The sequence below is a fragment of the Thalassoglobus sp. genome, assembly GCF_048270125.1.
GTDB lineage: Bacteria > Planctomycetota > Planctomycetia > Planctomycetales > Planctomycetaceae > Thalassoglobus.
On the sequence record NZ_JBLWTN010000004.1, the window covers coordinates 288358 to 346028 of the forward strand.

The 57671-nt window shown below is 49.6% G+C and carries 43 protein-coding genes (1 of these 43 running past the window's edge); 25 read left to right on the forward strand and 18 right to left on the reverse strand.

The features are described 5' to 3' along the window. Positions 1-421: 421 nt before the first annotated feature. Positions 422-1957, forward strand: coding sequence for a SpoVR family protein (locus ACN0YR_RS07315; protein ID WP_417848541.1), 1536 nt, complete (start codon positions 422-424; stop codon positions 1955-1957). Positions 1958-1961: 4 nt separating this feature from the next. Here the strand turns inward: ACN0YR_RS07315 and ACN0YR_RS07320 are convergent, their stop codons facing one another. Both ACN0YR_RS07320 and ACN0YR_RS07325 read right to left on the reverse strand, forming a co-directional pair. Next, positions 1962-2888 (reverse strand): 1-phosphofructokinase family hexose kinase, encoded by a 927-nt coding sequence (locus tag ACN0YR_RS07320; protein ID WP_417848542.1) that lies wholly within the window; start codon positions 2886-2888, stop codon positions 1962-1964. Next, positions 2885-4051 carry an iron-containing alcohol dehydrogenase gene (locus ACN0YR_RS07325; RefSeq protein ID WP_417848543.1) on the reverse strand — a complete coding sequence of 389 codons (1167 nt, stop codon included), beginning with the start codon at positions 4049-4051 and terminating at the stop codon, positions 2885-2887. The genes ACN0YR_RS07320 and ACN0YR_RS07325 overlap by 4 nt, the downstream gene beginning before the upstream one ends. Positions 4052-4307: 256 nt before the next feature. Here ACN0YR_RS07325 and ACN0YR_RS07330 point away from each other — a divergent pair, with 256 nt between their 5' ends. Then, on the forward strand, positions 4308-6317 hold the full coding sequence (locus ACN0YR_RS07330) for a M20/M25/M40 family metallo-hydrolase (RefSeq protein ID WP_417848544.1): 2010 nt from the start codon (positions 4308-4310) through the stop codon (positions 6315-6317). Positions 6318-6468: 151 nt separating this feature from the next. Here ACN0YR_RS07330 and ACN0YR_RS07335 read toward each other — a convergent pair whose 3' ends face one another. The 5 genes from ACN0YR_RS07335 to ACN0YR_RS07355 all read right to left on the reverse strand — a co-directional run bounded on the left by ACN0YR_RS07335 (position 6469) and on the right by ACN0YR_RS07355 (position 14766). Further along, positions 6469-7674, reverse strand: a complete 1206-nt coding sequence (locus ACN0YR_RS07335) for a SpoIIE family protein phosphatase (RefSeq protein WP_417848545.1) — start codon at positions 7672-7674, stop codon at positions 6469-6471. 281 nt (positions 7675-7955) lie between these two features. Further along, positions 7956-9344 carry a sulfatase gene (locus ACN0YR_RS07340; protein ID WP_417848546.1) on the reverse strand — a complete coding sequence of 463 codons (1389 nt, stop codon included), beginning with the start codon at positions 9342-9344 and terminating at the stop codon, positions 7956-7958. A gap of 67 nt (positions 9345-9411) precedes the next feature. Continuing rightward, positions 9412-10785, reverse strand: a complete 1374-nt coding sequence (locus ACN0YR_RS07345; protein WP_417848547.1) for a neutral/alkaline non-lysosomal ceramidase N-terminal domain-containing protein — start codon at positions 10783-10785, stop codon at positions 9412-9414. A 168-nt stretch (positions 10786-10953) separates the two neighbouring features. Continuing rightward, positions 10954-13194, reverse strand: a complete 2241-nt coding sequence (locus tag ACN0YR_RS07350; RefSeq protein ID WP_417848548.1) for a TIGR02281 family clan AA aspartic protease — start codon at positions 13192-13194, stop codon at positions 10954-10956. 168 nt (positions 13195-13362) lie between these two features. Then, positions 13363-14766, reverse strand: a complete 1404-nt coding sequence (locus ACN0YR_RS07355) for a hypothetical protein (protein ID WP_417848549.1) — start codon at positions 14764-14766, stop codon at positions 13363-13365. Positions 14767-14955: 189 nt separating this feature from the next. On the opposite strand from ACN0YR_RS07355, the gene ACN0YR_RS07360 reads away from it, so the two are divergent. Further along, complete coding sequence (locus tag ACN0YR_RS07360; protein WP_417848550.1) at positions 14956-15801, forward strand: hypothetical protein; 846 nt, start codon at positions 14956-14958, stop codon at positions 15799-15801. A 39-nt stretch (positions 15802-15840) separates the two neighbouring features. On the opposite strand, the gene ACN0YR_RS07365 is transcribed toward ACN0YR_RS07360, so the two are convergent. Then, the gene (locus ACN0YR_RS07365; protein ID WP_417848551.1) at positions 15841-17202 is read right to left on the reverse strand and encodes a hypothetical protein; all 1362 of its coding nucleotides are present in this window, start codon (positions 17200-17202) and stop codon (positions 15841-15843) included. Between the two features lie 298 nt (positions 17203-17500). Between ACN0YR_RS07365 and ACN0YR_RS07370 the strand changes: the two genes are divergently transcribed. The 6 genes from ACN0YR_RS07370 (at position 17501) to ACN0YR_RS07395 (ending at position 27108) form a co-directional block, all read left to right on the forward strand. Continuing rightward, a complete protein-coding gene (locus ACN0YR_RS07370) occupies positions 17501-19672 on the forward strand; it encodes a helix-hairpin-helix domain-containing protein (RefSeq protein ID WP_417848552.1) in 2172 nt (723 codons plus the stop codon). Between the two features lie 128 nt (positions 19673-19800). Next, positions 19801-20502, forward strand: a complete 702-nt coding sequence (gene surE, locus ACN0YR_RS07375) for a 5'/3'-nucleotidase SurE (RefSeq protein WP_417848553.1) — start codon at positions 19801-19803, stop codon at positions 20500-20502. A 333-nt stretch (positions 20503-20835) separates the two neighbouring features. Beyond that, complete coding sequence (locus tag ACN0YR_RS07380) at positions 20836-21375, forward strand: DUF2617 family protein (protein ID WP_417848554.1); 540 nt, start codon at positions 20836-20838, stop codon at positions 21373-21375. Between the two features lie 294 nt (positions 21376-21669). Then, positions 21670-23139, forward strand: coding sequence for an FAD-binding oxidoreductase (locus ACN0YR_RS07385; RefSeq protein WP_417848555.1), 1470 nt, complete (start codon positions 21670-21672; stop codon positions 23137-23139). 2161 nt (positions 23140-25300) lie between these two features. After that, positions 25301-26056, forward strand: a complete 756-nt coding sequence (locus tag ACN0YR_RS07390; protein ID WP_417848556.1) for a DUF1028 domain-containing protein — start codon at positions 25301-25303, stop codon at positions 26054-26056. Continuing rightward, positions 26053-27108 (forward strand): prenyltransferase/squalene oxidase repeat-containing protein, encoded by a 1056-nt coding sequence (locus tag ACN0YR_RS07395; RefSeq protein WP_417848557.1) that lies wholly within the window; start codon positions 26053-26055, stop codon positions 27106-27108. Before ACN0YR_RS07390 ends, ACN0YR_RS07395 begins: the two co-directional genes overlap by 4 nt. A 46-nt stretch (positions 27109-27154) precedes the next feature. Here ACN0YR_RS07395 and ACN0YR_RS07400 read toward each other — a convergent pair whose 3' ends face one another. The 3 genes from ACN0YR_RS07400 to ACN0YR_RS07410 all read right to left on the reverse strand — a co-directional run bounded on the left by ACN0YR_RS07400 (position 27155) and on the right by ACN0YR_RS07410 (position 30656). Further along, entirely contained in the window at positions 27155-28534 is a 1380-nt protein-coding gene (locus ACN0YR_RS07400; RefSeq protein WP_417848558.1) for a hypothetical protein, read from the reverse strand. Between the two features lie 89 nt (positions 28535-28623). Next, the gene (locus tag ACN0YR_RS07405; RefSeq protein WP_417848559.1) at positions 28624-30015 is read right to left on the reverse strand and encodes a hypothetical protein; all 1392 of its coding nucleotides are present in this window, start codon (positions 30013-30015) and stop codon (positions 28624-28626) included. Positions 30016-30155: 140 nt separating this feature from the next. Continuing rightward, a complete protein-coding gene (locus ACN0YR_RS07410) occupies positions 30156-30656 on the reverse strand; it encodes a DinB family protein (protein ID WP_417848560.1) in 501 nt (166 codons plus the stop codon). 273 nt (positions 30657-30929) lie between these two features. Between ACN0YR_RS07410 and hisN the strand changes: the two genes are divergently transcribed. The 5 genes from hisN to lnt all read left to right on the forward strand — a co-directional run bounded on the left by hisN (position 30930) and on the right by lnt (position 37179). Then, a complete protein-coding gene (gene hisN / locus ACN0YR_RS07415; protein WP_417848561.1) occupies positions 30930-31748 on the forward strand; it encodes a histidinol-phosphatase in 819 nt (272 codons plus the stop codon). Between the two features lie 131 nt (positions 31749-31879). Further along, a complete protein-coding gene (gene mch / locus ACN0YR_RS07420; protein WP_417848562.1) occupies positions 31880-32863 on the forward strand; it encodes a methenyltetrahydromethanopterin cyclohydrolase in 984 nt (327 codons plus the stop codon). A gap of 138 nt (positions 32864-33001) precedes the next feature. Further along, a complete protein-coding gene (locus ACN0YR_RS07425) occupies positions 33002-33934 on the forward strand; it encodes a hypothetical protein (RefSeq protein WP_417848563.1) in 933 nt (310 codons plus the stop codon). A 26-nt stretch (positions 33935-33960) separates the two neighbouring features. Beyond that, the gene (gene glp, locus ACN0YR_RS07430) at positions 33961-35214 is read left to right on the forward strand and encodes a gephyrin-like molybdotransferase Glp (protein WP_417848564.1); all 1254 of its coding nucleotides are present in this window, start codon (positions 33961-33963) and stop codon (positions 35212-35214) included. A gap of 117 nt (positions 35215-35331) precedes the next feature. Then, positions 35332-37179, forward strand: a complete 1848-nt coding sequence (lnt, locus tag ACN0YR_RS07435; RefSeq protein WP_417848565.1) for an apolipoprotein N-acyltransferase — start codon at positions 35332-35334, stop codon at positions 37177-37179. A gap of 193 nt (positions 37180-37372) precedes the next feature. On the opposite strand, the gene ACN0YR_RS07440 is transcribed toward lnt, so the two are convergent. Then, positions 37373-38950, reverse strand: coding sequence for an ATP-binding protein (locus ACN0YR_RS07440; protein WP_417848566.1), 1578 nt, complete (start codon positions 38948-38950; stop codon positions 37373-37375). A gap of 592 nt (positions 38951-39542) precedes the next feature. Between ACN0YR_RS07440 and ACN0YR_RS07445 the strand changes: the two genes are divergently transcribed. Continuing rightward, positions 39543-40460 (forward strand): bifunctional riboflavin kinase/FAD synthetase, encoded by a 918-nt coding sequence (locus tag ACN0YR_RS07445; protein ID WP_417848567.1) that lies wholly within the window; start codon positions 39543-39545, stop codon positions 40458-40460. 157 nt (positions 40461-40617) lie between these two features. Here ACN0YR_RS07445 and ACN0YR_RS07450 read toward each other — a convergent pair whose 3' ends face one another. Both ACN0YR_RS07450 and ACN0YR_RS07455 read right to left on the reverse strand, forming a co-directional pair. Continuing rightward, on the reverse strand, positions 40618-41586 hold the full coding sequence (locus ACN0YR_RS07450) for an aldo/keto reductase (RefSeq protein WP_417848568.1): 969 nt from the start codon (positions 41584-41586) through the stop codon (positions 40618-40620). Between the two features lies 1 nt (position 41587). Beyond that, on the reverse strand, positions 41588-42472 hold the full coding sequence (locus ACN0YR_RS07455) for a prephenate dehydrogenase (protein ID WP_417848569.1): 885 nt from the start codon (positions 42470-42472) through the stop codon (positions 41588-41590). Positions 42473-42688: 216 nt separating this feature from the next. Here ACN0YR_RS07455 and ACN0YR_RS07460 point away from each other — a divergent pair, with 216 nt between their 5' ends. Both ACN0YR_RS07460 and ACN0YR_RS07465 read left to right on the forward strand, forming a co-directional pair. Next, positions 42689-43630, forward strand: coding sequence for an AAA family ATPase (locus ACN0YR_RS07460; RefSeq protein WP_417848570.1), 942 nt, complete (start codon positions 42689-42691; stop codon positions 43628-43630). 276 nt (positions 43631-43906) lie between these two features. After that, entirely contained in the window at positions 43907-45217 is a 1311-nt protein-coding gene (locus ACN0YR_RS07465) for a PQQ-binding-like beta-propeller repeat protein (protein ID WP_417848571.1), read from the forward strand. 175 nt (positions 45218-45392) lie between these two features. On the opposite strand, the gene ACN0YR_RS07470 is transcribed toward ACN0YR_RS07465, so the two are convergent. Then, positions 45393-46736 carry a dipeptidase gene (locus ACN0YR_RS07470; RefSeq protein WP_417848572.1) on the reverse strand — a complete coding sequence of 448 codons (1344 nt, stop codon included), beginning with the start codon at positions 46734-46736 and terminating at the stop codon, positions 45393-45395. Between the two features lie 383 nt (positions 46737-47119). On the opposite strand from ACN0YR_RS07470, the gene ACN0YR_RS07475 reads away from it, so the two are divergent. The 3 genes from ACN0YR_RS07475 to ACN0YR_RS07485 all read left to right on the forward strand — a co-directional run bounded on the left by ACN0YR_RS07475 (position 47120) and on the right by ACN0YR_RS07485 (position 50147). After that, positions 47120-48445, forward strand: a complete 1326-nt coding sequence (locus ACN0YR_RS07475; RefSeq protein WP_417848573.1) for a Gfo/Idh/MocA family protein — start codon at positions 47120-47122, stop codon at positions 48443-48445. Positions 48446-48570: 125 nt separating this feature from the next. Next, positions 48571-49542 carry a nitrilase family protein gene (locus ACN0YR_RS07480; protein WP_417848574.1) on the forward strand — a complete coding sequence of 324 codons (972 nt, stop codon included), beginning with the start codon at positions 48571-48573 and terminating at the stop codon, positions 49540-49542. Positions 49543-49613: 71 nt separating this feature from the next. Next, positions 49614-50147, forward strand: a complete 534-nt coding sequence (locus ACN0YR_RS07485) for a hypothetical protein (protein WP_417848575.1) — start codon at positions 49614-49616, stop codon at positions 50145-50147. A 100-nt stretch (positions 50148-50247) separates the two neighbouring features. Here the strand turns inward: ACN0YR_RS07485 and ACN0YR_RS07490 are convergent, their stop codons facing one another. The 3 genes from ACN0YR_RS07490 to ACN0YR_RS07500 form a co-directional block, all read right to left on the reverse strand. After that, positions 50248-51015, reverse strand: a complete 768-nt coding sequence (locus ACN0YR_RS07490) for a PrsW family glutamic-type intramembrane protease (protein ID WP_417848576.1) — start codon at positions 51013-51015, stop codon at positions 50248-50250. A 5-nt stretch (positions 51016-51020) separates the two neighbouring features. Continuing rightward, positions 51021-51524: a YbjQ family protein gene (locus tag ACN0YR_RS07495; RefSeq protein ID WP_417848577.1), complete on the reverse strand. Its 504-nt coding sequence runs from the start codon at positions 51522-51524 to the stop codon at positions 51021-51023. Between the two features lie 74 nt (positions 51525-51598). Further along, positions 51599-51928 carry a YbjQ family protein gene (locus ACN0YR_RS07500; RefSeq protein ID WP_417848578.1) on the reverse strand — a complete coding sequence of 110 codons (330 nt, stop codon included), beginning with the start codon at positions 51926-51928 and terminating at the stop codon, positions 51599-51601. A 524-nt stretch (positions 51929-52452) separates the two neighbouring features. Between ACN0YR_RS07500 and ACN0YR_RS07505 the strand changes: the two genes are divergently transcribed. The 5 genes from ACN0YR_RS07505 to ACN0YR_RS07525 all read left to right on the forward strand — a co-directional run. Next, positions 52453-52872, forward strand: a complete 420-nt coding sequence (locus ACN0YR_RS07505; RefSeq protein WP_417848579.1) for a CAP domain-containing protein — start codon at positions 52453-52455, stop codon at positions 52870-52872. 304 nt (positions 52873-53176) lie between these two features. Further along, a complete protein-coding gene (locus ACN0YR_RS07510) occupies positions 53177-54010 on the forward strand; it encodes a hypothetical protein (RefSeq protein ID WP_417848580.1) in 834 nt (277 codons plus the stop codon). A gap of 309 nt (positions 54011-54319) precedes the next feature. Next, positions 54320-55267: a DUF1853 family protein gene (locus tag ACN0YR_RS07515; RefSeq protein ID WP_417848581.1), complete on the forward strand. Its 948-nt coding sequence runs from the start codon at positions 54320-54322 to the stop codon at positions 55265-55267. Positions 55268-55439: 172 nt separating this feature from the next. Further along, complete coding sequence (locus ACN0YR_RS07520) at positions 55440-56093, forward strand: prolyl oligopeptidase family serine peptidase (protein ID WP_417848582.1); 654 nt, start codon at positions 55440-55442, stop codon at positions 56091-56093. A 234-nt stretch (positions 56094-56327) separates the two neighbouring features. Beyond that, positions 56328-57671, forward strand: partial view of a 2-oxo acid dehydrogenase subunit E2 gene (locus ACN0YR_RS07525; RefSeq protein WP_417848583.1) — the 5' portion only. The gene runs 423 nt beyond the window's last position; only the first 1344 of its 1767 coding nucleotides appear in the window; its start codon is at positions 56328-56330; its stop codon lies beyond the right edge, outside the window.

Sequence of the window (57671 nt, forward strand, 5' to 3'; positions counted from 1 at the left end):
AAGAACCAATTTCTCTTGTAAAAATGCTGTTCGCCACGAGGCAGAACCTGCAAACCGATTCGAAAGATGCTCTATCCCCAAATGAATCGGCTGCATATAATTCCGTAACGAGTTTTGTTCTTTGGATCGTGAAGCTGATTCCGTCGATTGCTGCGACGATGATACGATCGAACTTTGTGATGCTGGTAGATCTTGTCTTGGACATCGAACGGAGGCTTGCGACAGGCAGTAGTAGAGAACCAGCCCGAAAACTTGTGGGATGGGCACTTTTCTCATTGTTTAAGAGAGCAATTTAAATTTTCAGGATCAGTTCTAAACAGTACTGTCTCGTGGCATCAGCGTATGGACTTGTGAAATCGTACTTCGCGGACAAGAGAAGCATTGGAAATGTTCTAAACTTCCCTGATTGAAGGATCTCCACATGGCTGTGACAACACATCGTGCACTCCCAGCTGAAATCGCTGAGATTCAGCATCGCATGGAAGAGATTGCCGCGTCGTATGGTCTCGATTTTTTTGAGACCATCTTTGAGATGCTCGACTATGAAGAGTTGAGCATGTTTGCAGCCTACGGTGGGTTTCCCATTCGCTATCCTCACTGGCGTTTCGGTGCGGAATATGATGAGCTTTTGAAAAGTTATTCTTACGGCCTCTCAAAAATCTACGAGATGGTCATTAATACTGATCCCTGCTACGCCTACCTGCTCTCTGCGAATGCCATCGGTGACCAGAAGTTAGTGATTGCACACGTTTACGGTCACTGTGACTTCTTCAAAAATAATGCCTGGTTCGCGCCGACGAATCGAAAGATGCTCGATCAGATGGCGAATCACGCAGCGCGAGTCAACCGCTATATCGATCGCCACGGCTACGAACCGGTCGAACGATTTATTGATGCCTGCTTGTCGATCGACAATTTGATCGATCCCTACTCACCGCACATTCAACGAAAAGCGACTCCGAAACATGAGCGTTCGGACGCGAAGAAATCCAAAGATCCAACAGATGAGGAGAAACGTGGCAAGGGGCGTTTTCGCGCCAAAGAGTATATGGAATCTTTTATCAACCCGCCGGACGTCCTGGAGCGGGAGCAGAGACTTGCAGAAGAGAAAAAAGAATCCATGGCTGCGACGAGTTCGTTTCCAGAAAAACCTCAACGGGATGTCCTCCAGTTTCTTCTGGATCACGCACCGCTTGAACAATGGCAGCACGATGTTCTCGCAATTATCCGGGACGAAGCGTACTACTTTGCTCCTCAAGGGCAAACAAAAATTATGAACGAAGGTTGGGCCAGCTATTGGCATTCGACCATTATGACTCGTCACGGTCTGACTGATGCGGAAATCATTGATTACGCCGACCACCATTCGGGGACGATGGCGATGTCGCCTCAACGACTGAATCCCTACAAAATCGGAATCGAACTCTTTCGTGATATTGAAGAACGCTGGAACAAAGGGCAGTTCGGGGATGAATGGGAGAATTGTGACAACATGGACGAAAAGAAAAATTGGGACAAAGAACTTGGATTAGGTCGCGACAAGATTTTCGAAGTGAGACAAATTCACAACGATCTGACTTTCATTGACACATTTCTCAATGCAGAATTCTGTCGACGCCATAAAATGTTTGCGTTTGCTTACAACGACCGCTCCGGGGATTATGAAATCGCATCTCGCGAATTTGACGAAATCAAAAAGCAGCTCCTCACCAGTTTGACGAATCACGGTCGCCCGTTTATCTACGTCATTGATGGAAACCATCGAAATCGTGGTGAGTTGTATTTGAAACACGAGTATCAGGGAATCGAACTCAAGCAAGATTACGCAAACGCAACGCTCGTGAATCTGCAACAACTTTGGAACCGCCCGGTGCATCTGGAATCGGTCATCGATGACGAACTTTCAACGATTTCCTACGACGGACACACGCATAGCGTTAAGCGAATCGAAAAGTAGATTGCTACGATTCGCCTATCGACTCGATCTGGACCTTCTGTGCGAATTCCTCAGTCACTTCAAGAGTTACACGCGCCGGAAAGAGGCTTTGAGCGTTTTGAGCAGCTGCTCCCATTCCGAGTCGCACAGCGTCGAGAACTTCATCACCGCGGGAAACTCCAACAGCGATCCCTGCGGCCAGGCTGTCACCACATCCGATGGGATTGACGAGGTCAACTTGCGGAGGTTGAAGTCTCCACGTTCCGTCCAAACTTGTCACTAAAGTTGATTCAGGTCCATTGCTGACAACGACCCATTGGGCACCCATTCTGTTCAGTGATTGCATCGCCTGCACGACTGATGCTTCATCAGGAAGTGAGGACTGGACGGTCGCTTCGAGTTCTTCGCGATTCGGCTTAATTAGAAATGGACAAAACGGAAGGGTCTGTAAGAGTCCATCGCCACGGATGTCGAGTAAGAACCGGGAAGGGACATTGCGAATGAGTCTTGCATAGTAATCTTCGGGAGCATTGGCAGGGATCGAGCCGGTGAGGACTGTCACTTCTGCCACTTGCGAATGAATCCGGAATCGATCAACGAATTCATCAAGCACCGCATTTTCAACATCACTCACGTTTTCAACGAGTTCAGTTGTGACACCTGACTGATCAAGAATCGTCGTACAGACTCGCGTCGGCGTCTCGACATGGAGCCAGTCAGTCAAGATCTCTTGAGCCGCCAGTTCGGCTGCAATCGCCTCTCCGTTGAGACCTCCAATCATTGAAAGGAGTGATGTTTTCTCACCCAGACCTTTTGCAGCGATTGCGACGTTGAGCACCTTTCCCGAAGCGCACCAATGTGCGGAACGCGCGCGATTGACTTCACCGACTTGTAGTGAGTCAAACTCCAGAATTTGCTGCCAAACAGGTGAAAGCCCAGCTGAAAAAATCACCAGTTCTCCTTGAGTATCGAGTAGAGTTCGTCAGTCGAGAGTTCTCGTGGATTGCCATTCATACTGTTGCCACGAGAGCCGTTTGCAATGTCTTCGAGTTGGTTTTCTTTGACACCCAGGTCTCGCAATTTTCGCGGGATTCTCAATTGATCACACAATTCTTCGATGGCTGTGATTGAAGCTTCAATCGCAGCCGCTTTTGAAAGATGTGGATCCTTTGCGAAGAGTTTCCCCAGTACAGCCTGTTGTTTTCTTGACGCAGTCTGATTTGTTTTCAATGCAATCGGTAAGAGTGTTGCACATGCCAGACCGTGCGAGATGTCACATTGTGCCCCAAGCGCCGCTGCCACTCCGTGCGCCATCCCTAATCCGGAATTTGCAAGTGCGACTCCAGAGAGGAACGCCGCATACGACATGGCGGATCGTGCTTCCTGATTCATCCCGTCTTCAAAGGCTCTGGGAAGATTTGGAATTGCCAGCTTCAAGCCTTCCAGACAAAGAGCCTGAGTCAGTGATGTCGCACGATTGCTGAGATAACTTTCGATGAGCTGCGTGATTGCATCCATTCCCGATGCCGCCGTGATTTCTGGAGGGTTGGAACTGGTCAGCTCTGGATCGATTAAAATGATATCGGGAACCATTTTCTCAGATCGTAAGCTTTTTTTGCAGGGCGGAGCATCAACGGAGACGACCGCGTTCTTGGTCGCCTCACTCCCCGTTCCTGCGGTTGTTGGGACGGCAATCATTGGTAATGGCGGATTTTCGATTTGTAAACCGGTTCCGACACCTTCAAGGAAATCTCGCACGCTCGATCCATGCTGATTCGTCGCCATGGCTGCGATTGCCTTCGCAAGGTCAAGCGCTGCACCACCGCCAATTCCAATGACAAGGTCTGGCTTTTTTTGACAGGCGAGAATTTCTTGCGTGGCGGAATCGACATCTGCAATCGTCGGCTCGCGTCGAGCTTCGAACTCGCAGGCAACGTCGATTTTGGCATGAGCAAGTGAATTGATCAGCTCTTCCCAGAGAACGCTTCGTCGCAACGTTCGAGAACCGCTGACAATTACCGCTCGTTGGCCCAAGCCAGTTGCCAACGTGCCAAGTTGCGTTCGCTTTCCCCATCCGAAGGTGACGTGATTGGGCAAAAGGAGTTCAAATTGCATTCTAAAACAGAGGGTTAGGAGCAATGTGGGAATTCGTCAGGTCAGAAGATCAACTCAACATACCCTTTCGGATTCAACGCGTATAGAATCGACAACAACATTTGGACTGAAAAATACGATCCAACTTTGGAATACCAGGGCAGTTTGCTCTAACGTGTGCCCGTGAAGAACACGCTTGATCAATAAAAGTGCTGTTCCTCACGAGGCAGATCCTGTACACCAATTCGAAAGATGCTCTAATCACATGAACTCAATGATGTCGAATTTTCTCCAGCGAATTCTCTTGGTTCCGTTCTTTTCGCTGGTAATTTTCTCCGGCCATTTTGCCATCAATAGTCTTTACGCAGAAGATGCAAGCAAGCTCGCTGCAAAAGAGACAAGCGAGGCTGAACGTCGGCTTCTTGATGATGTTAAGAAACTTGCTTCTGATGAATGGGAAGGCCGCGGGGTAGGAACCGAGGGACTTAAGAAAGCTGCGAAGTTTATTGCGGAATCGTTCCGGGATGCCGGATTGGATGTCTCAGCTGCTGGGGGTGACCCGTTCCAGGAATTCGAAATCGTTGATGGCGCTGAACTTGGGACTCCAAACTCATTGACGTTGACTGGTCCGGGTGGAAAAACATTCACCCTGGAGATGGGGAAAAACTTTGAAGTCTGCTCGTTTGGAGGCTCTGGTAAGATTGAAGGAGAACTCGTCTTCGCTGGGTACGGAATCGTTGCTACAGATCTCGAATACGACGAGTACGACTCAATTGATGTCAAAGACAAAATTGTGATCGTCATGCGAAGAAACCCGAAGCAGAGCGATCCTCACGGTCCGTTTGCAGTCGGGCACGGAATTTCTCGACATGCAGGTCTCACGACTAAGCTGAGTAGAGCGTTCAGCAATGGGGCCAAAGGTGTCATCTTCGTCAACGATCCTTATACCGTGAACACAGAGAAGGAGCAGCTAGAAGAGCAAGTCGAAAAGGCCGCTGCGCAGGTGTCAAAATTAGAAAAAGAAAACGGGGACAAATCTGAACTCGAAACTGCACGAACACACCTCAGCCAGGTCAAGGAAATTCTCGCAAAGCATGTCGCTGACAAACTGATGGAGTTTGGCTATGGTGGGACTCGCTCTGGAAAATCACCAGCAACATTTCATATTTCACAAGATGTTTGCAACGAAATTCTGAAACCTGCATTAGGGAAAACTCTCAGCGAAATTGAAGCTCAGATCGATGAGACTGGCAAACCTTTCAGCCGTCCTCTTGAGGGTTGGCAAGCTTCGGGGCAAGCGACGCTTAAGATTATTCGTGTCCCAGTCAAAAATGTGATCGGAGTCCTTGAAGGTCAGGGACCGCACAGTGATGAAACGATTGTCATTGGGGCACATTTCGACCATCTCGGTCGCGGTGGAGCCGGATCTCTTGCAGCTAATTCCACAGAGATTCATAACGGAGCCGATGATAATGCTTCTGGAACGGCGGGCTTAATGGAAATCGCGCGACGACTCGGTGCACGCAAAGATCCTCTTCCGCGACGTGTCGTGTTTATCGCTTTCAACGGTGAAGAACGGGGGCTACTGGGAGCAAATGAGTACGTAGACAATCCGATCTTTCCGTTGGAGAAAACTGTCGCCATGTTCAATATGGATATGATCGGACGATTGGATGAGAACAAGTTGACAATCTTCGGGACCGGGACCTCAAAGGTTTGGGACGCTCTGCTCGACCAGGCCACCGACGGTACTGGCATTGAGCTGATCAAAAAGACCGAAGGGTTCGGGCCGAGTGATCACGCAGCCTTTTATGGGAAGAAGATTCCGGTGCTTCATTTCTTCACTGGAATTCATGAAGATTATCACCGTCCGGGGGATGACTGGGAAAAACTGAACGTTCAGGGGATGGCGAAAATTATTGAAATTCTGGAGAAAGTCGTACTCGAAACGGCAGAAGCTGAAGTCCGTCCCGACTATATCAGTATTCCTGGAACCGCTTCTCTTGCAAGGTCAGGAGCCCGTCCATACTTTGGAAGCATTCCCGACTTCGGTGAAAATACCAACGGATATGCGATTTCGGGTGTCTCTCCCGGAAGCCCTGCGGACAAAGGGAAACTCAAGGGAGGAGATGTCATCGTCGAGTTGGATGGTCGTAAAATCGGTGGGCTGGATGACTTTGATCTCGCTCTTCGAGACTTTCGCCCCGGTCAGCAAATCAGCGTCACTGTTCAGAGAGACGCGAAGAAGGTTGAACTCAAGGTCACGTTGGGAACTCCGAAAAACTAAGGGGCTTTCGATCCTTCAGTGTCCGTGGAGAGCAGGCGACGAAGTCGCGAAGTTAGTCTTCACGGGCACGACATGGGGGGAAATTCTCGAATTCCTGCGAACGAAATCGGCGATCGAGATATTCGGAACGTTGTTTGAGATTGTGATTGACTCAAACTCTTTCGTGGTCCAGCGAGATGACTTTGATCACAACGAGTGTGCAGTCGTCGACCGGTTTGTTATCCAGTGAGAAATTCATCGCTTCGTTGAGGACGGACTGTACAATTTCATCAGCTGATAAATCCCGTAATGTCTGAACGAGTTCAATCATCCTGGGGACTCCGAAGCGATGACTGTCCTCACCAATCATTTCGAAGATTCCATCTGTCGGTAGCAGGATGATATCTCCCTCATCAATTTTTGAGGTACTCAGGGTCATTTGCTCTTTCGAGATTCTGATCCCCAGCGGCAAGTACTGACTTTTCAGCTTCACAACTTTGCCATTTGATTTCAGGATCCAACCTGGATGTCCCGCCGAAATGTATGAGAATGCGCGTTGAGTGACCGAAAAGTGGTAAGAGAGCATTGTGATGAACTGGTGCGGTTCCGTCGCTTGGTCAGTTCTGTAGTTCGCCGCTGCCATGAGCCGGGGAAGACTCATTTTCTGTTCTACCAATCCATGTAAAAGACCGTGTAATTCGGTCATCAAAATGGCGGCCGGTAACCCGTGGCCACTGACGTCTGCGATCACTCCGGTACAGGAACTTTCGTCGGATGTCAGAAAATCGAACAGGTCTCCCCCTACTTTTTCTGCTGGTAAACATGCGCCAGAGATTTCAATCCCACGAATTTGTGGAAATGATTGAGGAAGAAGTCGCTGCTGAATGGTCTCTGCGGCCAGAATTTCAATGTGGGCCTGTTGCCATTTACGTTCGGCTCGCAAGCGTTGGCTGCGCTCGATTGAGTAGCGGACTGAGCGTGGGAGGGTTTCCTCTGAGATTGCGGACTTTCTCAAGTAGTCATCCGCTCCTGAACGCAAGGCTTCGAAGCCTAATTCCTTATCTTCATTTCCAGTCAAGATGATAATTGGGACATGAAGATTGAGTGCGGTGACTTTGTGGAGAATCTCAATTCCGACTCCTTCGGGGAGTCCCAGGTCGAGAAGGATGGCATCGTAAGAATTTTTGGCTAAGAGTTCTATAGCTTCTCTTAAGCAACCGGCGACCGAGAGTTCAATCGAACCATTGATCGGGCTTGTTTCATCTTTTTGAAAGCTCCGCCTTACGACGGCCACGTCCATGTCGTTGTCTTCAACGAGTAAGACATGGTATTTCAGTATCTCGGCGTCCAGTTCCTGAGGACTCTCGACTTCCATCATTTCCGTGTCGCCCTTATTTCTATGAATGCGACATGTACTCAAGTGTACAGTTTCAACGCATCCGTCACTCTGACCACGGAGACTCTTCCCTCTTTATCTTACGAATAAGTGGCGTTAAAGAAAGTCTCAATTTTCAAGAAGTTCGAATTGCTGATTCGAAAATGGGCATGCCCTGCCCTCAGGGGCTTGCGAGATTGCGGTACCGACCGCTTCAAAGAGAGGGTATTGAGGCAGATGAGTTCTCGGCAATGAGGTAGCTGCCGGTTGTGAATCGTCCAAAATTATTTTGACTTCTGGTTGCGTTTCTTTCTCTCCTGGAGATGTTCATTTGCCGCCATTTCGGTTGCGATTCCTTCGTCGCCTTGAGATTTCATCCAGGTGATGAGTTTCATTTTAAGTTCAGCGATTTCTTCTTTGTGAGCCTCGTCACTGGCCAGATTGTTCATTTCGAGTGGATCTTGAACGACATCATAAAATTCAGTTTCTGGCCGATGTTGGTACCGGGCCACCATCAGCTTAGCATGATCATTTCCATTCTCGGCAGCTTGGACCATTGATTGGAACTCGGCTGAACTCGTGCAGGCATTTTGAAACTCTGCTTCGTGATTGAGGTTCAGGATGAGTTTGAATTTTCGCGAGCGGATCGAGCGGATGGGATAGAAGTCGGTCCCGTTATTGATCCCTTTGGTTGTCATCACTCCGTAGACCAAATCTTTGTGATGATTGGTCTCGCCAGTCAGGACCGGTAAAATGCTCTTCCCATCGAGTTCATTTGCGGGCTTTCCATTTGCTGCTTCAACGAAGGTCGGAGTGATGTCGCTATAGTCAACCATTGCCGAAGTCGTGGAATTTGGTTTCACTTTCCCCGGCCAGCGAACAATCATTGCAGACTGCAATCCATTGTCGTAGCAGGTCCACTTCGCAAACGGCAATGAGTTTCCTTGTTCAGAAACAACCATGACCAGCGTGTTCTCGGAAAGTCGGTGTTGCTCCAGAAGATCTAAAATCTGTCCGACCTGGCTGTCGAAATAACTGATTTCAGCAAGGTACCGACTAAACCCGTCCCGCATGATTTCAGTGTCTGGCAGGTATGGAGGAAGCTTCACTTTACTCGGAGGGTAAACCGAAGCGTCTCCTTTGTTCCAAGGTGTGTGGGGTTCATTCGAGCAGGCAAACAAGCAAAATGGCGTTTCTGTTTTGGAACATTCGGAGAAGAGTTCTTCAACGGCCCTCATGTCCGGATTGTTTTTGACTTTGCTGTATTCAAATTTGAAATTCTCTCGAGGGCCGATATGTGTTTTTCCAGACAGCGCAACACGATACCCCAGCGGAGGAAGATAATCGGTGATGTTTTTAATGTGTCGATATGTTTGCGTGTGATTTGGATGGGCTCCGGTTTTTACGGGGTATTGCCCGGTGTAGATGTTGTGTCGCGTAGGGGAGCACATTGGTGCAGTTTGAAAGCAATGGGTGAACCGCATTCCCTCAGTCGCTAACCGGTCGATGTTTGGCGTTTTGGCTTGTCCTCCGTAACAGCCAATATCACGAAAGGTACAATCGTCCGCGATGATGAACACGAAGTTCGGCTTCTCAGTTGCGGAGAGGCGAGAGAGCTGCCCGAGTGCGAGCAGAAATAGTAGTCCGCATACAGATTTGGAAGTCAGCGACATACAGATGCTCTATGCATTCAAGAAAAACATCCCGGATCTAAAATTGATCCGGGATGAAGGGGTGGTGTTACTGATTTAATTTTTCGACAGATTTGATGATCGTTTCTTCAACTTCCGGAGCCCAGATCGTAGGCAGTCCATAGTAAATCATCGAACCGCCTCCTTCGTATCCCCCTTCGAGCAGGACACGCCGAGACGGAATGTATGCCATCACATCGTTGGAGTATCCAGCGACCCAAACATTGGTATTGTCCAGCTTTTGGTTTCCATGTTCATCTTTGATTCGAATTGCATAGTCAACAACGACTTCGCCTCCCTGGAAAACCCAGGTTACATCATTCCCAACTGACCAGACTTGAACGGGGTACGGATAAGTTTGGCTCATCTTTTGTCCGTTCGCGAGACGGTCCAGATGCATCTTCGCACGTGATGCGATGTACTTGTTCGCTGACTTGGACTGGTCGACCAATTCCTCTTTGGTTGGCAACATCGCCAGAGCAAGATCGACTTCTTCGTACTTTGTTTTCAGTCCTCCCCGGATCTCGTGCATCGGACTGTTGACCACTTTGGTGACTGCGTCGGCGAGTCGTCGACCGTATGAGTTCATCAATTCGACCGTTCGCCGTGGCAATGGGTTTTGATCCCCACCACAACCTGCCCAGAATAAGGCAACAGCTCCTGGAAATTCTTTTTCGAGATTGATTTGCGCGATTCCGCCGTAATCTCCAGACCATTCTAAAGAGCTGATCGTAGTTGAGTGACAGGCGTATCCAAAAACGATCCCGCGAATTTCGTCTTTCTTCTTCATGACCAGAACCGGAACATCGTGGTCGCTTGGCCCTTTCAGTTCACCCGCTTTTCGTAAGTTGGGAACATCGGGTTCTTTGTTGTTCCGACGATTGACTGCAAATGTGGCTTCTCCACTCCCCCATGAAAAACTTGCTTCTGAACGATCTGCAAATGCCTGATCAACAGTTTTTAGAATTTGGGCTGTCAGAAATTTCGCGTAGTCGTCAACCAGTTGTTGATTCTCTTTGTCGAACAGCAAATAGTGCATCGGGCTTAACGTCGATCCCACTACTGGTCCGGTATGAGTGTGCGACGTCGCGAGCGAAATCTGATCACGTTTCAGTTTGTGCTTCGCACCGATCTCTTTGCAAATTTTCTGGGAGAGTTCCCGATCAATCCCGACGAGATCAAGCGTGATGAGGACAGCCTGATGTCCCGATTCATCTTCGATCAGCATGGCTTTGGCCCAGAGATCAGTCAGTTTACTCTCCGCATGTTTTGTTCCACGCGAAGCGTATCCCGACATTGGCATCGGCTGCTGCGGAGTGATATTGGACTTTGCGACACCACCTTTCCAACTCGCAGTGGCTGGGGAGACGCTCAACATGAACGCAAAGCAGATCAGGGAGAGAGAGCGAAAACTGAACGACATGAGTACCCTTGTTGGTTTAAGCCTCTCAACAGGACAGTGAGCAGGCAAATGAATGGGGGAAATTGGAGGGAAAACGGGAACCTTCTGACTGATCCACTCTAACAAACTTAAACGAAGCTTCGAAATCACAACGAAGCAAAATGTTTCACGAAGCCGTGTTCGATGTTCTTAGAGTTCCCGAAGTGTAATTGAATCGAGTTTGATTGTTCGACCACCGTAACGTGCAGGAGCCGTACCGATGAAAATGCTGCCAGGAGTGTAGTTCTCCAGAATAAATTTCTGAGTGAAGAACTTGCCGTTCATTTCAAGTGAAAGGACTTTATTGAGCACCCGGATTGTGATTTCATTCTTGCTGCCCAGCCGGTGACTACCGATTCCGGTTCTCGTAAGTGTTTTGCCATCTTTCATTTCAAGCACGCGCCACGCATCATTTTTGACTAGCTGATCCTGATCAATTCGATACCCGGCTGAGGTTTCCTGATTCCAACCGACTAGACAGTAGAAAATTCCCTTTTCAGCAAAGTTACCACTGAGAGTCAGTTCAAAATTTTCTGCGTGATTCACGATCTCAAAAGCGTTGACTTGCTTGGGAGTCGATTTCATTTGAGTCCCATCAATCTCCAATGCATGCGTTGCAATGACTGGTTCCCCTTTGCTCGTCGTGCCTATAGTTGGAAAGACCTTTGGTGCTGTCACAGGTTTTCCGGGAAAGAGCGTTTGTCGTTTCGCTTGATCGTAAGACGTCGCTTCGGGGCCTGGTGTCGACTCGTCCGTTGTTCGCTCGGCCGGAGTCTCTTGAATTGTGATTTTTGAGAGCCGAAGGACTTTCCCTGCATAACGGTTTGGTCTTGTTCCAAAAATGATGTTACCCGGTCGGTATCTGTCGAGTTGGTGATCTTTCACGATGGGAGAGTCGTTGAAGTTCACTGAGAGCAATCCATTTTGGACGGCAATTTGCAAGTGGCCTTTTTCAATTCGCCTGTCTGCGAGCAATTTGTGAGCTGATAATACTTCTCCGTTTTCGTACTCCTGCAGCCACCAGTGCCCAAAGTTCACAAGTCGATCATAAGCTAAATATATTCCCGATTGAGTGTCTGGGTCCCAGCCGATCATGAAGTACATCGTCCCTTTGACTGCAAATCCACCGTCCATCTGCAGGTCAAAATCAGAAACAACATCACTCAGCTGAATCGCTGTCGATTCATTGTCTTTCGTGAGCAAGTCATCGCCATCTTCAATAAATTCGCCATTGACTTTGAGTGACCTGAACTTCATGTCTATCAGTTGTGTCAATTCCTCACCTGGAAAGATCTGTCGTTCGCGGCTTTTTGGAACCGTTGGCGTTGTTGAGCGAGTTCGGGGATTCGAAGATGCATTGAAGTCGGTCATCGCCAGAGTCGATTTTCCGGCGTCGAGTTCGAATTTGAAGTTGCCCAGGAAACTCATTCCTAGCAATGGCTCAGCGTTGACTGCTTCGGGACCGAGGACGGCACACTCAACATCCTTTGCGATGAACTGACCGATCCGCACCGTTTTTATGTTCACCTTGCGACCGGTAATCGTTCGACCATCGGCAACAACCAGACGAATTTCAGGATCGCTCTTTTTCGGTTCCAACCCCAAAGCAAGAGCATCTTTGTGTGGCAACGCGATAAGGCTGGCTCCCGAATCGACAACCATTTCAATGGCTTTGTCTTCGTTGATCGTTACGGAAGCCCAAAAAGTGTTACGATCTCGTCTAAGTGGAACCTCGGCGGTCAGCACATCATCTTCGAGGCTCGCCAGCTTTCTCAAATTTGACTGAAAGCCGGACGTCGGAGCCAGCTCAACATTCGTTCCTTCTGCTTCATTGTATTTACGAACGAGACTCGCCACGACCCGGTCAACGTTCCTGTACTGAGCATCAAGAGAGTCCGCTAACTTCCGCATCTCCATGATGTGATTTACAAAACCATCACGAGCTTTGCTGACTTCAGCATGAACTTCGACTTCGAGTTTTTCCAAGCGTTCCTTCTGCTGGTAAGCCAAACGTAGTCGGCCTTCCAGTGCGTTAATCGCTCCGACCAGTCGATTGTTGGTGACCACATCGCTGACGTTTGCGAGTTGCGTGTTCAGCTGAGTAAGTTGCCGGTTGTAGTTTGTAATCTGAGTATCCAACCGGCCGAAAGATTTCTTGAAATCCTCCCGCTTTCTTTCAGCGGTGACCACATTTCGGCGGATCTTAGAAACATCGCGAATCTGACGGTTGAAATCGATTTCCGCAGCGAGGATTGCGGCCGATGAACTGATGCGAACCCCCTTCTCTTTCAGTTGGGCTTCAACGTCGCTTGCTGCTAATGCAGAATTGCTGAGAGCTGAGATCAGCAGCGATGAAAAGAGAAGCGTGAGTGTGAATCGATGCATCGACATACTTGTCTCCGGGAAGCTGCCCAAGCGAAAGGCCCTTGACATCAAGGTTGGCTGATGTTGCCACTCCAAAAATAAAGCATGACTTCCCCCGAAGCAAGCAAGAGAGCGGGGTTTCAGCGCAAACTTCGCCGGACATCTTAGGTGTCCGGCGAGAACTCAGCGACGAAATTATTCATCACTTTGCGAAGACGTCGCATCTGCGAGTTGTTCAAGAAGATCTCTAATTTCTCGATGAGCTCCTTGTGATTGAGTGACGACCAACAGCCCCGGAAGGACTTCGATATCGGCGGTCGGGGGATCGGCATAGTGGAGCATTTCAGTTCCCGAGATCATGGTGTGAATGGCAGCGACTGTTCCACTGGAGAGGAGTTGCCCCATCGTTTTCAGGCCAGCGAGGTCAACTTCTGTTGATGGCTCTTTCGATTTTCCATCGGCGCTTTCGCCTGTTTTCACTCCTGCAAGATCAATGCTGATGTTTGGGATCTCGATACTTTCGGGCCAATCAGCTGAGACTTGATCGACAAGGTTGTTGATCTTGCTGCGCCAACTCCAGGGGCGGACCGAGTTTGTGATCACATCGCGTAATGCTTCGGCATCAATCCCGTCCAGCTTCGCGACAGGATAGACTTTCGTCGTCTTTCGAAGATTGGCAACCAACACTGTTGTGATGAGCACATGGTCTTTTTCGTGCAGCAATGTCAGATCGTAGGCGTGTGTTGGAGCAACTGGGAGACCCATCTCTTCTTTGACGTTCGCGACATCAAAAATCGTCGTGACATGATCGAGTGCATGTAACAAGACTGACTCCAGCGAAGCATTCGTTTGATTCAAGCCAACCGTGGAGATTTCTGTCTCCAGAAACATCTCGATGACTCGGCTGTTGAGCTGCAGTTGTTTCTTGATCGCTTGCACTTCAGTAACTGCTGCTTCTGCTTGATCTGTTTCCACCGCAGGTTCTGCAACAGGTTTATTTGCCTGATATTGCGGAGCTTGAGGAGTACCATTTTCCGGGACGAGGTATTGCGCATCACCGGCATAGGTCGGAACGCCTGACACCGGTTGAGGTGGATTGGCTTCTTGATATACGTTCGGGCTGACAGCCTGTGGAGCTTGAGGATATGAAGTCACAGGCGTGTATCCTCCTTCACTCTGCGTCAGTGTGACAGCTGTAGAGGTTGGGGCTAACTGAACTGCAAATGGGATCTTCATTCCGGCCTGCGAACCAGCATTCGCATGAGACTTGCCCGGAATTTCTCCTTCGGCAACAAGCATCGATTCACGTCCCACCGCCATGAGACTGGCAAGATTTTTGTCGACACGGACTTGAAGACCATGCGTTTTTGCGATTTGATCGATGAATGCGCCAAGAGTCACTCGTTGTTCTTTGAATTCGAGTTTGCATGGCTGTGCGAGTGCCGCTTCGACGTCCTTTGTGACGTTCTGAGATTTCAGGCGGCCCCGCTTTCGTGCAGCCTTCTCTTCTGCTTTCAGAAATGATCCGGTATTGAATAGCGTGGCTGACAGGATCGCAAAGCAGATCAGACTCCGAGTACTCTTAAGAAAACAATTCATTCGCCCCTCCGTGATGATTGTTAAGAGAGATTGGTGTTCGCTCCCTCGATTTGAAATCTGACTCTACCCGGATTTGAGTCAGATTCAACCCCGAAATATTTTGTGACTCACGTATTTCAATTGACACGGCCATCATTTGGACTGACAATCTCTTCTTGTCTCAGGAATCTCAAAAACCAGGAGGGCGACATGTTTCAAGTATTCTTACGAGCGACCACACTTTGCTTTTCAATCGTCGTGGTCTTCTCGCAAAGCGGGCTGGCACAAGAGCCTTCTACGAAACCTGCCACCTCTGCGGCTTCCGAGTTCCCGGCAGAGAAAGTAAGCCAGAAAGAAAGCGAGAAGGAAGCACCAAAGGAGGTCGACGCAAAAGAGAAATGGCAACCTGCCATGCGGCTATTTCTTAACGAAGCTTCCGGAGGGCAAGCGAGTCTTGTTTCGCAAACCGCTCACGTCGCACAAACAAGAATGGTGACCGAAGAAGTCAGGCAAGGGAATAAGACAGTGAAAGTCCCTCGGCAAGTGACTGCTTTCGCTCCAAAATCGATCGAGGTGGTGACACCAGGCGCAACATTGATCGATTGCGATGATGTTGATGTGCGAGTTTCGCTCACTGAGGACGGCACGAAAAAGTTCGAGTTCGACATCAATGCTCAACTCATCCTGCGATACGGAGACACGATTATCGAAGCGAGTTCTGCACAATGCATCGATGGGAAACTGACACTCACCAATGCAACGGTCGAATCAAACGGAGTGAAAATGACCAGTAGCGAACTGGTCATGGAACTTGCAGTCGAAAATTTGCGAATTGGAAGCGTCGAGGCAGTACGCGCGGCTCCGGTTCCGCAAGCTCCCACTCCATTTCTAGGTGAACCTAACGGTCAGCCTTTTTTCAACGAAAGTGCTCCGAACTTTCCATCAGCTTCAATCCCAGTTCCCGCCTACAGCGAACCGGGATTGAAACCAGCGAAGCGAAATTCACTTCCACCAAAGTCGGTCCCGGGATCGGTACCGGTGTTCAACACAAATTGAACCACAAGTCTGAACGTGAAGCTGACTCACGAAGACTGATTATCGCACCAGGTCCAGTTGAAATACCACTTCAGCGTCGAATTGGCGATCTGGAGCATCTCGAAGAGGAATCACACCGGCAACACGGGCGTTGATGTGGTCGGTGACAACGACATGCACACCGGTCGTCAGGTTCATGATATCCCTGCGGCTGTCGAAGCCACCTACGATCACATTGCTTGTTGAGTTTTGACCCACTGATTGAAAAGCAATGTTCTCGAAGTCTTGTCTTTGACCAGTGTAGTGGTACTCGACGATTCCAGCTAAGCCTTTGAATAGATGGTTGTCCGGGTAGCGAGCTAACCACCAACCGGCACCAACATCCAGGTTGACGACGTCCGGGATGTCGGCTTTCCCGACTCCACCGGCATTGCGATCTTCAACGGCGATTTTGTCTGTTGAATAATCGAACTCCACGAACCCTTGAATGAACCAGCCAGCTGGACTTTCAATGAGCATGGTCATGTATGGAGAGAAGTGAAGTCCAGCATCATCGACCAGAAATGTCGCATCGCCAAGATTGACTGATGCTCCTTCAGACGTTGGGAACGTGAGAGCAAAACCACTACTGATCACACCAGAAGAACGTGGTCCGTACCAATCGAATAGGACCTTCTTCAAAATCATCGAAAGGTTTCCGGTCGGATCGTTTGTCCCGAACGAGAACGCAGTTGAAGTTGGATCAGTAAACCCGGGAACTTCGTAATCAACCTGAGTCACCAATGGCAGTCTGAATTCAACGGACATGTCTCCGTAGAGGAATGTTTTTTCAAGACCGAGGGTGAAGCGATTCTGGTGAAACTGATCTGATCGGACAACGGGATCAAGCGGCATCATATTCATATCAACGTCATTTGGATTGACCGTCGAATTCGCAGAATAAGCGTTGTGGAAATGATTGTAAGTAAAGTAGAAACGATCTCGCGGGATCGCGCTGTTGTTTTCTGCGACTTTCGGAACACGTCCCGATCCAGGGATATCAAACAGGCCTTGCGATGTTTCCAACGACCCCATTGTTGTCGTCGTAAAACTGACGCTTCCGGTCCGTCCCAGGAAGTCCCCGATCATGTTTGGAGTATCAAGAGACTGCGGCTTCTTCGCCATCCCAAAACCCGGCGCACAGTTTTGTGTTACCCAGGGGGTGAAGATCGCCTCTGGAGAATTCGGGTCGAGCTGGTTAACGATGAGTGGAGCGTTCTGAGTTGTTTCAGGCTCAGCAAACTGATGATCCACCACTCGAATTCGGCCCTCAGATTGCTCAAAATCCTGAGCATTCGCAAAGGGCGAAAGCATCAGGCAGGCAGCTGTCGGGCCAGCAAGACGGAATAATTTTTTACACAATAAACCCCAATGCTCACGCATCGTCGGTTCCCCCCAGACGAAAATCGATTGCGAATCTCTGAAAGCACAATTTGCGCACTCTCTGTATGATCGTTATAATCGTCTCCTTCTGTCCGGTAGCATCACTGAAAACTGATAGAATCACTACAATCTGCCCGTGTCAGCTGACTTATCGAACGCTAGAGCATCTTTCGAATTGGTTTGCAGGTTCTGCCTCGTGGCGAACAGCATTTTTACTGGAGAAATACGTTCTTCACGGGCACACGGTAGAGCAAACTGCTCTAAAGACCCTATTTTAATCTCAAAGATTTTTCTTCGAATGACCGCACAAATTAAACTTTCTAGACAAATCGCCCAGATTCTGAACGTTGACGAACGTCAGGTTCAAAACGTGATTACCCTGCTTGATGAGGGAAATACCGTTCCGTTTATTACGCGATACCGGAAGCATCAAACTGATGGTTTAGATGAAGTGCAGATTCGCGAAATCGAATCCAAGCTGAAAGATCTTCGTGAAATTGAAGCGATGCTCGAGCGCATGCTGAAGTCGATCGACGAGCAAGGAAAGCTGACGCCCGAACTTCGTCAGCTTTTCGAACAGGCCGATTCGAAGAAACGGCTGGAAGAACTTTTCGCACCCTTCAAGAGCCGTCGAAAAACGCGTGCTGATGAAGCACTCGAACGTGGACTGGGGCCACTGGCGGAAGCTGTCTGGACCGGGCGTGTCGGAGATGTGGACATCAAGCGGGTCGCTGACAATTGCGTTGGCAAGCATCCCGATCTGGTTGATGTGGACACGGTCCTCAAGGGGACAGCCGACATTCTCGCAGCTCGAATTGCTGAGTCGGTTACACTGCGTGATTCTGTTCGTGAGATTGCGAAGAAAACGGGCCGGGCGAAAACGAAACTCGTCAAAGGGGCGGATGACGAGCAAGTCTTCGCCGACTATGCAAACTTTGATGGCGCACTGGATCGCTTGCCACCTCATCGTGTGTTGGCGATCGACCGGGGAGAAGCCAAGAAGGCACTTCGAGTCAGCATCAGCTGGGACAATGATCGTGCTTTAGTACAAGCGAACTCGTTGCTGCGACTCGGAACACACAAGGCGCGAAGCTTTCTTTCATCTTGCAATGAAGATGCTTTGAAACGTTTAATCAATCCTGCGATTGAGCGGGAAATTCGACGAGACTTGACCGAGAAATCGCAGACACATGCCATCGAAGTCTTCAGTAAGAATTTACGAAGCTTGCTCATGCAACCACCACTGGAAAGGCAAACTGTGCTTGCCATCGATCCAGGTTTTCGTTCCGGCTGCAAAGTGATTGTTCTCGATGAGGATGGGAATGTTCTGACCAACGATTTGATTTATGTGATCGGTAAAAATGAGAAAGAGCAACAAGAAAAACTTGCGAAGCTGGCAGAGACTCATGCCGTCGATGTGATCGCCATTGGAAACGGAACTGCTTCTCGCGAGACTGAAGAACTCGTTGCGAAGACGATCAAAGAACATTCGCTCAGTTGCAAGTATGTCATCGTGAATGAAGCGGGAGCAAGTATTTATTCCGCCAGCGATGTGGGGCGGGAAGAATTTCCGGACTACGACGCAACTGTACGCGGCACCATTTCTATCGGTCGCAGATTGCAAGACCCGCTCAGCGAACTGGTAAAAATTGAACCGCAACACATCGGCGTCGGGATGTATCAACATGATGTTGCCGAGAAGCAATTGCAAACATCTCTCGATTCTGTAGTCGAATCCTGCGTGAACAATGTCGGTGTCGACTTAAATCGCTCAAGTGTGGAACTTCTCAAGTATGTCTCGGGACTGAATCGCACGAGCGCGAAGAATATCGTTAAGTGGCGAACTGAAAATGGACCGTTTCGGTCTCGTAGCCAACTCAAGAAAGTTGCTGGAATTGGCGAGGTCACTTTCACGCAAGCTGCGGGGTTTCTCAGGATTCCGGACAGCAAAGAACCGTTTGATGCAACCTGGATTCATCCGGAAACTTATTCGCTTGCTGAAGCTTTCCTGACGCGATTTGGACTTTCGAAAGAGATGGTTTCAAACGGGAAAATTCCGGGTGACGTTCGCCAAAGTCTCACAACGGCGAAGCCTGAGGAACTTGCGAGCGAAATCTCATCGGACTCTTACACAATCGAACATCTGATTGACTCATTGTTGCGACCCGGCCGCGATCCACGTGAAGATCTTTCCGGTCCGCTCTTTCGGTCGGGAGTCCTGAAATTGGAAGATCTTCACCAAGGATTAAAGCTTCAAGGTGTCGTCACGAATGTTGTCGACTTTGGAGCCTTTGTGGACATCGGTTTAAAAAATGATGGTCTGGTTCACATCAGTAAGATGTCGGACACATTTGTCTCGTCACCATTTGATCATGTGAATGTGGGCGACGTCGTGACGGCGTGGGTTGATCAAATCGATCTCGATCGGAAACGTGTCGGCCTGAGCTTGTTGCCTGTGACGAAGGATTGAGAATAACCTCTACGAATCGGGAATTCTCCTATTCTTCATGGTGACGTGATTGAACATTCATAAATTTGTGAGAGAGTGCTTGTTCCAAGGCGAAGCTCTCACAAAACTTTAATAGATGCTGATGCGACATGAAATTTCTTTTAACGAACGACGATGGATATCTGGCCGACGGAATCGCAGCTCTTAAGGCAGCTGTCGGATCTCGCGGAGAATGTACGGTTGTCGCCCCGAATCAAGCTTACTCGGGGTGCGGACATCAAGTGACTGATAAAAGCTTGATTCGCGTTGAGAGTGGCGGCCCTGGGATACACATCATTCATGGGACACCTGCAGATTGCAGCCGTCTTGGACTGCTCCAATTCGCCCCCGATGTCGATTGGGTTCTCTCGGGCATCAACGAAGGTGCAAACCTTGCTGGCGATATTTTTATGTCAGGAACAGCCGCTGCAGCACGTGAGGCAACCCTCTCAGGGAAAAAGGCGATTGCATTTTCGCAATACCTGCGGAAGCCCGAATACATGCAGGACTGGGAACGGACCACACGCTGGACACAGAAAGTATTGGATGTGTTGTTCGACTTACCTCTTGAGGCAGGACAATTTTGGAATGTCAACTTCCCGGCGTTGCATGAGAACGAACCTGATCCTGAGATCGAGTTCTGCCCGCACGACACAAGTCAGGTCGATCTGCAGTTTGAATGGAATGACGAAGGAGCGATCTATCGCGGCCAGTTCCGCAACCGAGGTCAACGTCCAAAATGTGATGTCGAGGTTTGTTTTTCTGGAAAAATTTCAGTCACAAAACTTGCTCTGGATTGCAGCGTGAATTGAAACCGAGCAGGAGAAACTTCGGCAATCATTTTCCCGATCTGTTGGATGGCGAGCTGTTTGTGAAGTCATGAAAATGATTTCCAAGGGGCCAGAATAAATCGAAGATTTACTGGCAGGTTCTCTGGAAGTGCTGAAAAGTTCCTAAACAGTTTCTCGACGTCATGACTTCACGACGTATACTTATCGTGAACTAGAGCATCTTTCGAATTGGTTTGCAGGATCTGCCTCGTGGCGAATAGCATTTTTAATAAAGAAATGCGTTCTTCACGGGTACACGGTAGAGCAAACTGCTCTAGTCATGGTCAAAGATGAGAGGCGGGGGAACCGATGACGATGGAATCAATACGTCCCAGCATCGCGGAAACATCATACAGAATGTTTGATCGGCCTCTGCACCCGGAGCTTTTTGATCCGGTGATTGTCGGTCGGATTCGCTCTGAGCAATACGACATGACTATCGGTCTCTGTGAGGGAGGATACTACTTACAGTTTACTTCTGGCGGTCATTCTATTGTTGAAGTGACCGCGCCGGACCGGCAACAGCTTTCTACGTTTGGCTTACAGCGAACCTACTTTTACAACGAGCAGGAAGAGATTCTTCACAAGTCGAATGTTCCGTTCTTGTATCATTTCGCTGGCGAAGTAGACGTTGTGGAATATAGCGTCTTCACGCGAGTTCAAATGGAACTCGAATCAGAAACATCGAACGTCTTTCTGTCTCATCAATTCCCCGCACCGAATCGCTTATTGCCCGGAGCTTTGAGTCTGGTTCGCGTCGAAGGAAGTGCCCGAATGCTGTCGGTGCATACCTTTCACACATATCCAGTCGATCTCGCAGTTCTGCGGACACAAACTCTCATCGAGCTGGATTAATATTTTCTTCAAATGTCGCTTTTTGATTGGGAAAGTAATTTTTGGTTGGGAAAGTAAACGTGAGATTTCGCCTTCTGCCTTGCGATTGGCAGTGTAAAAAGTGTTGAATCTGACCAGTACGGGGACGACACGTACCAAATTGCTCTAAGTCTCTCTCCGAGCGACATCCTTCACGGAATTCTCAAGGGTTGTCTTCTGTGCTGGGACGTTCGATACTACGACTTCAGAACTGGTTGAAGACCGTTTTCAACTCTGAATTCAAGACCGACTCGCGGACGAACCAAGCCGATAATAATGCCGATCACATCGCCGACTACAACGCCGACCACAACATCTGAATTCCTCCAACGTCTGGGGCAAATCTATACGCCCGAAAATCTTCTTTGCTCCGAAGATGAATTAATTGTGTACGAGTGTGACGGCTACATCGTTGAAAAACGTGTTCCCGATGTGGTGGTTTTCCCAACGACGACTGATCAAATCATTGAAACAGTCAAGCTGTGTTGCGAGTTCGACCTACCATTCGTCCCCAGAGGGGCTGGGACGAGTCTCGCGGGGGGGACGCTGCCGGTCGGTGGTGGAGTAATGATTTGCCTGACGCGAATGAGGCAGATTCTCGAGATCAATGAACGTGACGGATACGCCATTGTTGAACCGGGATTGGTAAACGTTCATCTCACACAGCGACTCAAAGGGTCCGGGCTTCATTACGCACCTGATCCCTCTTCACAAGGCGCCTGCACGATAGGTGGAAATGTCGCGACAAATTCTGGAGGGCCACATACTCTGAAATATGGAGTGACAGTCAATCATGTGATCGGTCTGGAAGTGGTTCTTCCAAATGGTGAATTAGTCCAACTGGGGGGACCATGTGAAGATTTGCCTGGGCTTGATCTCACTGGCCTGTTTGTCGGAAGTGAAGGAACATTCGGGATTGCCACCAAAGTCTGGGTGAAGTTGACTCGAAATCCCGACTCGTTTCGGACAATGCTGGGAGTTTTCGAAACGGTCACTGCAGCGACCGAAGCGATTACATCAATCATCGGAGAGGGGATCATCCCTGCTGCTCTGGAAATGATGGATCAGGGAATCGTCGGCGCACTTGAAGAAGCATTTCACTTCGGTTTCCCACTTGATGCAGGAGCCGTCCTGTTGATCGAAGTTGATGGGCTGGAAGTTGCGGTGGATGAAGAGAAGCAAAAGATCATCGACATTTGTAATGCACATGGTGCCCGCGAAGTTCGTTCCGCCAATACCGAAGAGGAGCGACAGCTATTGTGGAAATGTCGCAAGCAGGCTTTCGGTGCTATCGGGCGTTTGGCTCCCAGTTACTGCACACAGGATGGAGTTGTTCCACGAACAAAGCTTCCGGAGATTCTGGAATTCATTACTGAAGCAGGTCAACGACACGACATCCGCATCGTCAACGTCTTCCACGCTGGCGATGGAAATATTCACCCGGTTCTACTCTTTGACGAGCGTGACAGCGATCAGATCAAAAGAGTGATCGCTGCGGGAGATGAAATTCTGACCAAGTGTATTGAACTTGGAGGAAGTGTGACTGGGGAGCACGGGATCGGTGTCGAGAAAATTAGTTTCATGGATCAACTGTTTACGAAAACAGACCTCGATGTGATGACGGAAATCCGCTCAGTCTTCAATCCTACTGGACGGTGCAGTCCCAGCAAAATTCTCCCCACCGCCGGAGCTTGCGGAATGGAACACATCGAAAGAGACAAACCGGGTCGGCAAGCCTCAATGTGATTCTTTGAGCTATATTGTCCATCCAAACGGCAAGACATCAGCGACAGTAAGATCGCGACGCATTTTTTGCTTGGGAACATCTGTAGAACGGGACCATTGTCCCGTTCCGAGAGCAAACGACTCGACCGTGTCCCCATGAAGAACGCATTTCTTTAGAGCAGTTTGCTCTACCGTGTGCCCGTGAAGAACGCATTTCTTTAATAAAAATACTGTTCGCCACGAGACAGAACCGGACACCAATTCGAAAAGATGCTTCACACTGGACTGACGGGACAATGGTCCCGTCCTACAGTCAACCCTACTTAGAACTGATCCTGAAACCTGAACTTGTGCTCTCAAACACTGAGAAAAGCCACCATTCCACAAGTTATCGGACTGGTTCTAAAGTTGTCTCGTATGAGAGCAAATTCAGGATTGGTCGGAAGGCATATCGCTGCATCTCAGATAGTCGTTTAGCTCGCTTGACTCTCCGGGGGCTATATCGACACTGAAGACCAGTTCGAACGATGCTCTAAACCGTGAGAACTGCGAGAGAGCGATGACCGCAGTAGACGCATGGAAAATAAGAGAGCTCAATCACGGCTGTTCGCTGAGAGAAATGGTCTCATGAAATGCGAAAGAGGGGCGGCCTCAACTTGAAGCCGCCCCTCTCGTATACTCGAGGTCAGTGATCTCGAGGTCCTGAATTGCAATCAAAACAATTACGATTCAGGGAAGATCAAATAGTGATCGGAGCCATTCCCGATCTTTGATCTTCTTTGGTGGCTGCCAGCGACAGCCCGCCGACTGCCTAGGCAGTACCACCTCGTTGTTGGCTACTAAAATCAGAATCCACTTGACCACCTCCTTTCTGAATGAAACATCCCACCTCACCCGGCTCGCCAGATCCGGTTTGTTAGCAGGCGGATACCCTTCGGGCTGCGTATCGCCCGAAACGTCGTAACAGCATTGTTACCTTTTCTCCATTTTGGACAAGACCAATTTTGTTCGGTTCGCGAAAATTTCAGATTCACGGCATTTTTTTCATTTTGCTTCAGCTGCAAAAATACGACTCACAAAAGATAGCGAACAAGCCGCTTTCCAATCTCGATTCAATCTTGAATTGCACGTTGATGATCAATTCGTCGTCGGTCAGTTTGGTCTCTCACGTACCTTTGTCGGATGCGTTTCACCATTGAAATTGCTGTTCGTCGCAAAGGCGAATCGGTAGACGCGTTCGAAATTACGATGTCCCGGAATCAATCTTCCAGTTGAGCGGACTGAGGCAACGGTCTTTATTGAGATCACTCAGCTGGCTTCAGTTTCACGAATCAGTGAGGTGGCTCGCTGTTCACTGGGGTGAACTTGAATATGCTGATTTCACCTGGACTTGTAACTGGGAATTCGATTTAGAGTTCCTTGTTGTTTTTTTACCGTTGTTCTGCAAGTTGTTTGTGTTCCATGTATTATGGCAATCAAGCTGGCTGTGAGTGTCGACGAGGGGGCTGAGTATCCTCTCTAAATTTGGGCAATTATAATTTGACTGCATGAGAATTGACCCGGAAGATGGGATTTGAGTCGGATCAGTCTTACAATGTAGGAGAAGACTTCCTGTCTGCATCGTATGAAACTGCCAGCGAGTTGGTTCAACAGAAAGTGATGGACTCCAAATGTCTGTCGTATATTGAAGAACTTATTGAGCCCGAAACTTTCATCGATGAATGATGTCTCGATTACGGGGCGGAGTTCGGTGAAATGTGCGTCCTGTTGGAATTAACAGGGGTAGAGATGTACTGGAAGAAAGAGACTGGAACTCGTTGCTCTTCGAGTGAAGTGCAATCGCTGCTCCAGGATTTGTTCGAGCGCGTTAGGAACGCTCATTAGATTTTTGAAATCCTAAATTAAACGAATATGGTCTTTGCGTTCTGCCTCGTGGCAGAGAGTCTCTGAAGTGTTCTTCACAGGCATGACGAGCATTGAAATTGAAAATGCTCTATCCAATCTCTTTTGAATGACCATCCAATCGATGGCGACCTTTCAAACTATGATGAAATCAAATCACTCACGACTTGCTATCTTTTCTCTTTTGAAGAGAACGATCTCGAAGGAAACAGTCGCACTGTTTCTTTTTCTCTTCGGAACAGGACCGCTCTCTGCTGATGAACCAGCACCAGTGTCAAAAATGAATGAGCAAGAAAACAAGCAGGAAGTTGTCAGTACGTTTTCCATTGTGGCCTACGACCCCGCGACTAAAGAATGGGGAATCGGTGTCGCTTCAAAATTTCTTGCAGTTGGTCATGTTGTACCATGGGCAAAAGCAGAACAGGGAGCGATTGCAACACAAAGTTTTGCAAACACGACTTACGGTCCCGAAGGGTTAAAGCTTCTCAGTGATGGAGCATCGGCCAGCGAAGTTCTCAAGCAGCTTACCGATTCCGATCCGATGCGAGCGAACAGGCAAGTTGGATTAGTCGACAAATTTGGGAACGCTGCTACTTTCACCGGTGAGAAATGCCTTCCTTGGGCAGGTGGGAAGACTGGCGAAAATTTTGCTTGTCAGGGAAACATTCTGGCCGGTCCAGAAGTGATCGAGAAGATGGCGAAAGCATTCGAAGATTCGGAAGGTTCGCTGACTTGGAGGATTATGGACGCTTTAGAGGCTGCCGATGAAGCTGGAGGAGACATTCGCGGTCGACAGTCCGCTGCCATTCTGGTTGTAAAAGAAGGTGCCGGATATGCAGGGTTCAACGACCGCATGATTGATTTTCGAGTTGATGATCACGAGACACCAATTCAGGAACTGGGGCGTATCCTTTCGTTGAAGCTGGAACGTCCTGGCTCTAAAGAGAAAGACGCTGACGACGAATCTGTTACAAAAAACTCTGGTACAGAGAAGTCTGACACTAACAAATCTGACGCTGATAAGGATTCAGAATGAGTGAGAGTCGAGCCACAGGCGCGACAGCTTGGTCGGTTTTATTTGTGGTGATCGGGCTGGCATTTCCACAGAGGCTGCTCGCTCAGGATCCCGTTGACGATGCCGTCGAGAAATCAATCGCGAGGGCACTGGAATTCATCGCCAGTCAACAAACTGATCACGGTTCCTGGAGAACCGAATCCTGGGGCGATTCATCAGCGATCACTTCTCTGGCGGTCATGTCGTATCTTGCTGCCGGTCATGTTCCTGGTGAAGGAATCTATGGGGAGCGGATCAATCGTGGTGTTCGCTGGGTTGTCGGTCAACAACAACCGGACGGGATGTTGATCTCAAAGAAATCCAGCCACGGCCCGATGTACAATCATGGAATCTGCGCATTAATGCTTGGTGAAGTTGCTGGCATGATGGATGGTGCAGATGCGATGGTTGTTCGACGTTCGCTGGAAGATGCCATTCGCCTGATTTTAGAATCACAGGCACTTTCCAAAAACAACCGTCATCAAGGAGGATGGAGATACCAGACAAACAGCCGCGACAGTGATTTAAGTGTGACCGGCTGGCAGGTGATGGCGTTACGCGCTGCGAAGGATATTGGTTGTGATGTTCCTGCAGAAGCCATCGATGCAGCGGTTCAATATGTGAAAAACTGCTCTGCCAGAAAGAATGAGGGTTTCTCTTATCAGCCTGGGAATGCTCCGACATCAACATTGACCGGGATCGGAATTACCTGTCTGGAAGTTTGCGGGGCTCATCAAACTCCTGAAGCAATCGGGGGGGCGAAGTGGTTGATCGAGCATCCTCTTCACGAACGGTCCAGCTACTTTTACTACGGCGTTTACTACACTGGCGTTGGGATGTTCAAAATGGGCGGGAACATCGCTAAGGAAAATCATAAGCACCTGGCGGGGCTTCTACTTCCGCTTCAGGATGACGATGGGGGATGGACACCGATCCATGGGAGCGAGCGTCAGGCGGGACGAATTTACGCCACTGCTGCAGCGGTTTTGGCGCTCACCGTGGAGTACCGGTATCTGCCGATTTATCAGCGATAAATCGATCTGTTTTCGACTTCGATTCTCCCGGTCTCGACCACTCCGTTTACAATTGAATTGTTGTGACCCCTTTAGGAAGGTCGAAACAGAGAGTTGCCACTTCGGGTGTCTGGAAAATGTGACCGGCTTTCAGTTGGGTTTTCGACCGGACTTGTTTCATCGGAATCACTTCTCCTCGTGAGGTGATTTTGAGTGGTTTCGCCTCATTGGTTTTGAACTTCAATGTGAAGTCGGGGCAAGCGAATGGAGCGTCCAGTTGGATCGATGAATCATCGACACGAATCGTCGTTAACTCTTTGGCGGCCCAGTATCGGGCGATTTCGCTTAGTTTCATCCAGTGAAGTTGTTCTGGAAACTTTTCGTGGACAGAATTCACGACTCGCTGAAACGCATGGAACCCTGCTTTCGTTCCGTTGCTGTACATGCCCGGCCAGTGACAGAGGAAAAATCCTGGCTCACCCCGTTCGATTAATTCGACGAGCCGTCCGGAACTCGCATCGGCTGTCGAATACCGATCTGGTTCAGGGGTGACATCCCCTTCCCAACCGCCGAACCAATCACCTGTCCCTGCAGGAATGTTGACGGTGAGGTTGATTTGGTTGGTTCCCAGCCCGGAGACATGTTCGACTTTTGGCTGGGTGCTTTCTTGGTCTCCGACCACGTACTTGAAGTAATGTGGAATCTCGGTTTGATAAACATCACGCACAGCTTGTTGAGCTGCGAGCGAGAGCTCTGTTTTCACCATGTTGCCGAATCCTCCGGGCGTGGTGACCCCTTCACACGGCAACCCACAGTTCTTCAGAATTTGCAATGCGTAGGCAAGGTACGCTGCGAGTTCGTCGACGCTTTTCTTTTCTTGCGGGTAGGAGTTCTCCATCGTTGCCGGGCTGATCTCGTCAAACGGTCTCCCTGTTTTGAGATTAATCACGCGCGTATGTGTGATCATTTCTGGGTGAATATCCCAGTTAGGGACCATCAACTCGCGGACAAGATTTAAACTCTGTTGCAATGCCTTTCTCGGCCAGCCTGGAAGTTCTCGATCGACCCAGCCGACACAAGAAGGATAGGGAACGATACTGTATTTACCTTTCACGCCATTCTCGGAACACCACTCTCCAAACTCTTGCACAAAGCTGTCCGGGATTTCACGTGGAAAAGTTTGCCAGGGTTTCTGGTAGACAGCTCGGTCGGGATAACAACTATGAAATTGAGGAATGCAGAAGTGCCCCATGTTGACCAGACAGGTCGAGTCATCGATGATGAATGTCATCGGGATGCGATCACGAGGAAACAGAGTTTCGACCGCTGCGTCCTGTTGAGGTCGCTGTCCCAACGGAGATTGCGCGAAAAGTTGGGAGCCGAGCAAACTGCTTGATGCAATCGCTGAGGATGTTTTCAAAAACTGACGTCGATCACCATGCCACATTACGTCCCTCCCTTTTGATTCAGTTCTTGTGTTTCGATGTTTCACACTTTATGAGAGCGAAGGAAAATAAACACCTGCCAAGGAAATTTTTATCGTTTCAAAAGTTCGGACAATGTTTGTTGAACTTCTTTTTCGCATGGACCGGTAAAAGACCAGGTTTGTTCATAACCACCTCGATCGGAGTAGATGTGATCCGGTCCGAAGTACCAGACTCCACATTCTCCGTATCCGGCGACGCAAACAAATGACGTCTTGGGAGCGGTCCGCTGTGCAAAGAGTTGAAACTCGACAAATGGTTCCCCCGGCAAATTGATGAGATCAATCTCTCCAATTCGCATGCGAGATGCCTGCACCTTTTGGTCTGTCTGCAAGCGGTCTCGGAATGCCGTATACATCGCCGCTTTCAAGCGAGTTGAAAATCGCTGACCAACTGCGAATTGTTGCTCGATCGCGACTGGGTGAAAGGGGCCGTCTTCTCGGGGAGTGAATTTGACCGGCGTTGACTGCCAGCTGATTTGTTTAGTTGATAGTGATGGGACATTCACTGCCACATCGATCTGATTCTCGTTGATTTTTTGTGTGCTGCGAAGCATCGCATCATGGAGATTCTCGGACAAACGCTTCCTGGCTGCACGAGTTCCATCGTTGTATTTGCCAACAGTGACATTGCCGCCGCATCCATTGAAGTAGACTTGAAAGACCCCTGTTTCCTTTTCGAATCGCTCACGTGCGATCCCGACCGTATCCCAACTGATGCGGGCGTCACCGTAGAAAGTTTGCGGGTGAGTTGCGTAGTAGTGAAGCTGCGCGATGGGAGTCTTCTTATTGAAGAAGGTGACCGTACGTAGCCAGGGATCGATTAAACCTTCTGGAGCATTTCGAATTGCAGGGTCACTGGTGAAACTTGACCGCGCTCGGAGGCTCCCGTCGTCTTGAGGGACGCGTCGGTTTGAAGCGAACTGACGGACTTCTGCACGCGTCCCAATAATTCTGCTGACCGATTGAAGCTCTCCTTTTGCCCTGATGATTTCTTTTGATGCTTTGGACGCAATCTCATCTGTGAATTGCTGATGTCGTCTCAATTCAGGACTTTCGTCACCGAATAACACTCGCATTCCATCGGCGTCTAAAACGGGAGCGGTGTGCTGATGAAGTGACTGCAAGGCGACTTGGCGTAACGAAGTTCCCGCCGCTTGAGCCATTTTCGAACGAATTGTTTCGTCGCTTGAACCGCATATCCCGCAATAATCAATCGCAGCGACGACAAATGTCTCTTCGCCGCTGCGAATCAGAACGCCTCGCATCTCGAGCGGATGCTCGATGCTTTCGATTCTCTGCATGAACCCCACGCAAGGACCGTCACCAATCGGAGGAGTGACATCGACACGAAACGTCGCCACTTGCAGGTCCGCAGCGAATGCAAAAGAGCATTGCAGGCTGAAGACGAAGGAGATCGAGAGTATGCGACTGAGTAAATTCATAGCGAGGTTCCGACGAGGGATGGCTCTGCGTGGTCCGCCTCTCAGTCTGTCAGCTGAGGTAATAGTTGCTGAGTAGGAGACTGCAACAACTTCGCGGCATTAGCAACTTGCAGCGATTCAGCCAAAGCTGGCCTGAAATCTTATTCATCTCCAGAGGGCCCATACATCCCGGGAACAGGTATGTCATTCAGGCGGAGGTAAACACATAGATGGGCACGGTGGTGGATCGTATGATTCAATACCCACGTCCGGATGACGCCTGCCTTAGGCATGGTCACGAGAGCTTGTCCACCAGAGAGCAAGGACCACGACTTCGCGAATTCCTCATCCGGAGTCGCTTTGATTCGTTCGATCGCTGCTGCAACATTGGCGTCAAAATGTTCGAGGATCTCCTGCCGACTTGTGTACGTTGGAGAAGTGTACGGTTCGCCATCGACAGGATTGATGTCCCATGTATCCTGAGTCAGCGTCCCTTCGACCCATCCTGGAATTTCCACGAGGTGCGAAGCGACCCAGCCTATCGTGTTCGACTTTGGATGTGCCTTCCAATCCAGTTTGTCCTCTGGAATTCGTTCAAGGACTTTACGAGTCCCTGCCATTTCCTGTTCGAACTCAGGCAAAATTGATTCAGCGATACTCATCAGTGCTTCCTGGAAATAAGGTTAGGAGAGAGTCTGTTCGGTCAACACTTATTAGATCAATTTCGTGCTTTCAGTGCCTGTGAAGAGATCGCTCTCCACGAAAAAATTCTGAATCCCGCGAGGAGGAACGGTCACACCAGTTCAAACACTTCTCTTTTGTGCTGGCATTACGAAGGCAACTTGAAGAGTCAGGCTAATGGAATCAGTCCCCTGCTCCTTGATTCAAAATGCCATTCAAAATACTCTCCCTCATTCTTCAACCCAGAGAGACACATGGATACCAACGCGAATCAACAACGATCGATTCAAGAGCGATCGATTCAAGAGCGGCTGAACTTCGGTCTCGACGTTTCTGCTCAGGCAGAGGCGATCGTTATGAAATACTTCTTGAATGACAATTTGAAAGTGATGCTGAAGGGAGATCAATCTCCCGTAACGGTTGCAGATCGCGGAGCCGAAGAGTTCTTGCGAGGGAAAATTGCTCAGGAGTTTCCCGATGATGCGATTATGGGGGAAGAGTTCGGAGCGAAAGACGGAACCAGCGGATTCCGTTGGATCTTAGATCCAATTGATGGGACGAAATCGTTCATTCATGGTGTGCCATTATTCGGGATGCTGGTTGGATTGCAGTTCGAAGGAGAGTGCGTCGCTGGGATCTGTCGAATTCCTGCGACGAATGAGGTCGTCTATGCTCATCGTGGAGGAGGAGCCTGGTGGCAGCGAGGAGAGAGTGAGCCTGTTCCAGCCAAAGTGAGTGACACATCAGAACTGAGTGAATCACTCTTTTTGTTCACAGCTGTCGAAGGCTGGCAGGAGATCGATCAATTCGAATTGCTGGGTGAGTTCTCAGCGAAGTGCCGGCTCTCGCGAAGTTGGGGCGATTGCTACGGGCATATTCTGGTCGCCACTGGACGTGCTGATCTCATGGTTGATCCGCTGCTTGCTGAATGGGATGCGGCAGCTCTGATCCCCATTGTTGAAGAAGCAGGTGGTGTCTTTATGGATTGGAAAGGCGAATCGACCGCTCTTGGTGGAAATGGGATTTCAGTCAATCCTCATCTGAAAGAAGCTGTTCTTGCGATGATTCAGTAGTGCAATTTCATCGAACTGATGTCTTCTTGACGCAAAACTGTTAAAAACCGTTTGAGAGACATTGCCCCGAACAGACGCCTAAACGCCTGCACACTTCACCCGTGCTCTGAAATAGCGATCAAGAACCTTTCATGAATGACGATGATAGCGACCTTTTAGAATCCGATCCGATTTTGAATGATTCCACCTGGGATCTGGTTCACCAAATTCTCGGTAGCCTCGATGAACTTCGGGTTGAGCCGGTGGACTATGACGGTCTAGGGTTGATTCTCGACTTTGGCGTCGATGCGCCGGGAAGTCTGGCTGCTGGTTTAGCTTTGGCAGAAGTCTGCACTGCTGGGCTTGCGGACATTTCAATTGTTCCAGGCGAAATGGGCGGCATAGGGTGGCCGCAACTCTTTGTTCAATCAGACGATCCCGTCGAAGCCTGTCTGTTCAGCCAATATGCAGGGTGGCAAATCGCTGTCGGGGAATACTTCGCGATGGGAAGCGGTCCGATGCGGGCAGCGGCCAACAAGGAAGAACTCTTCGAGAAACTTGGCTACAACGAAGAGGCGTTCGGAGTGGTCGGCGTGCTGGAAAGTGGTCAGCTTCCAACTGCTGAGGCTGTCGAAGAGATCGCAAGTTCTTGTAATGTCGATCCAGACCAGGTTGCGCTGCTGGTTGCACCGACAGCCAGCATCGCGGGGAACATGCAAGTGATTGCCCGAAGTGTCGAGACATCATTACATAAGTTGTTCGAGTTGGGATTCGATGTCGGAAGAGTCGAATCTGCGTGTGGCTCTGCTCCCATTTCACCGGTCGCAAAAGACGATCTCACCGGGATCGGGCTGACGAATGATGCGATTCTGTATGGGGGGCGTGTGACGTTATGGGTCAATGGAGATGATGACTCGATTCGCGAGATTGGTCCTCAGGTTCCTTCATCCGCCTCACCTGTTTACGGGAAGCCGTTTCTGGAGATTTTCGAAGCGGCAGATCGTGATTTTTACAAGATCGACCCGAATCTCTTCAGCCCGGCAGAAATCTTGATTCACAATGTCCAGACTGGTTCGACATTTCATTTTGGCGGAATTGATCATAGCGTGTTGAAGAAGTCGTTCGGTTTGGGGTAATGTTAAGCATCTTGATGCAAAATTATCACGCGAGATTCGGGGCACTCGGGGCAATGTTTAGACTCGGGATCATTTTCCCGTGACACTGAGTTCCCGTGATGCGGATTCACCTTGTCGAATTATTGAGCAGGAAAGACTTTGGCAGAGACAGCATCTATTCCAGAAGATAAGCGAGATTTTTCAAAAGCCTGGGCGGTTTTTGGATTGGTCTTTGCCTGTTGGTTGCTGTATCAAGCGATTTTTGTCGGAGCCGGATCGGCGTACGTCACAGAATTGGACGGTCAGTATTTTAATGCGACGCACAACGATTACGTCACCGGTTCGGCAGTGTATAGCCCAGTTCGCTCTTTAGGCATTTGGGTCTCTGCTTTTCTGACCTTATGTGTGTTTTCATTTCTGTACCGAGACAATCCATTCTACAAATTTTCTGAATCGATCTTTGTGGGCATTTCAGCCGGTTACTGGATGGTGATCGGATTCTGGACAGTCGTGATTCCTAATCTGTTCGGCAAGATTTGGCCGAAATGGATTCAATCCTGGGCGATGCCGGGAGCTCCTACGGTCCGTGATGAAAACTGGTGGATGTATTTGATTCCGCTCATTCTCGGTGGCATGCTGCTTTGGCGACTCTCTCCACGTGGAGCATGGATCGCTCGCTGGCCGCTTGCTTTTATTATTGGTTCGACGGCGGGAATCCGGCTGGTTGGTTTTATTCAAGCCGACTTTCTCAGTCAGATTCGAAGCACAATTAAGCCGGTGATTGTCGTGCCTGAAGTCACCGACGCCGTTGGCACAGTCGCTTCAGTCTCTCCATTTTGGCAGAGTGTGCAAAACCTCTTGCTTGTCCTTTCCGTACTGTCAGCGGTCGTGTACTTCTTCTTTTCGATTGAACATACCGGGTTCGTCGGACACGTTTCCAGAGTGGGCATCTGGGTGTTGATGGTCACCTTCGGAGCTGCATTCGGATATACAGTGATGGGCAGAATCGCTTTGCTCGCGATTCGATTTGAGTTTCTGTTTGATGACTGGCTGTGGCTCATCGACCCGACAAATAACCGCCTTGGCGTATGACGTCTGAGGTCAGAGAAGTGCTACCGATGTTGAATGTCGACCAAGCTCTGGGTTTAATCAGAGAAACTGTTTCCACGGCTCCCAGGCAAACAAGTCCATTGTTAGATGCTTTGGGGAGTCGACTCGCTGAGAAGATCGTCTGTCCGGAAGATTCTCCTCCGTTTGACAAGTCGATGATGGACGGATTCGCAGTTCGCAGTTCCGACTTGAGAATTGGTGAGATTGAATTTTTGAAAGTCGGCGAACTGGCAGCTGGTCACGAATCAGCGCTCTCAATTGGTCCGGGACAAACCATTCAAATTATGACGGGCGCACCGATTCCTAAAGGAGCGGATGTGGTCATACCTGTTGAGCAATCGAGAGAGCTTGACGGCTCAAGAGTTCGCCTGACCTTGGAAAGTGAAGTGGCATCTGGACGCAACATCCTTCGCCGAGGGACAAACATGCGAGTGGATGAGGATGTCATCGCAGCGGGACAACTGATTCGCCCCCAGGAGATCGCATTGCTGGCGGAAATGGGGCAGGCCCATGTTTCCGTGTATCCCAAACCTTCGGTTGCAATTCTGGCGACGGGAGACGAACTGGTCCCCGTCGATGCAACCCCGGGGCCGGGACAAATTCGCAACTCCAACGCCTTGATGCTTGCTCAACAGGTAAACGCTGCCGGGGCTGCGGCTGAGATTCTCGATATTGCCAGAGACAACCGCGAAGATCTGCGAGCCAAAATCCAGCAAGGTTTGCAGGCGGACTTTCTCTGTCTTTCGGGGGGAGTCTCAGCAGGGAAACTGGATTTGGTTCCATCAGAACTTGAAAGAGCAGGCGTCAGAAAAGTCTTTCATAAAGTCGCCATGAAACCGGGAAAACCGATTTGGTTCGGAAAACGTGAAGCCGAACTGGCCTCTGAGTGCTATGTCTTCGGACTGCCCGGAAACCCTGTCAGCAGCATGGTTTGCTTCGAACTCTTCGTGCGTACTGCCCTTCAGAAATTCTCAGGAAGCCCAAATGCTTCGCCACAATTGCTGGAAGCAGAATTAACGAAAGAGTTCGAACAGCACGGAGATCGGGATGTCTGGTTTCCGTCGATTGTGGAAACTGACTCGGCCAAACTCTGTGTGACGCCGACGAACTGGAAAGGCTCTTCGGATTTGCGAACGACAGTGCTTGCCAATTGTAGTGCCTGTTTTCCAGCTGGAATTCGCACTTTTCAGAGGGGAGAGACTGTTCAGGTACTGCTCTGGTCTGGGAGCCGTATTGAGCCTAAACTGACGCGCAATTCATAAGCGTTTTCCTTGAAGTCGATTCAGGAAGACGAACGCAAACGGTAGCAAAATATTGCTATCGGTTTATGAACAGAAATCAAATTGACGTACCTGTAATCATCAGCAGAAAATCATGCCATGGACGACATGACCGCTTCGGAAGAGACAGCCAAAGCTCCAGCCGGAGCTGCACAGGGCGAACGCATCGAGAAAATCATCTCTGCCGGTCGCCATACGCGTCCTGGTGGGTGGGGAACGGTCGTTCTCATCTCAATCTCTGCCTGTTTAACATGGGCGTCGTTTACCCCCGTCGATATCGGACCGCTGGCATGGGTCTGTCTCGTTCCACTCCTGCTGCTCGCACGGATTGAACATCGTACGAGCCGGATGTACCGAAGCCTGTACATTGTTGGTTTTGTGATGTGGCTCATCACTTTGCAATGGATGCGGCTCGGCGATCCTTTGATGTATATCGCATTGCTGGCTCTCTCGGCGTACATGGCTTTTTTCTGGCCGATCTTTATCGCCCTCACTCGCAGTGCTGTGTGGAGGTATCGCACACCCTTGTACATTGCGGCGCCTGTCTTCTGGGTGGGGCTTGAATATTTACGAGCCTATTTAATTTCAGGATTTTCGTGGTATTACATCGGTCATACCCAACACAACTGGGTGGAAATCATCCAGATTAGTGACATCTTTGGAGCGTACGGAGTAAGCTTTCTTGTTGTGATGGCAAATGCAGCCATCGCTCAAGCAATGCCTCTTTCGTGGATTAGCAAGTTCCGTCTTTCAAGTGCTGAAAGTCTGGCTGCGGATGACGCAACGCCTCCACGTCGTCGATTTCAGGGAGTTGTCGTTTCTGTCGTCTTGGTCGGTGTGGCGCTTGGCTATGGAGTGATGAGACGCAATCAGTCTGAGTTCACGCCCGGGCCACGAGTCTCTCTGATTCAGGGAAATTTTCCTGCCTCACTCAAATCGGACCGGGAACAATGGGGCGAGATCTATCAGACTCACAATACCCTCACAGGACTCACGGTTCCGTATCAGCCTGATGTCATCATCTGGCCGGAAGCAATGTTCCGTTTTCCGATGATGGAATACGACAAAACGATGTCTGATGATGAACTGGACGTCGTTCACCCCATGCTGCGTACAGAAGACTGGAAAAACCGCAACTCACAAGATTCGCTCGTCGGACTCTCTGAAAAAACGGATGCGGCACTTGTCATCGGAATTATCGTCGCAGATGCGACGCGGGAAGGGATTCGAAACTACAACTCTGCGGTGTTTGTCGAACCGGAAGGAGGGCTGCAAAGCCGTTACGATAAAATTCATCGCGTTCCATTTGGGGAGTATATTCCGTTTCAGAGTCAGCTCAAAAACGTGCCGATCATTGGGAGCCTTGCCCCCATGCGTGGCGAATACGGGATCGATGCCGGAAGCACTGTTGAAGTCTTCGAGCACAAGGACTGGCGAATCCTTCCCACGATCTGCTTTGAAGATACCGTTCCGCATCTAGTGCGAGGGATGGTGAACTCCGCTTCTGATTCAGAGAAGAACCAAGTTGATTTGCTCGTCAATCTGACAAACGACGGCTGGTTTCATGGTTCCAGCGAATTGGATCAACACTTGATCACGAGTTCGTTTCGGGCCGTTGAAACACGGACGCCAATCGTGCGGGCTGTGAACACTGGGATTTCAGCGATCATTGACGGCGACGGCGTGATTCGCGATCCGGAATACTTCATCGATCTGGATGCGAAGCTGGAAGATGTTGCTCCACGTGAGTCGATGCGTGATCCGAAAACGGGCAAGTTCTATCGTCAGCTCAACTGTGCACTCGTCGCGGACGTTCCGATTGATGATCGCACAAGCCTCTACGTTCGATTCGGAGACTGGTTCGCTGCCTTGTGTCTTGTCGCAACAATTGCAGTGGCGATTCAACTTTTGCCACTGCTGCGTAAGCGTTCACGAGGTACAAGTTAGAGTCGTTTTTGCATTGATGTTCGGGTTTAGAGCAGTTTGCTCTACCGTGTGCCCGTGAGGAACGCGTTTCATCAATAGAATTGCTGTTCGCCACGAGGCAGAACCTGCAAACCAATTCGAAAGATACTCTAGGACGGACACACAGCGGAGCAAATTGCTCTCACGCCTCGGAACTCCGACGATTTCAAGCGGTTTACGCTGCTCGTGCTTGCTTTTTGTTTTTGGGTAATCGCAAAGTGAACGTCGAGCCAGTTCCCGGTCCGTTACTGTTGACTTCGAGACGACCATTATGGTCAACGACGATTCGATGGGTGATGGAAAGCCCGAGCCCAGTCCCTTTTCCGACTTCCTTCGTTGTAAAGAACGGCTCAAAGATCTTCGTCTGTTGTTCAGCTGTCATTCCCGCTCCGTGATCGGTCACGGCGATTTCGACTTGATCAGGAAGTTCTTTCACGGAGACTTCCACGGAGTTGCCATCTTCAGAAGCATCCAGAGCATTCGCCACTAGATTGAGAACAACCTGTTTGATTTCAGGGCCATTCACCCAGGCGTGCAACGGGTCCGTTCTATCAACTGTGACCTGCTTCTGTTGGTACTTGCTCAGGTGTCCAACCATTGAGGCGACTTCCTGACAGACTGCGACAATATCGTACAAGTTCCGCTCGTCAGCTTTTCCATAAGAGAAATCAAGTAGTTTTTTGGTGATCGTCTCACAGCGTTCCGCCTCTGAAAGAACAAGGTCCAGGTAGTCCAGTATTCGCTTTCGATCCTTGTCTGGAAGTTGAGCCAGTACGTCATCTGTTAACCGTCGCTGCACACCGTTGATCGCATTCATGATGACTGAAAGTGGATTGTTAATTTCGTGTGCCACACCTGAGGCGAGAAAACCGACTCCAGCCAGTCGCTCCGATTGGACAAGTTGCTTGCTGCGGTTTTTGATTTCCTCTTCTTTGTCCAACTGGTCCTGCTCGATTTTGGCTGCCATCTCATTGAATGTATTCGCCATTTGCGAGAGTTCGCACTGGGTTTTAACGTCTAAACGGTAGTTGTAGTTACCAGCTGATAGTTTCTCGACTCCTTCGGTGAGCCCAAGGATCGGTTTGAAAATCCACCGCCAGGAGCAATAAATCAACAATCCTAAAAGCACCAGCGAAAGCAGACCGGTCGCAGCGACGACTCGTAAGTGAATCTGCTTGTCATCACGAGCCTCTTTAAGACGCTCGCCCAATCGATTCGATGGGTCAGGGAGGCTTTCAGCGATTTCAGTGAGTTCAGCGACGGTCCGCGTCACTCCTCTAATAAAGCCGTCCCGTAAATCTGGGTCAAAGAGCAGGTCTCTTTCAGACTTCAGAGTTTCGAGTCTTTGATGGATCGTCCGAAACATGGAGAAGTAGGAACTCTCTTCAGCGTACCCCGGACGAAGATTGTCCGGAAGTTTTTGAAAGGCTTGCTCGAACTGGTCAATTCGGACGGTGACGTTTGCAAGTTCTTGCTCGAATTGGTCGTGCTGCATTGTCGCCCGTTCGACTCGCAACGCATGCGGCTTACTTTCGTCTGGCAAGTCGACCTTGAACGGCTTGAGCAAATTCGCCAATGAAGCGATCAGCCGGTCCCGGCTCGGCATATTTGTGATGCTGAGCTCAAGATCGTTGACCATTCGGCTGTAAGAGTTGATCCCGGCAAAACTGCTAAATGCAAAGAGAAAGAGCATGAAAACGACCAACCCCAAGTTGGTCATCAGCTTGCGCCACATCGTGTTCGAGAGCAACATCGTTGAATCCCTTCATCCTGAGGTGACCTGCCGTCGTTCAAAAAGCAAACCCGACGCTGCAACCTCTGAGACATCCATTTGAGACATCCATTGTCAATGAGGGACCAGTTTAGCATTCTAAACTGGCGAAAGACACCCCATCTTCTGCAAGACATCTCAAAACTGCCTCCCCGAAGCAGTGCTCGAAACCCTTGGCAGGGAATGAGTTGCGAGAATAGTGAGAATGTCGACAGCTTCCTCGACGTGCTCACTTAAAACTTTACAATACAAGCCGTTCACGCCCGAACTGAATCGTTGAGTTTCACAGAGTTTGCTGATCGATTTCGCAGACTGTTTCCTGGTACCTGTTCGCGACACCGTTGAATCAGCCAGTTTTGATTTATTCCGGCCTTTCAAATCGATCCGAATACCTGAAGCTGGTCTCTCTAGTACTCAGGGAATCCTTCATGACATCAGTACTGGAGAGGTTCTTCGTACTGTTCAGTAAGCATCAATTTCAGTGAGCATCGATAAACACCTTCGATGGGGGATTCAGGGTGCCCTGCCCCAGATTTGGGACTCGCCGTTGCCGTTACCGATTTATGATTGATTCATGTCAACCCACTTAGGACTTCACGATTCGCCTCCCTATCGAGATGGTTATCTTTCGATCGGAAACTTTGATGGTGTCCACCTTGGGCATCGCGCGATTCTGTCCAAATTAGTCGACAAGGCAAGAGCTGCGCAAACCTCATCCACCGTTCTGACTTTCGATCCTCACCCGATCCAGTTGCTTCGCCCTGAATATCTGCCGCCCAAGCTGACGACTTTAGAAGAGAAGGCTGAACTTATTCATCGTTGCGGAGTTGATCATGTCGTTGTTTATCCGACAGATCATTCGCTTCTGGAGTTGGAACCCGAAAGTTTTTTCAAGCAAATCGTTCTGAACCACTTTCAAGCACGCGGAATGGTGGAAGGGCCGAACTTCTATTTTGGAAAGAACCGGGCAGGCACGACAGAAACTTTGCAGCAGCTCTGCTTTGAGCATCAGATGTCGCTGGAAATTGTTTCGCCAACGTTGCTCGGTGAAGTGATGGTCTCTTCGAGCGAGATTCGCAGTAATCTGAAACAGGGACATGTTGCCCTCGCAGCCAGTCAACTCGGTCGACCGTATGCAATTTCCGGAGTTGTGATCCGAGGAGACGAACGGGGCCGGATGTTGGGGTTTCCCACAGCAAACCTCGGAGAAGTCGAGACTCAGATTCCCAAGCCCGGAGTTTACGCAGCGATTGCAAGGATTGGAGGCGATTCCTGGAAAGCTGCGATCAACATCGGTCCGAATCCGACTTTTGGAATCGTCGTGCAGAAGATTGAAGCACACTTGCTTGATTTTGAAGGAGATCTTTATGGGCAGAAAATTCGCCTTGATCTCATCGAGCGTGTCCGTGACGTCAAATCGTTCGAAACGGTTGAGGAGTTGAAACAACAAGTCCGCAAAGACATTGAGCAAGTGCAGAAAATGGCAAACTGAAAACAAGATCTTAATATCGTTTTCAATGTATTTTGTGCCCGTGCCCGTGCCCGTGAGTGCTACTTTTCTGACTTCGTAGACTTTTCGCCACGAGGCAGAACGCGAATATCACATTTGAAATCTGCCATTGCGATGTCGGGGTTCTGCCCTCTGCGTACTAAGTCGCTGGGTGGCGATTGACTTCACCACGATTCTGGATTGCTTGTGCGATTTTGGCGAGCTGAGATTGCGTGAGAGTATGATTCATTGCTTGAGCTGTTTCTTGAATCTGCTCTGGCCTTTTTGCTCCACATAACGCTGCTCCAATGCCCGGTTGTGCGATGACCCACGCGATAGCCAACTGGGCGACTGTCATCTCAGCTTCGGCAGCGATCGGGCGAATTTCGTCAAGAAATGCGTGTGTTTTCTCCCATTCTTCACCAACAAAGACGGGAAATCTTTGTCGTCCATCATTGGGGGCCCACACATGATCACGTTTGATTTTGCCTGCCAGAAAACCTTTCATGAGAGGCCAGTATGGATTCACTGACACGTTGTTTTTCAGACACCAGGGAAGTTGTTCTCTTTCGATTTCTCGTTGCAACATGTTGTAGAACGGTTGATCGGCTGAGATTGTGCAAACCGCATGGAACTCCTCGTACTGAGAAATTTCAGTGAAGTTCGAGACTCCCGCAGCGAGGATCTTCCCTTCACTGAGAAGTTCACCAATGGCCCCCGCTGATTCAGCGATGGGGACATTCGGATCGGGAGCGTGAAGGTAATACAGGTCGATTCGATCCGTGTTGAGACGCTGGAGGCTTTCCTCACACTCTTTTTTGATCGTCTCTGGTCGAGCATCGCGAGCCTGTTTTTGATCGCTGCCCCAATGAAGTCCGCATTTTGAGGCGATCACAATCTTGTCACGGACATCTCCCAGTGCGCGGGCGATCAGGCGTTCACTTTCCCCTTCATATCCATAGATGTAAGCGGTGTCGAAAAAGTTGATGCCAGAGTCGAAGGCTGCTCGCAGTGTCGCCAGACTATGTTCTTCGGTGACATTGGTACTTGTAATCCCTGTGATGGGCCAACAGCCCATGGCAACGGGGGAAACGTACAAGTTTGATTTACCGATTTGTCGATGATTCATCTCATTCTCCCTGAAGTGAGCTGCTTCGCTGGCGGTCTTCGAAAAGCTTCCGTTTCTCCTGTGCCTGTTTTAGAAGCTCGGAAATTGTCTGGCCGTCATTCTCCAGGAGTGCATTTCGGTATCGAGTCAGTTTAGCAATCAGCTGGTCCGTCACATTGACGAGCTGAGGGGCATTCTCAGAGAAGATGGCTGTCCAGAGTCCCGGATCGCCTGCTGCAATTCTTGTTGTATCACGAAAACCTGTTGCTGCGAAGTCGACGGTGTGATCATCGATTTGATCCGCAACAGCTGCTGCCACGAGATGGGGCAAATGACTCGTCATCGCCAGTACATGATCATGCTCGCGAGGAGACATGAATCGAACATCCATTCCAAGTTGGGTCCAGAACGAACTTATTGTCTGAACGACCTTTTCAGGGGAATGTTCAGAGGGAGTGACAACACACTTGCGGTTTTCATACAGGCTCGCGTTGGCATTTTCAAAGCCTGACTGATGAGAACCGGCCAAAGGGTGCGAGCCAACAAACCGTGCAGCGATCTCCGGATATTGGTCCAATTCTGCACAAAGACTTGCTTTGACACTTCCAGCGTCAGTAATCAATGTCGATGCAGGTGTGGCTTTCGCGACCGCAATGACATCCTCAGCGATTCGGCTCACAGGTGTACAGACCACAGCGATATCGACAGCTTGCAGCTGAGTCACATCTGTCAGCGCGACATCTATTAAATCGTGTTCTTTAGCGAGTTTCAAACGCTCTTCATTGCGTCCGATACCGATCACATTTCGGGTGAGACCATGTTTTTTGGCTGCCAGGGCGATTGATCCACCGATCAAACCGACGCCCACAATGGCGAGATTTTCAAATTGTCGAAGAGGGCGGGACATGCGGAGGATTGTACTCAGAGAGGTCCGAATTGGCTTCTGTCTGGCACGCAGAATCATAAGAAATTATGAGTTTCAGAAACTACGTTCGGTCGAAAATTTTGTGAAAACTTCAGTGACAAACGTCTGACACACTGATCATCCTTAGGTTGATCCTTATACTATGGCTTAATATTGTCATACATTGGAACCGTTTGATTTCCTCCGGTGGAGTGGTTTGTGTCTACAGATGTTGCCTCGTTGATTGGCTCTTTAGAAGAGAATATCGCCAAAGTCCTCTTGGGAAAAGATGAGGTGATTCGCCTTTGTGTTGTGGCATTGCTCGCGGAAGGCCACCTGCTGATTGAGGATTCACCTGGAGTAGGGAAGACCTCGCTGGCGAAGGCGATTGCTCAAAGCCTCAATTGTCAATTTTCACGGCTGCAATGTACTCCTGACATGCTTCCTAGCGATATTTTAGGATCAAGCATTTTTCTTCCCAATCAGGGGACCTTCGAGTTCCGCAAAGGGCCAATTTTCACAAACGTTCTACTTTCAGACGAAATTAACAGAACCACTCCACGAACTCAAAGTGCGTTGCTCGAAGCGATGATGGAGCAGCAAATTTCTGTCGATGGCCAAACCTACCAACTCGACAAACCGTTTCTTGTGATTGCCACGCAAAATCCATTTGAGTTTGAAGGAACCTATCCACTTCCGGAAAACCAACTCGACCGCTTCATGTTGTGTACAACGGTCGGGTATCCCGATCGAAACGCGGAGCGCCAAGTCTTTAACTCTCACCGGACTGGCGAACCTGTTGATGAATTACAGGCGGTGATGACAGACCAGCAAGTGATCGGCCTGCAACAAAAAGTTCGGGAAGTGACGGTCGAGGAGTCGGTTGCCGATTACATTCTCGACTTGGTTCATGCGACCCGCGAAAACAAAGAGCTCTCGCTTGGAGTCAGTACACGCGGAGCGCTGACGATGTATCGAGCTGCTCAAAGCCTGGCGCTCGTTGAAGGTCGCAATTACGTCATTCCTGATGATGTGAAACGTCTTGCGAGTCCGGTCTTGGCTCATCGTGTCGTCTGTCGCGGAGTCATCCGCGAAGGCCAGCGAAATCGAGCAAGACAGATCCTGCAACAAATTGTAGACACGACCCCAGTTCCCAGCTAACAGCCCTCCAGGGAACGACCTGTTCTGACCGTTTCAAAATCAAATGTTTTCGCGAGCAAATCCAATATTGGTCTTTACGTTCTGCCTCGTGGCGAACAGTCTATGAGGTCATGAAAGTGGCCTTCACGGGCACGACAGGCATTGAAAATGCTCTAGAATCAGTCCGGAAATCTCTGGAATCGTCGCATCTCTCAATGTTTGAGAAAGCAAACTCAGGTTTCAGAATCAGTTGTCGTAAGTTTCTCAATTCAACTTTTTTCGCTGAAAAGGACGCCAATGTCTCGCTTGGCTTTTGTGTTTTGTTTGATGTTCACAGTCAGTTTGGCGACTGCATCAGAGACCTCCACCACTCAAAAATCACCGGCGTGGCCGGAACGTGGAGGCCCGTTGATGAATGGGATTGTTCCAGCTGGTTCAGCGAAGAATCTGCCCGTGAAATGGGATGAGGAGTCCGGCCTGAACGTCGCCTGGAAAATCGCATTAGAAGATGATGGATATGCTTCCCCAGTTATCGGGAACGGAAAAGTCTGGTTCACCTCGGCAACAACCGATGGAAAGAAACAGTTCATTTATGTCATCGATGAAGGTACCGGAAAGGTGCTTCATCACAAGGTGATCTTTGAAAACGAAGACCCTGAACCTTTAGGGAACAATGTCAACACGTACGCATCACCGACATGCGTGTTGGAAAGTGATGCGGTCTACGTTCACTTTGGGACTTACGGGACTGCAAGACTCGATCCAGAAACAGCTGAGATTGTCTGGGAACGGAGAGATATCCGTGGGAAACATTTTCGAGGGCCTGGTTCGTCGCCGATCATCTTTGAAGATTCGCTCATTCTGACTTACGACTGCATCGACGCACAGTTTTTGATGTCGTTGAATAAGAAAACAGGCGAAACGAACTGGCGGATTGATCGCTCGACAGATTACGACGATCTGGATGAGAACGGGAAGCCGAAGCGGAATGGCGATTTACGAAAGGCATTCGGAACGCCCGCGCTGGTTAAAGTCGAAGGGAAAACTCAGCTCATTTCCGTCGGTTCCCGAGCAGCGTTTGGGTACGATGCCAAGACCGGTAATGAACTCTGGACGATCACTCATGACGGCTACAACGCCGCCGCCCGCCCTGCTCTGCATGAAGGCATTGTGGTGATTAACAGCGGTGGTCGAGGCGCGAGCATGATCGCAGTTCGTCTCGACAAAACAACAAGCGGCAATGTGGATGAAACACATGTCCTCTGGAATCGACCGCGCGGAAATTCACGATTGGCGACTCCTCTTCTCTACGAGGGACTCGTGTACATGGTGACTGATAACGGGGTGGCAATTTGCCTCGACGCTGTAACCGGCGAAGAAGTCTGGACCAATCGAATTGGCGGAACCTTTGTCGCCTCGCCCGTTCTCGCGAATGGTTTGCTCTATCTATGTAATGAAGAAGGCGAAACTTCGGTTGTGAAAGCTGGCAGAGAATTTGAACTCGTTTCCAAAAATCATCTCGAAGAAGGAATGCGGGCTTCTCCAGGAGTTGCCAACGGAGCATTATTTCTCAGAACCTTCCACCATCTCTACAAAATTTCAAAATGAGTGGAGGCAAAAAATAAGTTTGCGGCAACCGATGAGGCGATTGCTGAAGGCGGATGGAAGATCGTGGCGATGCTGCGATTCTCCTCTGCTCTCCCGTGTGCCCTTGAAGAGTACGGTTTAAGTGGAAAGTCGCACATCTCCACGGGCACAAGAAACACGGTAGCAGCAAACTGCTCTATCCGTTCAGGCTTTGAAGTTCTTCTGGCAGGACTTCCTTGCAGACTCGCATGACGTTTCCGCCAATGATCTTTTGAATCTCTTCATCGGAGTATCCACGTTGGACAAGTCCAACAGTGATCAGAGGCCAGTTGGTCCAGGCGAGAGTCGCTCTGCCGGGCCAGTTTCCACCGAGTGAACCGCTCGGCCAAAGTGCTGCGAAGCGGCTGCGACTTCTGGGGCGTTTAGGAACTTTTTTATTCTCTTCGGCCGCATGCTGCGACGTGTGTGCAACGTCGGTGCCGATCGCGACGTGATCAATTCCGAATTTCTTCACGACGTAATCAATGTGGTCGAGAAGCCTTGAGATATCTCCACTGCCGCCAAGGAAATTGGGAATCAGACAGATTCCAACTAAGCCGCCAGTGTCGCAAATGGCTTTAATCACATCATCCGGTTTGGCTCGGATATGTTCGTTGATTGCGTTGCAGGCTGTGTGGCTGGCAACCATCGGTTTCGTTGAGGCTTCAGCGGCTTCACGACTGCTGCGCCAGCCGGTGTGGGCTACATCTACAATCACACCGACACGGTTCATTTCCGCGATGGCAGCTCGTCCGAAATCGCTGAGCCCGCCGTTGGCAGTCTCGGCACATCCGTCAGCGAGCATATTGCGACGATTGTACGTTAAGTGCATCATGCGAATGCCGAGTTGGAAGAAATACTGAACGTAAGCAAGCTCTTCCTGAACGGTGATCCAGGTTTGCGGCAAAGGAGTGCCGTTTCCGGTTAAGTACAAGCAATGCTTGCCTGCCTTTTTTGCGTTTTCGATATCGACTGGAAGAGAAGCGCGGACGAGCACGTCTCGCTGCATGTCAGTCAGAAACGTAAACCGAGCCAATCGTTGTAACAGCCGAGGGACTGCTTGCCCTTCTTCGCCTGCGTTTTGGAAAATACAGGTAACCCCGGCACATCGAAACGCTTCTTGAAATTCTTCTCGTTCCTTTGGTTCCGTAGCTGGTCGAATCATCGACATGTTGATGCGGGCTTCTCCAAATTCAACATCAGAAGCGTGAGCCGCGTCGAGCTTCGCAAGTGCATCGCCGTCGACAGATGCCCGAGGAGCAAATCCATAAGAATCAAAGACGATACTCTCTGCATGAAGATTCAGCCCATGTTCCAAGTCTTTTGCATTCGGCTTCAAGACTCCCATGGCAGCGTCTCGACCTCGAATGATGATCGGATTCTGCGTCGCAAGTAATGGATGCCGAGCTGTTCCGTTTTCGTTTTGGGCGAGCAGGTTTGAACTCAAGTATGACAACCCAATCCCTACGGGAGCGGCTTGAAGAAATGTTCGACGATTCATTGCTTAACCTTCTGGTATAGACTTCTCTCAAAGAAACTCTTTGAGAATGCTGTACGGAAATTTGAATTTCACTTGTCAGTAACTCTTTAGCATTTTCAATGCTTATCATGAGCGTGAAAGTCACTTTCATGACTTCGAACACTGCTTGCAAGTATGTTGAGCGAGAAGTCCAAAACAAATTTTTCGATCAGTTCTCGTAATACTTTTCTAATCGCTCTCTCAAGCGATTAGAAAAGTGATCATTCCACAAGTTTCCGGACTGGCTCTAAATTATCTTGAGCGAAATTTCACTATCAGTTGCCATTGATAAGTGAATTCCTCATCATCTGAAAGTGTTCCTACAAAATTTGTCCTGCCCCTTTCCTTTCAATGGAGACCTCTTCATGCCAACTCGCCGAACTTTTCTTCAAACCACTGCAGCAACCACATTCGTTGCGGCAGCTCCTGCATTTGTTCGGGGACAAAACCTGAATTCAAAACTTCAACTTGCTGGAATCGGGTGCGACGGCAAAGGCTGGTCGGACATCAACGAAATGGCTGGCCACGATAAAACGCATCACGTGGCGTTTTGTGATATTGATCTTGCTCGTACAGAGAAGGTCCATAAGCTTCAGCCCGACGCGCCGATTTTTCAAGATTACCGCGAGATGCTGGAGAAGCTCGGCGATAAGATCGATGGCTCGACTGTCTCCACTCCGGATCACATGCACGCTCGCATTACCACTGACCTGATGAACATGGGGAAGCATGTTTACTGTCAGAAACCTTTGACTCATAACGTCAGCGAAGCACGTCAGCTGCGAAAACTGGCGAAAGATTCGGGAGTCATCACGCGACTCGGTAACCAGATCCATTCGCATTCCTATTACCGGACAGCTGCGAAGACGATTCAGGATGGTGCAATCGGGAAGGTCAAAGAAGTTCGTTCATGGTGTGCTGCGACCGGTCATGGTAAGTCTGGGTATGTCAATCGTCCCACATCTCCAATTGCACCGCCGGAAACTGCAAATTGGGATCTCTGGGTCGGTGTTGCTCCAATGCGTCCTTACGGCGACGTGAAGTGCTATCACCCTTGGGGATGGCGTGACTGGCAAGATTTTGGCAACGGTGCGTTAGGTGACTTTGGTTGCCACATCTTTGATCCAGTGTTCACTGCTTTGAATATCAACAACGGACCACTCTCCTTTTCTGCTGGACACACCGGCATGAATGATGAGACCTGGCCTGCTCAAACGCACGTCAAATACACATTCCCGGGAACGGAATATACAACGGGCCGGTCGATTCCGGTCAGCTGGGATGATGGCGGTTCACTTCCAAGCACAAGTGGTTCACACATCCCGGGAGATGTCCGCTTGCCTGCGAGCGGATCGATTCTGATCGGGGAAACCGGAACCATGGTGATTCCACACGTCGGAGCAATGAGGCTTTACACCGGAAAAGGTCTCTCTGATAAAGAATACCCAGTCCTGGAAAGTTTGAATCACTATCACGGTTGGGTTGATGGTTGCATCTCAGGAAAGCAGCCGAGTGATGGTTTCGAATACGGTGGAAATTTGACTGAAGCCGTTCTTCTTGGAAACATTGCGGTTCGTTACAAAGGCGAAAAGCTGAACTGGAACGAAAAAGAAATGAAAATCACGAACAACGAAGAAGCTAACAAGTGGCTTTCTCGTGAATATCGTGATGGCTGGAAATTAGATTCCTAAAGAGATCTACATTTCTGTACTTCAGAATGATTGCAGAATTTACTGCTTCCTGTTGACAAGTTCTCGGAGCCTGAGTGGTTCCGGGGACTTGTTATTTTAGAACCAATCCGAAAAGTTATCCTAAGATGAAACCAATTCGTGCAGCTGCTGTTCAGTTCAATCATGTTCCGGGTGACAAAGCTGCGAACATGGAGATCATTTCCGGCTTTGTGGAGCAGGCTGCTGCCGACAACGTCGACTTGCTCATCTTTCCGGAAATGTGCATCACCGGATATTGGCATCTACGTGACTTTCCGCGTGAACAAATTGAAGAACTCGCTGAGTCGGTTCCCGCTGGGCCAGCCTCACAAAAGTTGCTGGAACATTCGAAACGTACAGGCATGACAATCGGCGCCGGTCTGATTGAAGCGGGTGACGACGGCAAGCTGTACAACTCATTTGTTGTCGCGATGCCCGATGGACGCATTGAAACGCATCGTAAATTGCACTGCTTTATCAACGAGCACATGAGCTCCGGGAACGAATTTACTGTGTTCGATATCCCGCAAGGAGCGCGGGTTGGAGTGTTGATTTGTTACGACAACAACATCGGCGAGAACGTTCGGATGAATGCTCTCATGGGGGCCGAAATCTTGCTCGCCCCGCATCAGACAGGCGGGTGCAATTCGCCAAGCCCTAAGTGCATGGGTGTGGTCGATACGAAGTTGTGGGATCAGCGAAAAGAGAATCCCTCGGCGATTGAGGCGGAATTCCGAGGTTCGAAAGGTCGCCAATGGCTGATGAAATGGCTTCCCGCACGCGCACACGACAACGGACTCTTCTTGTTGTTCGCCAATGGAGTCGGAACGGACGACGATGAAGTCCGAACCGGGAATTCAATGATCCTCGATCCCTATGGGGATGTGTTAACTGAGACCTGGAGAGCCCAAGACGAGATGGTCGTCGCTGACCTTGATCCATCTCTCAGGGTGATGTGTACCGGCCAACGCTGGCTGACTACTCGCCGTCCTGAGTTGTTCGGACTGCTTACCGAGAAAACGGGGATTGAAGAAGAGACTCGCACCGTGCGATTTCGACGACAGGCACAGGACAAGTAAGAGAACGTTCCCCGGCGAGGCTCACTGAACGGCCTTGAGTTCACCTCAAAAATGCACGCAGGTTAACGTCAATGATGTTTCCATTGAATCGTATCGAAATTTGGAATGTCGTTGGCGTTCTGGTGGTGGTGCTGGCACTCCTTCCGGTGCTGTATTTCGTGGTCTTCATTTTTCGATTTCTTTTTGCTGCCTTCATGGATCGAAGAGGTCGGGAGATCTATCTCTCTGATCCGCTTTTTGGGAATCTAAAATCATGGGAAAAGTGGGAGCACTGGGAAGGTGATGCCGAGTTCGGTGCTGGTGAAATCGAGAGAGTGATGATTTTTATAGATGCGAATGCCAACGGACCAACTGAATCTCAGAGAGCCCTGTTTCATGAAATTCGTAGTCAATATTCATCTGTTCTCCCCGAAATCGAAGCTGCACTTCGTAAGTACGTAGGAGAGGACTGGGAGTTTGAATTGACCTCGATTTCCATTCCAACTGCTGCTCAAGCGTGGGACTGGTCCGCTGGTTACTTTGCAGAGACAGACGAGGATGGAGACATGGGCTATGACGTTCACATCAAGGACTGGAGTGTGAGTGATGTCATCGGGAGCGATTAAGAAGCAGCTTTCGAATTGGTTTACAGGTTCTGCCTCATGGCGAACAGCATTTTTACTAGAGTGATGCGTTCTTCACGGGCATGCGGCAGAGCAAGCTGCTCTAAAACGGTTCGTAGACTGTTTCAAAAAGTATCGCGAACGCGTTGTATGCGCCATGAAGGGTGATTGCAGTCACGAAGTAAGGAACGCCGAGTTGAATATTGGGGAACGATCTGGTCTGCATGCAGCGATGCCAGACTCTTGAAAGTCCCAAGGCAGAAATGAGACAGCAAAAAGTATGCAAGGCAACGCAGACTGTCCATCGCCAGCGAGTCAACGGGTTCTCCCAGTTGAAAAGATCGAAGTTGAGATACATCACGTTTTCGACGGCTGCGAAGACAACTCCGCCAGCGAGAGCACACAGGAAAATTTGCAGTCGATTCTTGAACAGGTAAGGTCGACGTTCGATCACCCAGAGTGGGATCGCGATCTTCATTAACTCCTCAGCGACCGGCCCAATGAGAATTGCCTGGACGAGGTAGATGCCCGACATCGTCCCAATGGTTCCCAGCAGGACTCCAACGACTGCCAGCGGACCCGCGATAAGCACCCAGCATAAGACGAGTGCCCAACTGTCGAGAGATCCGGTTTGAGAAATTCGCCAGTTGAGCCAATTTTCATAAGTCAGCGCATCTTCTGGAGGAGGGCCGCTGATTTCTGATGATCGGCTTGGTTCACTCCAGATCGATTGGTCAATCGCATCATCTATGTTTTCGTGATGCTGCTCATACTCAATTCTTTCGGCAGCCTTCGCTTCGGAGGGATCGCGTTCCCATCCACCATTTCGCAGATGTGGTTCATTTTCAATCGAAGGGTCATGATTGGGCAAAAGGCTTACTCCGCAGTCGAGGCATGGTAAGCTGTCGCCGATGCGAGAATGGCTGCCATCGGGTTGGCCTGCTTACCGCGTGTCATTGCTCCGCCGCCGACATCGGCTGTTTCGAGCCGGACATTGCATATCGCGTTGTAGCCTTGCTGACGTGCTGAGTCGATCAATCTTAGCAGAGATTCTCGACGTGCGCGATCTTGCATCTTTTGAAAGCTGCGAACTTCTCCGCCGAAAATTCCGCGGATCGCAGCAAGGAACGTTTTCAGGTAATCGCTGGCAATCACCGTTTCAGCGTAAATGAGTGTGGGTGGTTGCTGTCCAGGGATGGCTGCTGGAAACGATTTGATTTGAGTGACGATCAGATCGTGAGCTTCTGCTTCACGACGTTCAAGACTCTTGAAATGTCGATATTCATTCACTCGCCCACCAACGATTCCGATGAGCGGAACGCCAATAAATAGAAAGGCCCAAAAGCACATCATGAGCATCGCAACAAGTGAGTCGTCCATGAGATGGCTCCTAAGGTAAATTTTAAAATGACGACCTGAGAAATTAAGAAAGCGAAGAGAGTTTGCTTACTGAATTATCTCATGGTTGCTGGCTCGACGATGACTGCGGTGCCATATGCGTAAAGCTCGGCAGCCCCTTGTGTCACGGCACTGGTGGTGAACCGGACATTTACAACGGCATTGGCGCCCAGCTCATCCGCCTGTGCCATCATTCGCTCGGTGGCTTGTCGTCGGGACTCGGTCAACAGTTCGGTGTAGCCTTTGAGTTCTCCCCCCACAACGTTTTTTAAGCCAGCCATGATGTCTCGACCGAGGTGTTTGGCACGAACAGTGTTGCCTTGAACAATGCCGCGAATCTCTGTGATTTCATAGCCAGCAACTGTTTCCGTGTTTGTTACGATCATCTTTGTTTCGTCCTAAAGATGTGATGATGAAGAATATGGAACAATAACAATACGTCTGAATTTGATGTCGTTCACGAGACTTGCTGTCAATTCAACACTTTCGTGATGTGTGAGTCTGAGAAGGGAGTTTTTATGCGGTGATTCACTCATTTCCATGAGGCAGGATGTCTATCTTTTCCGGAAGTTCGACTTCAAATTTGGTGTGTGAGGAGTGTTTTCAGCTCTGAATTCGTCTGTAAATACGAGCTCGTTGGGGGACAAATTTGCCGTAAATTGATCTAAATGCACGAATTCCCAAAAAAAGAACATTTTAACTGCACAGCCTCGTAGTGACTGATGTGTTTTCATCTCATTGCTGTGAATCGGTTTGCGCAAAATCCCAACATTGAGATTGAATCAATCTTCGGTTTCTAACGCAACCCCCATTGAAAATGGTTGAATTCCTCATCTGTTAAATTAAGAATCCTGCGCAAAGCTTACGGGTTTTACCAATTTTCCGGGCAGTTCCAGAAACGGAGTGCAGAATGACGAGGATGAAGCTAAGAGGAATGGTTTTGAGTTTGTTCGGGTGTGCGGTTCTTTTTATGGGAGCCGAATCCGGAACTGAGTCAAAGCCACTCACTGAGTACAAACTCATCCAGCAGATGTATGCGTCGGCGACTAATCATCGAGCCCGCTCAGGGATGTTCGCTCAACAATTGGACGAAGATCTTTGTCGCCAAGCCCAAGCATGGGCAAACAATATGGCCAACCGAAACATGATGTATCATGGTGGCGGTGAGCAGGTTGTTGGTCGTGGATATGGAAGTCCGGAAGCATGCGTTCAGGGATGGATTAACTCACCAGGACACCGAATGTGGGTTCTAGGTGGGAACGCTCGCTGTGGTTTTGGTGTTCAGCGATCCTGGAGTGGTCAATGGTATTACGCTGGCGTCTTTCGTTAAGCGATCCTGACGACTCGATCTGATCCTACGCTGCACAGAGAACTATCTCTGTGCAGCGTTTTTTATTTGCACTCTCCTCATTAAACGGATCGATGCAACCTGGCTGGTTGGTTGAAATTTTCGCTGTGCTCCTGAGTTGCCTCTGAAATGTAACTGTGTCGAGATTTAAAAAACATTTTCGGAACTCTTGCGAGTGAGATGGGTTTAATAAGCTGAAGTTCTGCGTGAAAACGACGCGGGACCAGGTCGGCTCCCTTTGGTCGACTGGATGATTTTGTCTCGACCCTTACTGCGGAGCAAACTGATGCAGCGTTCTCTATTAACGATGATGATTCTTGGTGGGCTCGTTGCCTTTTCGCCGATTGTTGAAGCGCAGCGTCCCGAAGGGGGAGGCGGACGAGGACGTGGTCCCGGTGGATTCCGAGGTGGCCCGCCCGGGGGTGGACAGTCCAGCATGATGATGCTGATCGGCAATGAGCAGGTTCAGAAAGAGATCGGTCTTGAAGGAGAGAGTTTAGAAGCTGTGAAGAAGGTGGTTTCGAACTTGAGAGAACAAGGCCGTGAACAGTTTTCGAGTCTTGGAAACCTTCGTGAGATGAGCGAAGAAGATCGCAACAAGGCGATGGCTGAAATGCGAAAACAACGCGATGAAATCAATGCCAAAGCGACTCAGGAAATCGAAAAACATCTTTCGAAAGAACAGAAGACACGGCTTGAGCAAATCGCCCTGCAACAACAGGGAGTACGTGCACTGGACGATGACAAAGTTGTCGTCAAGCTTGAACTTTCTGAAGAGCAGCAACTGAAGATCGCAGAGTTGCTGGAGAATCAGATGGCTGCTCAGCAAAAACTGATGGAAAGCATTCGAGAAGGAGGCCGAGAAGGATTTGCACAGGCTCGCGAGAAATCCGAGGCACTTCGAAAAGAGACTGACGAAAAGCTGATGGGAGTTTTGACTGACGCCCAGAAAACAAAGTTCGCAGAAATGAAAGGAAAACCTTTCGAACTTCAACGAACCAGAATGCAGCGAGGAGATCGTCCTCAAGGCGATCGTGGTGGTGACCGCGGAGCCAATCGTGGCGAAGGACGTGGAGACGGACGCGGCGATCGGCCTCGGCAACGGCCACAATCTGAGTAGTCGTTCTGAGTGGTCAATCACACTCGAAATTGTGCAACTGAATTTGAATATGTGTCGTACCCGACGACCGGCTGAAACTTTTCAGTCGGTCGTTTTTTTATTTCTCGTAAAGTACTGTCGTGCCCTGCACTGTCGAGCCCAGCATTTTATTGAGGGATTCGTTTCTCCACGGGCAGGCTGAGGAGCAAACTGCTTTAGAGCAAATTGCTGTAAGAGGATCGTTCGCGTTTCCTGGCGAGAACTTGTTAAAGTCAATCTTCTGTTCTGCCCGCTGAGTACCAAACGCTGAATGTCCAGTCGCTTTAAACAATGTCTGACCGCTTTTCCAGAATCCTTCGTGACCTCGAGTGGGCGATCACCAGCCCCTCGTTGATTGGGTCTGACTTTGACTCGGAAACTGGCTCCCTGAGTATTCCGGTCGACTTCGAACATGTTCGTGCTTTCTGTGCTCTCGAAGAAAAAACACTCTCGGACGTGACGCGGAATTCCGGAGGTGCGGGCATCTCGCACACCGATTTGATCACTGCTCGAGAAACGTTGAATCGGAATGTTGAGTCACTCAAGGGGTTTCGTGTTGGAGGATACTTCGAGTCGCTTATCGAATTTTGGCTGCGAACACTTTTAGGGTACGAGATCATTGAACATCAGAAACAGTTGTTTGTTGATGGGCGAACTGTTGGGGAGATCGATTTTCTTTTTAGGGACGGAAAAGGTGATCTGATTCATCTGGAAACGGCGGTAAAATTTTATCTTCACTTTCCGGGGACTCATCGGAGTGGCAGTCACTTCGTTGGTCCAAACTCAGGGGACCACTTCGAGAAGAAACTGAAATCGTTGTTCGGTCATCAGTTGAAAATTGGGAAACAGTTTTACCCCGAGGTTGTTCGAAGTGAGGCGTTGGTGAAAGGGAGAATCTTTTATCATCCTCAACTCCCTGCTCCTTCAGATTCCCCGGACAGAATGGCGATAAACCATTTACGTGGATCCTGGATTTATGAAGGTGAAGTCGACTGGATCAATACGTTTGCTCCCGACTCCCGTTTCTTGATTGCTCGGAAACCGCACTGGCTGGCGAACGAGGTGGTCGAGCATTCCTGCCCGAAGTTAAAGACGTCCGAAGCTCTACAAAATTTCTCTCGCGAGCACTTCGTGGCATCTCGGCGCCCGCTGTTAGTGAGCGTGCTCACGCCGGACGAAGACTGTTATCGTGAGTCATCACGTTTCTTCATCATCCAGAAGCAGTGGCCTTTTCAATAAGCAAGTCTCTGTTTGTGGTCTCGTTTGAAGTGCTTCTCGAATGCAGGTTTGCTATTGTTTGAAAGCTCTTTGTTTTTCATTCCAGATCAAAACGGGACAACGACCTATGCGAACACTTCTCGCTGCTTTCATTCTAATAGGATGTTCTTTCTCCGAAGTTGGAGCTGATGAGATGAATCAAAAGTCCGCAAAACTTAAAAGGCCTGTTACGGTCGAGATGGACTATCTGATCTCGCTTCCCAAAGATTATGAGAAGCAAGAGAAATGGCCCCTCATTTTATTTCTCCATGGGGCAGGTGAACGTGGAGACGATCTGGAACTCGTTAAAGTCCATGGCCCACCAAAATTGGTTGAGCAGGGAAAAGCGTTTCCCTTTATTGTGGTTTCGCCTCAATGTCCGAAAGGGAGATGGTGGCATGCGATGGAGTTGAGTGCGCTGCTCGACGAAATCGAAGAGAAGTACAAAGTTGATGCAGATCGGATTTACGTAACCGGTCTGAGCATGGGAGGCTTCGGGACCTGGGATTTGGCAATGTACGCCCCGAAACGATTTGCAGCGATTGCACCAATTTGTGGCGGAGGAGACCGGCAGTTTGGAAAGGCCCTGAAGGACATTCCTGTGTGGGTCTTTCATGGAGCCAAAGATCGTGCGGTTCCGGTTGAGAGATCCGTCGAAATGGTTGAAGCAATCAAATCAAATGGTGGTGATGCGAAATTGACGATTTATCCGGATGCCCAGCACGATTCCTGGACGGAAACCTACGACAACCCTGAGTTGTATCAGTGGTTCCTGAAACATCAGCGAATAAACAATGAGACGGAATGAGCACTTTGAGTTTGCGGAAGAGGCGAAGAGTCTCTCACATCTGTGAAAAAAAGATGGTGATGCCTACTCGTCTCAAAATCACTACACTATGATCCGATAAGACATGAACACCGTTTCCAGCTACGCATTGATATGAATGCCAATCTGGAACGAGCGCGTGAATTGTGATTGATACAAACGCCTGCTTCTCCTTCAATGGACTGCAGACAAAGCCTTCATAGATAGATTAGAACGATGAGTACTAAGTGGGAACTGCCAAATATCGGCGAAGGTGTCGACGAAGCTGATGTCGCGGAAATTTTAGTCTCCGAAGGCGACCAGGTTGAGCCGACGCAAGCTCTCATGGAGCTTGAAACCGAGAAGGCAGTTGTCGAATTGCCTGCACCCGGAGCGGGCATCGTTAAGAAAATTCTCGTCAGTTCTGGTGACACGATTCAGGTTGGCCAGCCGTATATGGAGGTCGAAGAAACCTCGCCCGGTGCGACTGATTCTTCCAAACCTGCCGAAGCAGCAGCTGAAACCGCCAGCGATTCAACAAAGTCTCAAGAAGCGGAGGAACCTGAATGCGTTGTCATTGAGGAGCCAGCCAAAGCGGAACCTGAATTGGCTACCTCTCAAACGGAAATCGTCACAGGTTCAGTCGATTTCAATCTTCCGCCGCTCGGTGAAGGTGTGGACTCGGCAGATGTTGCCGAGATTATGGTCTCCGAGGGGGATACCGTTGCCGTTGGTGATCCGTTGATGGAACTCGAAACCGAGAAAGCGGTTGTCGAACTCCCGAGTGAACATGCCGGGAAGATTACAAAAATCCATGTTTCTGAAGGAGACTCTCTCCCAGTCGGTGCGCTCGTCGTGACTTTTGAAGTGGCCGATTCAGTTCCCGCTTCGAAATCGGCAGCGGCTCCACAAGGAGCGGCGTCTTCATCAGCGAATGAGGCTCCGAAAGAAGCTGTCAAAGAAAAATCAGCAGATCAAACGCCAGCGCAGAGTGCTCCAGCGAAGCAATCACCCGCCCCGAAGACTGCTGCAATGAGTGGTGGCGGCGACGATAACGACTCGAACGGGACCCCAGTTCCCGCAGCTCCTTCGACACGGCGTCTTGCTCGCGAGTTGGGAGTCAACTTACGAGATGTCCAAGGTTCAGGCAGTGGTGGTCGAATTAGCCAGGAAGATGTACAAAAGTACGTTAAAGGGCAGCTTCAAGGGACATCACTGAGTCGGACGGTTGCCAGTTCGAGTGGATCTGTGTTGGCTGCCGGGTCGATTGCACCACCTCCTCTCCCCGATTTCTCGAAATATGGCGTGATCGAGCGGGAGAAGATGAACAAGCTCGCTCGGACAGCAGCAGAGAATTTGACTGTCTCCTGGAATGTCATTCCACATGTGACGCAGCATGACCGGGCAGACATCACCGATCTTGAAGAGGCCAGAAAACGTTTCGGTCAGGGGATCGGAAAAAATGGTCCAAAAGTCACCATGACTGCGATTGTCATCAAAGCTTTGACGACCTGTTTGCAAGCGTTCCCCAAGTTCAATAGTAGCCTGGACCCGGAAACAAACGAGATCGTCTATAAGAAG

Excerpts from the sequence above, each read along its gene's own strand:
- ACN0YR_RS07315 (WP_417848541.1), top strand. The coding sequence starts at position 422 with ATGGCTGTGACAACACATCGTGCACTCCCAGCTGAAATCGCTGAGATT.
- ACN0YR_RS07325 (WP_417848543.1), bottom strand. The coding sequence starts at position 4,051 with ATGCAATTTGAACTCCTTTTGCCCAATCACGTCACCTTCGGATGGGGA.
- ACN0YR_RS07330 (WP_417848544.1), top strand. The coding sequence starts at position 4,308 with ATGTCGAATTTTCTCCAGCGAATTCTCTTGGTTCCGTTCTTTTCGCTG.
- ACN0YR_RS07335 (WP_417848545.1), bottom strand. The coding sequence starts at position 7,674 with ATGATGGAAGTCGAGAGTCCTCAGGAACTGGACGCCGAGATACTGAAA.
- ACN0YR_RS07340 (WP_417848546.1), bottom strand. The coding sequence starts at position 9,344 with ATGTCGCTGACTTCCAAATCTGTATGCGGACTACTATTTCTGCTCGCA.
- ACN0YR_RS07345 (WP_417848547.1), bottom strand. The coding sequence starts at position 10,785 with ATGTCGTTCAGTTTTCGCTCTCTCTCCCTGATCTGCTTTGCGTTCATG.
- ACN0YR_RS07350 (WP_417848548.1), bottom strand. The coding sequence starts at position 13,194 with ATGTCGATGCATCGATTCACACTCACGCTTCTCTTTTCATCGCTGCTG.
- ACN0YR_RS07355 (WP_417848549.1), bottom strand. The coding sequence starts at position 14,766 with ATGAATTGTTTTCTTAAGAGTACTCGGAGTCTGATCTGCTTTGCGATC.
- ACN0YR_RS07360 (WP_417848550.1), top strand. The coding sequence starts at position 14,956 with ATGTTTCAAGTATTCTTACGAGCGACCACACTTTGCTTTTCAATCGTC.
- ACN0YR_RS07365 (WP_417848551.1), bottom strand. The coding sequence starts at position 17,202 with ATGCGTGAGCATTGGGGTTTATTGTGTAAAAAATTATTCCGTCTTGCT.
- ACN0YR_RS07370 (WP_417848552.1), top strand. The coding sequence starts at position 17,501 with ATGACCGCACAAATTAAACTTTCTAGACAAATCGCCCAGATTCTGAAC.
- surE (WP_417848553.1), top strand. The coding sequence starts at position 19,801 with ATGAAATTTCTTTTAACGAACGACGATGGATATCTGGCCGACGGAATC.
- ACN0YR_RS07380 (WP_417848554.1), top strand. The coding sequence starts at position 20,836 with ATGGAATCAATACGTCCCAGCATCGCGGAAACATCATACAGAATGTTT.
- ACN0YR_RS07385 (WP_417848555.1), top strand. The coding sequence starts at position 21,670 with ATGCCGATCACATCGCCGACTACAACGCCGACCACAACATCTGAATTC.
- ACN0YR_RS07390 (WP_417848556.1), top strand. The coding sequence starts at position 25,301 with ATGAATGAGCAAGAAAACAAGCAGGAAGTTGTCAGTACGTTTTCCATT.
- ACN0YR_RS07395 (WP_417848557.1), top strand. The coding sequence starts at position 26,053 with ATGAGTGAGAGTCGAGCCACAGGCGCGACAGCTTGGTCGGTTTTATTT.
- ACN0YR_RS07400 (WP_417848558.1), bottom strand. The coding sequence starts at position 28,534 with ATGTGGCATGGTGATCGACGTCAGTTTTTGAAAACATCCTCAGCGATT.
- ACN0YR_RS07405 (WP_417848559.1), bottom strand. The coding sequence starts at position 30,015 with ATGAATTTACTCAGTCGCATACTCTCGATCTCCTTCGTCTTCAGCCTG.
- ACN0YR_RS07410 (WP_417848560.1), bottom strand. The coding sequence starts at position 30,656 with ATGAGTATCGCTGAATCAATTTTGCCTGAGTTCGAACAGGAAATGGCA.
- hisN (WP_417848561.1), top strand. The coding sequence starts at position 30,930 with ATGGATACCAACGCGAATCAACAACGATCGATTCAAGAGCGATCGATT.
- mch (WP_417848562.1), top strand. The coding sequence starts at position 31,880 with ATGAATGACGATGATAGCGACCTTTTAGAATCCGATCCGATTTTGAAT.
- glp (WP_417848564.1), top strand. The coding sequence starts at position 33,961 with ATGTTGAATGTCGACCAAGCTCTGGGTTTAATCAGAGAAACTGTTTCC.
- lnt (WP_417848565.1), top strand. The coding sequence starts at position 35,332 with ATGGACGACATGACCGCTTCGGAAGAGACAGCCAAAGCTCCAGCCGGA.
- ACN0YR_RS07440 (WP_417848566.1), bottom strand. The coding sequence starts at position 38,950 with ATGTTGCTCTCGAACACGATGTGGCGCAAGCTGATGACCAACTTGGGG.
- ACN0YR_RS07445 (WP_417848567.1), top strand. The coding sequence starts at position 39,543 with ATGTCAACCCACTTAGGACTTCACGATTCGCCTCCCTATCGAGATGGT.
- ACN0YR_RS07450 (WP_417848568.1), bottom strand. The coding sequence starts at position 41,586 with ATGAATCATCGACAAATCGGTAAATCAAACTTGTACGTTTCCCCCGTT.
- ACN0YR_RS07455 (WP_417848569.1), bottom strand. The coding sequence starts at position 42,472 with ATGTCCCGCCCTCTTCGACAATTTGAAAATCTCGCCATTGTGGGCGTC.
- ACN0YR_RS07465 (WP_417848571.1), top strand. The coding sequence starts at position 43,907 with ATGTCTCGCTTGGCTTTTGTGTTTTGTTTGATGTTCACAGTCAGTTTG.
- ACN0YR_RS07470 (WP_417848572.1), bottom strand. The coding sequence starts at position 46,736 with ATGAATCGTCGAACATTTCTTCAAGCCGCTCCCGTAGGGATTGGGTTG.
- ACN0YR_RS07475 (WP_417848573.1), top strand. The coding sequence starts at position 47,120 with ATGCCAACTCGCCGAACTTTTCTTCAAACCACTGCAGCAACCACATTC.
- ACN0YR_RS07480 (WP_417848574.1), top strand. The coding sequence starts at position 48,571 with ATGAAACCAATTCGTGCAGCTGCTGTTCAGTTCAATCATGTTCCGGGT.
- ACN0YR_RS07485 (WP_417848575.1), top strand. The coding sequence starts at position 49,614 with ATGATGTTTCCATTGAATCGTATCGAAATTTGGAATGTCGTTGGCGTT.
- ACN0YR_RS07495 (WP_417848577.1), bottom strand. The coding sequence starts at position 51,524 with ATGGACGACTCACTTGTTGCGATGCTCATGATGTGCTTTTGGGCCTTT.
- ACN0YR_RS07500 (WP_417848578.1), bottom strand. The coding sequence starts at position 51,928 with ATGATCGTAACAAACACGGAAACAGTTGCTGGCTATGAAATCACAGAG.
- ACN0YR_RS07505 (WP_417848579.1), top strand. The coding sequence starts at position 52,453 with ATGACGAGGATGAAGCTAAGAGGAATGGTTTTGAGTTTGTTCGGGTGT.
- ACN0YR_RS07510 (WP_417848580.1), top strand. The coding sequence starts at position 53,177 with ATGCAGCGTTCTCTATTAACGATGATGATTCTTGGTGGGCTCGTTGCC.
- ACN0YR_RS07515 (WP_417848581.1), top strand. The coding sequence starts at position 54,320 with ATGTCTGACCGCTTTTCCAGAATCCTTCGTGACCTCGAGTGGGCGATC.
- ACN0YR_RS07520 (WP_417848582.1), top strand. The coding sequence starts at position 55,440 with ATGAATCAAAAGTCCGCAAAACTTAAAAGGCCTGTTACGGTCGAGATG.